The 55,229-nt window shown below is 71.3% G+C and carries 55 protein-coding genes, 2 tRNA genes, 1 other RNA gene and 2 pseudogenes (1 of these 60 running past the window's edge); 40 read left to right on the top strand and 20 right to left on the bottom strand.

Annotated elements, in window-relative coordinates; genetic code table 11:
* Positions 1–151 precede the first annotated feature (151 nt).
* Both ACZ38L_RS03440 and ACZ38L_RS03445 read left to right on the top strand, forming a co-directional pair.
* Entirely contained in the window at positions 152–469 is a 318-nt protein-coding gene (locus ACZ38L_RS03440; protein WP_465688787.1) for a hypothetical protein, read from the top strand.
* 399 nt (positions 470–868) lie between these two features.
* Complete coding sequence (locus ACZ38L_RS03445) at positions 869–2,074, top strand: PP2C family protein-serine/threonine phosphatase (protein ID WP_465688789.1); 1,206 nt, start codon at positions 869–871, stop codon at positions 2,072–2,074.
* Positions 2,075–2,323: 249 nt separating this feature from the next.
* Here ACZ38L_RS03445 and ACZ38L_RS03450 read toward each other — a convergent pair whose 3' ends face one another.
* Positions 2,324–2,488 (bottom strand): hypothetical protein, encoded by a 165-nt coding sequence (locus tag ACZ38L_RS03450; RefSeq protein WP_465688791.1) that lies wholly within the window; start codon positions 2,486–2,488, stop codon positions 2,324–2,326.
* Positions 2,489–3,543: 1,055 nt separating this feature from the next.
* Between ACZ38L_RS03450 and ACZ38L_RS03455 the strand changes: the two genes are divergently transcribed.
* The 3 genes from ACZ38L_RS03455 to ACZ38L_RS03465 all read left to right on the top strand — a co-directional run bounded on the left by ACZ38L_RS03455 (position 3,544) and on the right by ACZ38L_RS03465 (position 7,963).
* Positions 3,544–3,828, top strand: a complete 285-nt coding sequence (locus ACZ38L_RS03455; RefSeq protein ID WP_465688793.1) for a hypothetical protein — start codon at positions 3,544–3,546, stop codon at positions 3,826–3,828.
* A complete protein-coding gene (locus ACZ38L_RS03460) occupies positions 3,810–4,223 on the top strand; it encodes a PIN domain-containing protein (protein ID WP_465688795.1) in 414 nt (137 codons plus the stop codon). Before ACZ38L_RS03455 ends, ACZ38L_RS03460 begins: the two co-directional genes overlap by 19 nt.
* Before the next feature lie 983 nt (positions 4,224–5,206).
* On the top strand, positions 5,207–7,963 hold the full coding sequence (locus ACZ38L_RS03465; protein WP_465688797.1) for a SpoIIE family protein phosphatase: 2,757 nt from the start codon (positions 5,207–5,209) through the stop codon (positions 7,961–7,963).
* A gap of 459 nt (positions 7,964–8,422) precedes the next feature.
* Here the strand turns inward: ACZ38L_RS03465 and ACZ38L_RS03470 are convergent, their stop codons facing one another.
* From ACZ38L_RS03470 to ACZ38L_RS03480, 3 genes are all read right to left on the bottom strand, one after another.
* On the bottom strand, positions 8,423–10,180 hold the full coding sequence (locus ACZ38L_RS03470) for a DUF6895 family protein (RefSeq protein WP_465688799.1): 1,758 nt from the start codon (positions 10,178–10,180) through the stop codon (positions 8,423–8,425).
* A 90-nt stretch (positions 10,181–10,270) separates the two neighbouring features.
* Positions 10,271–10,399 carry a hypothetical protein gene (locus ACZ38L_RS03475; RefSeq protein WP_465688801.1) on the bottom strand — a complete coding sequence of 43 codons (129 nt, stop codon included), beginning with the start codon at positions 10,397–10,399 and terminating at the stop codon, positions 10,271–10,273.
* Between the two features lie 293 nt (positions 10,400–10,692).
* Positions 10,693–11,382 (bottom strand): pentapeptide repeat-containing protein, encoded by a 690-nt coding sequence (locus ACZ38L_RS03480; protein WP_465688802.1) that lies wholly within the window; start codon positions 11,380–11,382, stop codon positions 10,693–10,695.
* A 48-nt stretch (positions 11,383–11,430) separates the two neighbouring features.
* Here ACZ38L_RS03480 and tnpC point away from each other — a divergent pair, with 48 nt between their 5' ends.
* Positions 11,431–12,327 (top strand): IS66 family transposase, encoded by an 897-nt coding sequence (gene tnpC / locus ACZ38L_RS03485; RefSeq protein WP_465688804.1) that lies wholly within the window; start codon positions 11,431–11,433, stop codon positions 12,325–12,327.
* 524 nt (positions 12,328–12,851) lie between these two features.
* Here tnpC and phoU read toward each other — a convergent pair.
* On the bottom strand, positions 12,852–13,532 hold the full coding sequence (phoU, locus tag ACZ38L_RS03490) for a phosphate signaling complex protein PhoU (protein WP_465688806.1): 681 nt from the start codon (positions 13,530–13,532) through the stop codon (positions 12,852–12,854).
* A gap of 678 nt (positions 13,533–14,210) precedes the next feature.
* On the opposite strand from phoU, the gene ACZ38L_RS03495 reads away from it, so the two are divergent.
* Positions 14,211–14,765 carry a hypothetical protein gene (locus tag ACZ38L_RS03495; RefSeq protein WP_465688808.1) on the top strand — a complete coding sequence of 185 codons (555 nt, stop codon included), beginning with the start codon at positions 14,211–14,213 and terminating at the stop codon, positions 14,763–14,765.
* Positions 14,766–14,836: 71 nt separating this feature from the next.
* On the opposite strand, the gene ACZ38L_RS03500 is transcribed toward ACZ38L_RS03495, so the two are convergent.
* Both ACZ38L_RS03500 and ACZ38L_RS03505 read right to left on the bottom strand, forming a co-directional pair.
* Positions 14,837–15,592, bottom strand: a complete 756-nt coding sequence (locus tag ACZ38L_RS03500; RefSeq protein WP_465688810.1) for a glycosyltransferase family 2 protein — start codon at positions 15,590–15,592, stop codon at positions 14,837–14,839.
* A gap of 2 nt (positions 15,593–15,594) precedes the next feature.
* Positions 15,595–16,383 carry a GntR family transcriptional regulator gene (locus ACZ38L_RS03505; protein ID WP_465689099.1) on the bottom strand — a complete coding sequence of 263 codons (789 nt, stop codon included), beginning with the start codon at positions 16,381–16,383 and terminating at the stop codon, positions 15,595–15,597.
* Positions 16,384–16,938: 555 nt separating this feature from the next.
* On the opposite strand from ACZ38L_RS03505, the gene ACZ38L_RS03510 reads away from it, so the two are divergent.
* From ACZ38L_RS03510 to ACZ38L_RS03590, 17 genes are all read left to right on the top strand, one after another.
* Complete coding sequence (locus ACZ38L_RS03510; protein ID WP_465688812.1) at positions 16,939–17,226, top strand: hypothetical protein; 288 nt, start codon at positions 16,939–16,941, stop codon at positions 17,224–17,226.
* Entirely contained in the window at positions 17,223–17,357 is a 135-nt protein-coding gene (locus tag ACZ38L_RS03515; protein WP_465688814.1) for a hypothetical protein, read from the top strand. Before ACZ38L_RS03510 ends, ACZ38L_RS03515 begins: the two co-directional genes overlap by 4 nt.
* The gene (locus ACZ38L_RS03520; protein ID WP_465688816.1) at positions 17,357–17,635 is read left to right on the top strand and encodes a hypothetical protein; all 279 of its coding nucleotides are present in this window, start codon (positions 17,357–17,359) and stop codon (positions 17,633–17,635) included. Before ACZ38L_RS03515 ends, ACZ38L_RS03520 begins: the two co-directional genes overlap by 1 nt.
* Positions 17,632–18,573, top strand: coding sequence for a DUF2637 domain-containing protein (locus tag ACZ38L_RS03525; protein WP_465688818.1), 942 nt, complete (start codon positions 17,632–17,634; stop codon positions 18,571–18,573). Before ACZ38L_RS03520 ends, ACZ38L_RS03525 begins: the two co-directional genes overlap by 4 nt.
* A complete protein-coding gene (locus tag ACZ38L_RS03530; RefSeq protein ID WP_465688820.1) occupies positions 18,570–18,911 on the top strand; it encodes a hypothetical protein in 342 nt (113 codons plus the stop codon). Before ACZ38L_RS03525 ends, ACZ38L_RS03530 begins: the two co-directional genes overlap by 4 nt.
* Positions 18,912–18,955: 44 nt before the next feature.
* Positions 18,956–19,270, top strand: coding sequence for an RRQRL motif-containing zinc-binding protein (locus ACZ38L_RS03535; protein WP_465689101.1), 315 nt, complete (start codon positions 18,956–18,958; stop codon positions 19,268–19,270).
* Between the two features lie 229 nt (positions 19,271–19,499).
* The gene (locus tag ACZ38L_RS03540) at positions 19,500–21,548 is read left to right on the top strand and encodes a cell division protein FtsK (RefSeq protein ID WP_465689103.1); all 2,049 of its coding nucleotides are present in this window, start codon (positions 19,500–19,502) and stop codon (positions 21,546–21,548) included.
* A 149-nt stretch (positions 21,549–21,697) separates the two neighbouring features.
* The gene (locus ACZ38L_RS03545) at positions 21,698–21,940 is read left to right on the top strand and encodes a hypothetical protein (RefSeq protein ID WP_465688821.1); all 243 of its coding nucleotides are present in this window, start codon (positions 21,698–21,700) and stop codon (positions 21,938–21,940) included.
* A gap of 34 nt (positions 21,941–21,974) precedes the next feature.
* Positions 21,975–22,163: a hypothetical protein gene (locus ACZ38L_RS03550; RefSeq protein WP_465688822.1), complete on the top strand. Its 189-nt coding sequence runs from the start codon at positions 21,975–21,977 to the stop codon at positions 22,161–22,163.
* An 18-nt stretch (positions 22,164–22,181) separates the two neighbouring features.
* Entirely contained in the window at positions 22,182–22,409 is a 228-nt protein-coding gene (locus ACZ38L_RS03555) for a hypothetical protein (RefSeq protein ID WP_465688824.1), read from the top strand.
* A complete protein-coding gene (locus ACZ38L_RS03560; RefSeq protein ID WP_465688826.1) occupies positions 22,406–22,681 on the top strand; it encodes a hypothetical protein in 276 nt (91 codons plus the stop codon). Before ACZ38L_RS03555 ends, ACZ38L_RS03560 begins: the two co-directional genes overlap by 4 nt.
* 32 nt (positions 22,682–22,713) lie before the next feature.
* Entirely contained in the window at positions 22,714–23,094 is a 381-nt protein-coding gene (locus ACZ38L_RS03565) for a hypothetical protein (RefSeq protein WP_465688828.1), read from the top strand.
* 185 nt (positions 23,095–23,279) lie between these two features.
* Positions 23,280–23,546 carry a hypothetical protein gene (locus ACZ38L_RS03570; RefSeq protein ID WP_465688830.1) on the top strand — a complete coding sequence of 89 codons (267 nt, stop codon included), beginning with the start codon at positions 23,280–23,282 and terminating at the stop codon, positions 23,544–23,546.
* Between the two features lie 87 nt (positions 23,547–23,633).
* Positions 23,634–24,488, top strand: a complete 855-nt coding sequence (locus ACZ38L_RS03575; protein WP_465688832.1) for a bifunctional DNA primase/polymerase — start codon at positions 23,634–23,636, stop codon at positions 24,486–24,488.
* Positions 24,489–24,490: 2 nt separating this feature from the next.
* Positions 24,491–25,966, top strand: coding sequence for an ATP-binding protein (locus ACZ38L_RS03580; RefSeq protein WP_465688834.1), 1,476 nt, complete (start codon positions 24,491–24,493; stop codon positions 25,964–25,966).
* A gap of 457 nt (positions 25,967–26,423) precedes the next feature.
* Positions 26,424–26,633 (top strand): helix-turn-helix domain-containing protein, encoded by a 210-nt coding sequence (locus ACZ38L_RS03585; protein ID WP_465689105.1) that lies wholly within the window; start codon positions 26,424–26,426, stop codon positions 26,631–26,633.
* A gap of 6 nt (positions 26,634–26,639) precedes the next feature.
* Positions 26,640–27,917, top strand: a complete 1,278-nt coding sequence (locus ACZ38L_RS03590; protein ID WP_465688836.1) for a tyrosine-type recombinase/integrase — start codon at positions 26,640–26,642, stop codon at positions 27,915–27,917.
* Between the two features lie 64 nt (positions 27,918–27,981).
* On the opposite strand, the gene ACZ38L_RS03595 is transcribed toward ACZ38L_RS03590, so the two are convergent.
* Positions 27,982–28,069, bottom strand: a tRNA-Ser gene (locus tag ACZ38L_RS03595).
* A gap of 131 nt (positions 28,070–28,200) precedes the next feature.
* On the opposite strand from ACZ38L_RS03595, the gene ffs reads away from it, so the two are divergent.
* The 10 genes from ffs (at position 28,201) to ACZ38L_RS03645 (ending at position 37,798) form a co-directional block, all read left to right on the top strand.
* An RNA gene (ffs, locus tag ACZ38L_RS03600) (signal recognition particle sRNA small type) lies at positions 28,201–28,291 on the top strand.
* Between the two features lie 62 nt (positions 28,292–28,353).
* Positions 28,354–30,495, top strand: coding sequence for a DNA polymerase III subunit gamma and tau (locus ACZ38L_RS03605; protein ID WP_465688838.1), 2,142 nt, complete (start codon positions 28,354–28,356; stop codon positions 30,493–30,495).
* A 136-nt stretch (positions 30,496–30,631) separates the two neighbouring features.
* Positions 30,632–30,952 (top strand): YbaB/EbfC family nucleoid-associated protein, encoded by a 321-nt coding sequence (locus ACZ38L_RS03610; protein ID WP_396557352.1) that lies wholly within the window; start codon positions 30,632–30,634, stop codon positions 30,950–30,952.
* Between the two features lie 216 nt (positions 30,953–31,168).
* A complete protein-coding gene (gene recR / locus ACZ38L_RS03615; protein ID WP_396556162.1) occupies positions 31,169–31,768 on the top strand; it encodes a recombination mediator RecR in 600 nt (199 codons plus the stop codon).
* Positions 31,761–32,405 (top strand): DUF5063 domain-containing protein, encoded by a 645-nt coding sequence (locus ACZ38L_RS03620; RefSeq protein WP_465688840.1) that lies wholly within the window; start codon positions 31,761–31,763, stop codon positions 32,403–32,405. Before recR ends, ACZ38L_RS03620 begins: the two co-directional genes overlap by 8 nt.
* Before the next feature lie 304 nt (positions 32,406–32,709).
* Positions 32,710–33,990, top strand: coding sequence for an aspartate kinase (locus tag ACZ38L_RS03625; RefSeq protein WP_396556158.1), 1,281 nt, complete (start codon positions 32,710–32,712; stop codon positions 33,988–33,990).
* Positions 33,987–35,078 carry an aspartate-semialdehyde dehydrogenase gene (locus ACZ38L_RS03630; protein WP_465688843.1) on the top strand — a complete coding sequence of 364 codons (1,092 nt, stop codon included), beginning with the start codon at positions 33,987–33,989 and terminating at the stop codon, positions 35,076–35,078. Before ACZ38L_RS03625 ends, ACZ38L_RS03630 begins: the two co-directional genes overlap by 4 nt.
* Positions 35,079–35,283: 205 nt before the next feature.
* Complete coding sequence (locus ACZ38L_RS03635; RefSeq protein ID WP_465688845.1) at positions 35,284–35,805, top strand: SigE family RNA polymerase sigma factor; 522 nt, start codon at positions 35,284–35,286, stop codon at positions 35,803–35,805.
* Positions 35,798–36,919, top strand: coding sequence for a hypothetical protein (locus ACZ38L_RS03640; RefSeq protein WP_465688847.1), 1,122 nt, complete (start codon positions 35,798–35,800; stop codon positions 36,917–36,919). The genes ACZ38L_RS03635 and ACZ38L_RS03640 overlap by 8 nt, the downstream gene beginning before the upstream one ends.
* Before the next feature lie 90 nt (positions 36,920–37,009).
* A complete protein-coding gene (locus tag ACZ38L_RS03645) occupies positions 37,010–37,798 on the top strand; it encodes an SURF1 family protein (protein WP_465688849.1) in 789 nt (262 codons plus the stop codon).
* A gap of 42 nt (positions 37,799–37,840) precedes the next feature.
* On the opposite strand, the gene ACZ38L_RS03650 is transcribed toward ACZ38L_RS03645, so the two are convergent.
* The 4 genes from ACZ38L_RS03650 to ACZ38L_RS03665 form a co-directional block, all read right to left on the bottom strand.
* Positions 37,841–39,676, bottom strand: a complete 1,836-nt coding sequence (locus ACZ38L_RS03650; protein WP_465688851.1) for a S9 family peptidase — start codon at positions 39,674–39,676, stop codon at positions 37,841–37,843.
* Positions 39,677–39,735: 59 nt separating this feature from the next.
* A complete protein-coding gene (locus ACZ38L_RS03655; protein ID WP_465688853.1) occupies positions 39,736–40,236 on the bottom strand; it encodes a SigE family RNA polymerase sigma factor in 501 nt (166 codons plus the stop codon).
* 85 nt (positions 40,237–40,321) lie between these two features.
* On the bottom strand, positions 40,322–41,212 hold the full coding sequence (locus ACZ38L_RS03660; protein WP_465688855.1) for a hypothetical protein: 891 nt from the start codon (positions 41,210–41,212) through the stop codon (positions 40,322–40,324).
* A gap of 125 nt (positions 41,213–41,337) precedes the next feature.
* Positions 41,338–42,270 carry an NADP-dependent oxidoreductase gene (locus tag ACZ38L_RS03665; protein ID WP_465689107.1) on the bottom strand — a complete coding sequence of 311 codons (933 nt, stop codon included), beginning with the start codon at positions 42,268–42,270 and terminating at the stop codon, positions 41,338–41,340.
* An 80-nt stretch (positions 42,271–42,350) separates the two neighbouring features.
* On the opposite strand from ACZ38L_RS03665, the gene ACZ38L_RS03670 reads away from it, so the two are divergent.
* Positions 42,351–43,307, top strand: a complete 957-nt coding sequence (locus ACZ38L_RS03670) for a GlxA family transcriptional regulator (protein ID WP_465688857.1) — start codon at positions 42,351–42,353, stop codon at positions 43,305–43,307.
* 8 nt (positions 43,308–43,315) lie between these two features.
* On the opposite strand, the gene ACZ38L_RS03675 is transcribed toward ACZ38L_RS03670, so the two are convergent.
* On the bottom strand, positions 43,316–43,993 hold the full coding sequence (locus tag ACZ38L_RS03675) for a DUF4097 family beta strand repeat-containing protein (protein WP_465688859.1): 678 nt from the start codon (positions 43,991–43,993) through the stop codon (positions 43,316–43,318).
* A gap of 651 nt (positions 43,994–44,644) precedes the next feature.
* Positions 44,645–45,538: a YwqG family protein gene (locus ACZ38L_RS03680; RefSeq protein WP_465688861.1), complete on the bottom strand. Its 894-nt coding sequence runs from the start codon at positions 45,536–45,538 to the stop codon at positions 44,645–44,647.
* 437 nt (positions 45,539–45,975) lie between these two features.
* Here ACZ38L_RS03680 and ACZ38L_RS03685 point away from each other — a divergent pair, with 437 nt between their 5' ends.
* Positions 45,976–46,830, top strand: a complete 855-nt coding sequence (locus ACZ38L_RS03685; RefSeq protein ID WP_465688863.1) for a hypothetical protein — start codon at positions 45,976–45,978, stop codon at positions 46,828–46,830.
* Between the two features lie 18 nt (positions 46,831–46,848).
* Positions 46,849–46,944 (top strand): annotated as a pseudogene (locus ACZ38L_RS03690) (hypothetical protein); the annotation flags it as partial.
* Between the two features lie 35 nt (positions 46,945–46,979).
* Here ACZ38L_RS03690 and ACZ38L_RS03695 read toward each other — a convergent pair.
* Complete coding sequence (locus ACZ38L_RS03695) at positions 46,980–47,324, bottom strand: transposase family protein (RefSeq protein WP_465688865.1); 345 nt, start codon at positions 47,322–47,324, stop codon at positions 46,980–46,982.
* A gap of 94 nt (positions 47,325–47,418) precedes the next feature.
* On the opposite strand from ACZ38L_RS03695, the pseudogene ACZ38L_RS03700 reads away from it, so the two are divergent.
* Positions 47,419–47,894, top strand: a pseudogene (locus ACZ38L_RS03700) (tyrosine-type recombinase/integrase); the annotation flags it as partial.
* Between the two features lie 77 nt (positions 47,895–47,971).
* Here ACZ38L_RS03700 and ACZ38L_RS03705 read toward each other — a convergent pair.
* A tRNA-Pro gene (locus tag ACZ38L_RS03705) sits at positions 47,972–48,045 on the bottom strand.
* Positions 48,046–48,188: 143 nt separating this feature from the next.
* A complete protein-coding gene (locus tag ACZ38L_RS03710) occupies positions 48,189–49,130 on the bottom strand; it encodes a metallophosphoesterase (RefSeq protein WP_465688867.1) in 942 nt (313 codons plus the stop codon).
* A gap of 132 nt (positions 49,131–49,262) precedes the next feature.
* On the opposite strand from ACZ38L_RS03710, the gene ACZ38L_RS03715 reads away from it, so the two are divergent.
* On the top strand, positions 49,263–49,721 hold the full coding sequence (locus tag ACZ38L_RS03715) for a GatB/YqeY domain-containing protein (RefSeq protein ID WP_465688869.1): 459 nt from the start codon (positions 49,263–49,265) through the stop codon (positions 49,719–49,721).
* A gap of 73 nt (positions 49,722–49,794) precedes the next feature.
* Here ACZ38L_RS03715 and ACZ38L_RS03720 read toward each other — a convergent pair whose 3' ends face one another.
* Positions 49,795–52,212, bottom strand: a complete 2,418-nt coding sequence (locus tag ACZ38L_RS03720) for a transglycosylase domain-containing protein (RefSeq protein ID WP_465688871.1) — start codon at positions 52,210–52,212, stop codon at positions 49,795–49,797.
* 422 nt (positions 52,213–52,634) lie between these two features.
* Between ACZ38L_RS03720 and ACZ38L_RS03725 the strand changes: the two genes are divergently transcribed.
* A complete protein-coding gene (locus tag ACZ38L_RS03725) occupies positions 52,635–52,958 on the top strand; it encodes a WhiB family transcriptional regulator (protein WP_145905440.1) in 324 nt (107 codons plus the stop codon).
* A 16-nt stretch (positions 52,959–52,974) separates the two neighbouring features.
* Here the strand turns inward: ACZ38L_RS03725 and bagB are convergent, their stop codons facing one another.
* The gene (gene bagB, locus ACZ38L_RS03730; protein ID WP_465688873.1) at positions 52,975–54,192 is read right to left on the bottom strand and encodes an ATPase BagB; all 1,218 of its coding nucleotides are present in this window, start codon (positions 54,190–54,192) and stop codon (positions 52,975–52,977) included.
* Positions 54,189–55,229, bottom strand: partial view of an ATPase BagA gene (gene bagA, locus ACZ38L_RS03735; RefSeq protein ID WP_396556127.1) — the 3' portion only. The gene runs 30 nt beyond the window's last position; only the last 1,041 of its 1,071 coding nucleotides appear in the window; the start codon falls outside the window, past its right edge; the stop codon is at positions 54,189–54,191. Before bagA ends, bagB begins: the two co-directional genes overlap by 4 nt.

Here is a 55,229-nt window from a genome sequence, read left to right on the forward strand (position 1 = left end):
ACAGCAGAGCTTCAACGGGCTCTGGTTGCGATAGTGCTCACCTGCTGGCGGCTACGGACCGTAGTCTCTCCTACCGCCCGATGGGTCCCATTAGGATGCTGGCGCTGTCGTCCACACAACAGGACCCTGATGAGACTCGGGAGCCCAAGGCGTGACCGACACCCGACTCAGGCTTGAGCAACTCCTGGCCCGTTTGTGCGGCGGCTCGATCACTGCGAAGGACTACGTGGGCTACTTCCTGAACGAGTACGGCGAGGAGCTCGTCTTCGCCCGGCGCCGAGGCGAGAAGACGGCACGGCTCCGGCACAGTGACACGGACTGGCAGATGTTCCGCGTCGGCGACACCTCGATACGAGTCGGCCAGGTCATGGACGGGGTGATCACCGTCGACGGCCTGATCATCAACCAACCAGAGGCGACCTGGCTGTCCTCCTGTCTGGCCGCCTCCCGCCACCTACGCCAACGGTGACCACGAAACGCCGAGGGCCGGGCCGCACGAAGCGGTCCGGCCCTCGGGTGAAGGCGGGGATACGAGATTCGAGCGCGTGAGGGGTTGCCCCAACACGCTTTCCAACTGTTCGTCCGACTGTCCGACGATGTTCACGGGCGTCCTGACCTGCGGCGGAGCGTCCTGTCACCTGGACTCTGAACGACGATGGACGGAGGTGAATGCAACCGAAACTGCAACCACGACAGGGCTGTGCTCAACCCGGCCCGAGGTTCGTGCCGGCGGGCGGCCCGTGAGGAGGAACGTGACCGGGGCGCGATGCACCGCCGTCGGGCGTAATGGAAGGAGCTGCCCTGGCGAACCGCACCAGGGTGCCGGTGCCGAGCGCCTGCGACGGGAGTGTGACGGCGGTGAGCAAGGATGAGTGGTGAGCGGCCGTCCGCCGCAGGGGAACCCGAGCGGTCGGAGGGGTGCGGCGAACGCCTGCTGGGGTCTCTACTGGACCAGGCCCATGAGCTGCCGCCCCAGCTGATCGCTCCGCTGGTCGCCGACGCGGTGCGCAGGTTCGGCGGCCGTGACCCGGTGCTCCTGCTGCAGGACTACGGCCAACTGGTGCTGGTGCCGCTGCCGGGGCGGGGGCTGGCCGCCGGGGAGCCCGTGCCGATCGGCGGCTCCCCAGCGGGTGCGGCCTTTCAGCGTGGTGTCCCCGTCGAGGAATCGCAGGCCGACGGGGTGCGGGTGTACCTGCCGTTGCTGGACGGCGGCGACGAGGCCGGGGTGCTGGCCCTCACACTGGATGCCGTCGACGACGACCGCCGGCTGCTGCTGCGGCGCTTCGCCGACCTGGTCGCCGATCTGCTGATCACCAAGAGCGGCTACACCGACAGGATCTTCCAGGCCCGGCGCCTCGAACCGATGGGCGTGGCCGCCGAGATCCAGTGGTCGCTGCTGCCACCGCTCTCGATGACCGTCCCCCGGGTCGCCGTGGCCGGCATCCTCGAACCCGCCTACCAGGTGGCCGGCGACAGCTTCGACTACGCGCTCAACGACGACCTCCTGCACGTGGCCACGATCGACGCCATGGGCCACGGGCTGGACGCCGCCACCATGGCGACCGTCGCGATCGGCGCGTACCGGCACGCTCGACGTGCCGACATCGGACTGGCCGAGATCTACGCGTTCATGGACCGGGCCATCGCCGAGCAGTTCGGGCCCGATCACTTCGTCACCGCGCAGATGATGCGGCTGGACACGGTGACCGGCCACCTGCAGTGGGTCAATGCCGGCCACCCCGCACCACTGCTGATCCGCGACCACGTCGTCGTCGAGCGGCTGGAGAGCGCCACCACCCTGCCGGTCGGGTTCGGCGGCGAGCAGCCGGTGATCAGCGAGCGGGCGCTGCGGCACGGCGACCGGGTCCTGTGCTTCACCGACGGCCTGGTCGAGGAGCGCGAGGCGGGAGGGGAGCAGTTCGGGGAGGAACAGCTCATCGACTGGGTCAACCGCGTCGAGCGTTCGAAGGCCGGGGTGCGGGCCGTGGTGCGCACGCTGTCCCACGTCCTGAAGGAGAAGCGGGGCGGGCGCACGAGCGACGACGCCACCCTGTTCCTGATCGAGTGGCGCTGAGGGCCGTTGGAGCTGCAGTACGAGGACGGCGCGGACGGCGTCACCTTCGAGTACGACCTGCATCCGAGCGGCGCGCTGCGCGTCCTGCGGGTGTTCGAGGACACGCCGCACCGGGTGGAGACGTGCTTCGGCCGCGGAGCGTGGCTCCAGGTTGCGGGTACCCAACCTGCGAAGCGGCTCCGAGTACTGACGGCGAACCGGACGCCCCCGGTGGCGGTTGTCCGCTTGCTCAGTGGTTCGCGGACCGGCTCAGCGTTTCCCGGACCGTCCGCGCCGGAAGCGGAGGGCGGAGAAGGCCAGCGCGACGATCAGTACGGCGATGCCGATGAACAGCAGGTAGAGCAGGCCTTTGACGACGACGCCGACCAGCCCGAGCGCGATCGCCACGATGATCAGGAAGAGTACGAGTGCCACTTCGGTCTCCTTCAAGGTCTGTCCCGGGCCGGCGGGCCCGGGGGTGGGGGCCGAGGCCGTACCGAGCGCATAGGCGGATATGCCGGGAGGCAAACCTGACGGCCGGTGCTGTTGGCGAGCCGCAAACCGAGCCCGTGAGCCGCAGGCCGGGCCTGAGTGCGCCGAAACCGAGTGGTCACGCAAGTGACACCCGCCCCGGCCTGCCTGCCCGCACGCCGTCGGGCGCCGTGGAGAGCCGCACGGTGGATTTGGGGGGTGGTCGGCGTCGTCACGCGATCGAGGACCGCAGTCATGAGCAGTGCCCTGTCCCCGAACCCGACCGGGGCCGGGACCGGGACCGGGACAGCCGTTCCCGGAGACGACGCCAGTGTCCGCTCAGCCACGCCCGTAACGGACCGCCTGGTCGGCGAACTCCTGAGCCATCTCCGCGGAAACGGTCGGACGGGTGCGGTGGATGGCGTCCAGATAGTCCTGAGTGCTGGGTTGGGTCCGCTTCCTCGGCGGGAGTGAAGCCCTCGCTGGCCTCGGCTTCGGGAGGGGAAGAGGTCGACGGACGGCCAGCCGAGCCGCCCGGCCACGGCCTTGGCGAACGCAGCACCAGGCGGTCTGGCCCGTCATCGACGACGACGGCTACATCCTCGGCGTGCTCACCGCGGACCGCGCCACCGACCTTCTCGCCGCCACCCCGACTCCGTGAAACCGCCGCTGCTCTCCGCTGCTCGGTGACGGGCTGACCGAGACCGGAACTGCGACCACGACACGACGAAGGCCCCGACCGGAACTTGAGTTCTAGCTAGGGATCGTTGCAACACCCCAGCTGGGCAGAGGCGGAGGATGCGAGACTCGAACTCGTGAGGGGTTACCCCCAACACGCTTTCCCACTGTTCGTCCGGCTGGCCGGTGAAGTCCGCAGAGGTCCTGACCTGCGGTGAAGTGGGCCGCTGTCTCGGCTCCGGACGTGGCCGGACGGGGGTGAACGCAACCAGAACTGCAACCTCGCCAACCGGACGTTCAGGCCGGCCGCGCTATTCCTACTTCTTTGATAATCTGGCTCCATGACTGAGATGCCCTACAGCATCGGCGAGGGGCCGGCCATCAGGGTCAGCCTCTCGCTGCCCGAAGGTACGGCTGAGGCGATCCGGCGACGAGTGGGCAAGCGCGAGTTCTCGGCCTTCGTTGCCGCGGCCGTCGAGCGGGAACTGCGTGGCCAGATCCTGGACGAGTACCTTGCCGACTACGAGCGTCGGCAGGGGCCGATCTCGGCGGCGGAGCAGGACCGGGCCCGTCAGGTCTTCGACGAGGTGTTCGCCGAGGAGGGCGGATGGCCCGTCGCAAGCTGAGTCATGAGGGCACCTTGGTGCTGGACTCCGAGGGCCTCTCCAAGCTGCTCAGTGATCACGAGCCTGCCGTCGCGACGGTCGCCGAGGCCCGGAAGCGGGGCATGGAGGTGGTGATCAGTGCTCTGACCATCATCGAAGCCGTGCGCAGCCGCACCGATCAGGCGCGTCTGCGGTGGATCCTGTCGGGGCTGCGGATTGTGCCGGTTGGTGACGAGGAGGCGCGGACCGCTTCGGCGATGCTGATCGGTGCGGGCCTGCACGGCCAGAAGTACGCGATCGACGTGGCAGTGGCCGAGATGGCGCTGCGGCAGCAGCGACCGGTCGTCCTGCTGACGTCGGACATCGACGACATGACCAAGCTCTGCGGTGATCGCGTGCGGCTTGTGGCTGTCTGACGGATGAGCATGGGGGTTGGCGGCGGCGCTCCATCGAACAGCAGTTCACAGATTGCCGCTTTCCAGATGCAGACTCCGGCGAGGTGCAGCCGGAGGATGTTCATGTGGACGCGGTGCGGACCGGGCGCTGACGAGGTCGGCCATGTGGGGACTCGGGGTAAACGGGAGGGGGTAGCTCTTGCGGCCACCACGTTCCCGGGCCTCCTGCTGGGCCGAGTGCGTGCGGTTTTGGAGAGGGCCGCCGAGGTGGTGTGCGCCTGGCGCCAGCTTCGCCAGGCCCTCCGACCGCCGGTCGTGCGCGTCGCCGGCGGGGCATCCGCGTCAGGGCCGGGCCCGGACGTTGCCACCTCCGGCGAGCCTGACGAAGGGTCGATGAACGACGACGGCCCGGACCGCTGAGCGGTCCGGGTCATCTGCCGGCGGAGGATACGAGATTCGAACTCGTGAGGGGTTGCCCCCAACACGCTTCCCAATTCTCCCGAACGCTGTCCGGGGGCGTTCACGTACGTTCTGACCTGCGGTTTTCTAGTCGCTGGGTTGGTGATTGAACCTGCCTGAACGGCGGTGAATGAGACCAAGACTGAGACCACGCGCGGAGCCGGCGGTCGGGGTTCGAGTACGGCAGCGGCACCGGAACGTGCAGCGGAAGGGCTCAGCTGGGCTGGATTGTTTCGGAGACCCACGCCGCGGTAGTGACTTGCCGTAGCTACGAAGAGGGCACGGCCGACACTTACGTGAAAGATGATCGATCAGGCTGCGCCGGTCGCGTCGAGGGTGCATGTATCAGCAGCCTCCTTCGAGATCGGTCCGCTCGCCCGCATCCCGCCACCACCGGGGCGTCCCCGGCGATGTTCCCACCGCAGCCTCCGGGGCGCCAAGCTGCCCGGCGGTCTGCCGGGCCCGCCGATGGGTTCTCGCGTGCGCGTCTTCGGGCGGGGTGGCAGCGTGGGAGGGGAAGACCCAGATGCACGGGGACGGCCCGGATGCACACATGGAGCCATGCCCCTGAGGGCAAGGCGCAGGGCGGACCGGAGGAACACCGGTCCGCGTGGGGTCGGCTGCGCTCACGGCTGCGGGTGCGTAGTGTCGCCGGGCAGGTGTTCCTGTGGCTGCTGGTCGTGGTGGTGCTGCTGGTCGCCGCGGCGCTGACGGCGCTCATCCTGCAGGCCCGCAGCTACGCCACGCGTGATGCCGAGCACCGCACGCGCGCCGCGGCCGTCACCTTGGCGCACTATCCCGGGATGGCGGCTGCACTGGACAGCGCCAATCCGACCGCGGTGCTGCAGCCGCTGGCCCTGGACGTACAGAGGAGCGGCGGCTTCGACTACATCGTGATTTTCCGCCCCGACGGGATCCGCTACGCCCAGACCGCCCATCCCGAGCTGATCGGAAAGCACGTCTACGGCGACTACCAGGACGCCCTGAAGGGCCCGTACACCGTGACCGAGAACATACCGCTGGGCCCCGACGTGGACACCACCGCGTCGATCACCAGGCCGGACGGTTCGGTCGCTGGGTTCCTCTCGGTGGGCTACTACGTCAAGGACACGGGCGTAGCGGTGAGCCGGCAGCTGCCGGTCCTGTTCAGTGGCGCGGCGGCCGCGCTCGCCGTGGGTACGGGTGGGGCGGCGCTGGTGCGGCGGCGGTTGAGCCGCCAGACGCGCGGCCTGGGTCCGGCCGAGATGACCCGGATGTACGAGCACCACGACGCGGTGTTGCACGCGGTCCGCGAGGGCGTGCTGATCGTCGGTGGGGACGGGCGGGTCGTGCTGGCGAACGACGAGGCCCGGCGGTTGCTGGACCTGCCGCCCGAGGTGGAGGGGCGACCGGTCACCGACCTGGGGCTCGATCCCGGGCTGGCCGAGCTGCTGGCGTCCGAGGGGAACGTCACCGACGAGGTGCACCTGGCCGAAGACCGGCTGCTCGCCGTCAGTAGCCGCCCGACCGCGCCGTTCGGCGGCGGGACCGGCAGCGTCGCGACTATCCGGGACACCACCGAGCTGCGGGCACTGGCCGGGCAGGCCGAGGCCGCCCGGACCCGGCTGCAGCTGCTCTACGACGCGGGGCTGCGGGTCGGCACCGCCCTGGACGTGGTGCGGACCGCCCAGGAGCTGGCCGACGTGGCGGTTCCCCGGTTCGCGGACTTCGCCACGGTCGAGCTGGCCGAGCCGGTGCTGCGCGGTGACGAGCCGCTCCCGGATGCGGGCACCGCGCAGGGGCCGCGGATCCGCCGCGTGGCCGCCGGCGGTATCAGCGAGGACCGGCCGTTCTACCCCGTGGGCTCGCTGATCAGCCCGCTGCCCGGCACACCGGAGGAGAGCGCCCTGGAGACCGGGCGCGCCGCGCTCACCGCCGATCTGCACCAGGCGTACGCCTGGCGGGCGCGCGACCCGCAGGTCGCCGACCGCATCCTCGCGTACGGGATCCACTCGCTGATCTCCACTCCCCTGAAGGCGCGCGGCCTGACCCTGGGCGTGGTCAACTTCTGGCGCGCGGAGCAGTCCGAACCGTTCGGGGAGGAGGACGTCTCCTTCGCCGAGGAACTGGTCGCCCGCGCCGCGATCACCGTCGACAACGCCCGCCGCTACACCCGCGAACACCGGATGGCCGAGACACTGCAGCGCAGCCTGCTGCCCCGCGGCCTGCCCGAGCAGAGCGCCCTGGAGGCGGCCTACCGCTACCTGCCGGCGCAGCACGGAGTCGGCGGGGACTGGTTCGACGTCATCCCGCTGCCCGGCTTCCGCGTGGCACTGGTCGTCGGCGACGTGGTCGGCCACGGCCTGCACGCCGCCGCCACCATGGGCCGACTGCGCACCGCCGTGCTCAACTTCTCCGCCCTCGACCTGCCACCCGACGAACTGCTCGCCCGGCTCGACGAACTGATCGCCCGGCTCGACCAAGGCGGGGCCCCCCAGGACGACGAGACGGCCAGTGTCACGGGCGCCACCTGCCTGTACGCGATCTACGACCCGGTCTCCGGACACTGCACCATGGCACGGGCGGGTCACCCACCGCCCGCACTGGTACACATCGACGGCAGCGTGGAGTACGTCGATCTACCCGCCGGCCCGCCGCTCGGAGTGGGCGGCCTGCCCTTCGAAAGCGCCGAACTCAGGCTGGCACCCGGCACCGCGCTGGTGCTCTACACCGACGGGCTGGTCGAGTCCCGCGACCGCGACCTGGAGAACGGGCTCGCCGCCCTGCGCGCCGCGCTGGCCGGCACCCAGAGCGACGGATCCGCGGAGGAGACCTGCCGGGCGGTGTTCGACGCGCTGGTCCCACCACACCCGAGCGACGACATCGCACTCCTCATCGCCCGCACCCGCCTGTTCGAGCCCGACCAGGTGGCCACCTGGGACGTACCGTACGAGACTGCCGCCGTGTCCCGCATCCGGAACGAATGCGTCGCCCAGCTGGGGGCCTGGGGGCTGGAGGAGCTGACCTTCACCGCCGAGCTGGTCCTCAGCGAACTGATCACCAACGCCATCCGCCACGGCGCCGAGCCGATCCGGGTGCGCATGCTGCGCGACCGCAGCCTGGTCTGCGAGGTCTCCGACGGCAACAGCACCGCCCCGCACCTGCGCTATGCCGCCACCACGGACGAGGGCGGCCGGGGCCTGTTCCTGGTGGCTCAGCTGACCGACCGTTGGGGGACCAGGTACACGGCCCGCGGCAAGGTCATCTGGGCGGAGCAACCCCTGACCGCACCCGCGCACCAGTTTGAGGCGATGTTGCTGTAGGGCCGCTTACTTGCTGCTCCTGTTCCAGCTGTCCCAGGTCGGACGGGGCCGCTGCGGACCACACTCCTCGGCCGTGCCAAGTGGCGGAGTGGACGGTCCTGCCACGGCTGGGCTGTTCCAGGGCTGAGGCGCGGTCGTCGAGCTTTTCGGCTATCCGGATGGCGGTGGCGCGGAAGCCGAGGTCGATCGCCTGGACCGCGAGACCACGCAGGGCGGTGGCGGCCAGTTCCGCGTCGCCAGAGGCCAGGCGGAAGGGCGTAGTTCTGCTGGGCGGCGTGCTGGTTGCCCTCGTCCTGGCCATCCAGCCGGCGAGGTGGATGAGCTGGGCGGTGGCGGCGAAATAGCTCGCGGCAGACCGCTTCTGTCCAGGTGCCCTCCAGCCAGGGGGCGACGTCGTCGTGGAGGTAACGGACGGCGAGGCCGCGCGGGCCGGGCTCCAGCACCACGCCAGGCCGGCTGTCACCGGCCTTCGTTATCTCCGGTCTCGCAGGTGTGGAGGCGTGACAAGGCGGTGACGCAGCTTTGGGTCCAGATACGCTGTGCTGTCGCGCGCTCATGGTGACCGTCGCGCGCCGGGTAGCCGAAGGCACCGGTGGGGTGTTGCTGGTGGAGCAGGAAGTCGACCGCGTCGCGGGTGATCCTGTGATCGGCCCAGCCGAGGAATGCCAGGCCCTGGAGGAGCGCGGCGACTTCTTCGAGCCGGTAGCCCTGGGAGGCGGCCGGCAGCGCGGCCGCGAACTGCTCTGCGACGGGATACCAGACGGATGCGTCGCGGCCGAGACGACTCGGATCGTTGTCGGCATACTGCGCCAGGGCTGTGGCGGTGACCGCGGGTACGTGGTGCTCGGCCAGCAGGCCCACGGGATCCGTGGAAGCGAGGAGGGGGATCGCCTGTTGCGCGGTGAGCCAGCCCAGGTCCCTCAGCCGGACGACTCCGCCGGCGGCGGCCGTGGGAATCTCGGTGAGGCCGGTGAGTGCTGCCGCCGTGTCCGCCAAGAACCGGTCGAGCGAGTCGCATGTCAGACCACAGGCCGACAGGCCCCGCGCACACTCGACAACCGCATCGACGCCCTGTCGGCTCCACGGGGCATTGTCGGCACGTTGCACCAGTCTCTTGAGAGCCAGAGAGGCGAGTCGCGGCTCCCCGAGCGAGCGTGCGCCTCGGGCGGCCGCGCCCGTTGCCGGAACCGCGTCGTCGAAGGGCGCCTTGCCCGCGGCGTCGGTCAGCCAGACAGTGGCGCGTCGGAGCGCGTCTTCGAGTCGCCCGTCGCCGGTGGACCGGGCGCGTGGCGGGCGCGGCTGCTGGACGATGGCCGCGTCGCGGGCGAGGTGCCCGGCCAGCGCCGCGACGATCGTGGTGTGGTAGCCGGTGGCCCACTCACGGTGTTCCGCGTCGCCGCTTTCGAGTTCCGCCGGAAGAATTCCTTCCGGTCCGGCGACACGCCCGCTGGGCTCTTGTACGGCGGCGAGAAACGCCCAGGCGCGTTCCATCTCGGACGAGTCACGGATCCCCAGGCACAGCAGTGAGCACAGCAGTTCGGCGACGAGGTCGGCGTTCTCCTTACGGCGGCAAAGGAGGCTTAGTGCCTCGAGTAGTTCGACGGCCCGAGAGAGTGCGAAGCCGGGCGGCCACCGCGGAATACGCCGGCCGAAATCGGTGGCGTAGAACACCGTATGTGTGATCGCGTAGATGTCGCTGTCGCGCAGCTTCAGTGTCGAAGGATCCGCGCAGAGCAAGGAGAACTGCAGTACGGCGCTGTCCGTCGGCATGCCGTGATCGATTCCGGCCAACTCCAACGTGTGCAGTAGATCCAGCTGCCGAAAGGGGACGCGCTCGAAGCAGGCCGCATAGCGCCCGGCGACGGCCTGCCTGATGATGCGCTCGAATTCGCTGTCGCGCTGTCCGCACAGCCGCTGTGACGCGTAGGTGCCCGCGTACAGCAGTAGGGCGCGCTCGTCGCGTGCGACAAGCTCACGGTATGAGGCGCGGGCTGCTACTGCGGTGACCTGGTCGAACAGCGCCTGATAGTCGCCGTCGGCGGCAAAGGGCTCGGACTCCGCGCGGGCGCGGAGTCCGACCAGCAGCGCGACCTCGACCAGCGCCTTGCGGGTGAACAGCACGCGCCCCTTCTCGGCGGCATCAGGGTCGAAACGGGCGCGATGCGCGGCCAGCCAGGAAATCGCCCCGCGTTCCACCGTTCGCCAGATGTCAGCCACAACGCACCCCCACGGAGTGAATGCTGCCCAGCCCTGACCGCGTGTTTTCTCGCGTGTAGCGCGGGCGCCCCCGCGCTGCACGCTCCGGGACTAGGCCGGCGAGGCGTCCTCGGTCACGGACGGCACCACGAGCACGTACTTGTCCCAGGCCAGCACATAGCCGGAGATTTCTCCGAGCGTGGTGGTCGCACTGACCAGCTGCTGGAGGGTCGTGTCCATATTTATCAGCCCGCTGCTCTGGAGGAAACTGAGAGCGGCCCGTGCGTCGACAGACGGGCAATTGGTCATGGCGAACCTCCACCGAGAGGATGTTCTCCTGCGATTCCTATCGCAGGCGTGCAATTCCTGATTGTGGAGACGGTCCCAGCAAGTGTCATCAGTCGATACGCGAAATCACCCGAACGGAGCAGTCCTCATACGATACTTTCGCTGGCATGCCGACCCCGACCGGACCCGTCGAGTGCCACGGCCACAGCCCGTCCCCGGCAATATCGGCAGCAGTGGGAAGAACTCTATCGGCCGTCGTCGAGTGTGTCCCCGTACGTAACATCCAGCTCGGCCATCAGGGCCTCGGCGAGCTCGGCCTGCTGCGGGCGGTCGATGACGACCTTGGCCAGCTGCGCGACGCCGCGCAGGGCGGTGAGGTCGTCGCCGCGCAGGTCCAGGCCCTGGTACTTGCCGCGTCCGAACTCGGTGAGCCGGAGGGTGCAGGCGTCGATGACGGCCTTGCCCAGGTCGCAGTTGGTGAAGGCGGCCTCGGTCAGGGTGCACTTGGAGAAGGCGACCGGGCCGGTGGCGCGTACGCCGTCGAAGGTCGTGTAGTCGAGCCTGCAGTTCTCGAACAAGACGTTGTCGAGGGCCGGGCCCGTGAGGGCCGCGCCCATGAGCTTGCAGCTGCGGAAGGCGACGCGGGAGAGCTTGCTCTCGCTCCAGTCGGCCGCGCCGAGGTCGCTGCCGTCGAAGTCGACGGAGTCCAGGCGCATCCCGCTGAACTGGACGCGCGCGGCGCGCAGGCCGGTGATGCGGCCGGTGATGAGCCGGGTGTCGGCCAGGTGGAGGTCGCGCAGGTCGGCGTCGGCGTACTGGAAGTCCTGGACGATGCCCCGGCCGCTCTCCAGGGAGGTGACGTTGGACAGGGAGATGCCCACCTCGTTGAGGTTGGGCATGGTCACGGTCACGCGGCCGAAGGTGCGGCTGTCCATGGTCAGGGCTCCGTTCGCTGTTCGGACCGGGCGGCCCGCGCGCTGCGTGTGAGTCGCCCGGCGGGTGGTGCTCCAGTTGCTCGCCGATGTTCTCGGCGCCGGCGTGACCACCGCGACCTCCTGGGCTGGTCCGGGCAGGCCGCCGAGGCGGTCGCGCCACACACCGAGGCCGTGCGCCGACAGCTGATCGAGTGCGAGGTGGTCGGCTTCGACGAAACCGGTACCCGGATCGCCGGGCGTACCTGCTGGGTGCACACCGCCTGCACCCGCTCGCTGACGCTCTACCAGATCCACACGAAGCGCGGTGTGCAGGCGTTCGACGCGCTGGGTGTCCTGCCGCACTTCACCGGCGTCGCGGTCCACGACGACTGGAAGCCCTATAAGACCTACGCCGACGCGATCCACGTTCTGTGCAACGCCCACCACCTGCGCGAACTGACCGCCATCGTGGAGAACGCGCCCGCGGATCGCCCCGAGACCCGGGCCGGCGACCTCGCCGGGCTGCTGGTGAACACCTGGGACGAGATCAAGACCGTCCAGGACGCGCATCCGCACGCCACCGCGTTCACCGTGTACGCCCTCGAACGCCTCGCCGCCCGCTATGAGGAGATCATCGCGGCCGGACGGACCCTGCACCCGCCCCGCGCCCCCGGCGACCCACGACGCAAACGCTCGAAGGCCGCTAATCTGCTCGACCGCCTCGACGCGGAACGCGACCAAGTGCTGCGGTTCGCCTTCGACTGGCGGGTGCCCTTCGACAACAACACCAGCGAGCAGGCCATCCGGATGGCCAAGATCCAGCAGAGGATCACCGGCGGCTGGCGCACGACACTCGGCGCCGAGCGCTTCTTCGCCGTGCGCGGCTACCTGTCCACCGCCGCCAAACAGGGCCGCAACCTACTCGACGCCATCACCCGAGGCCCCTGGATCCCCACCCCGACCTAACCACCAAACCAGTCACAGGGAGCCTTCTACCCGCTCGCGCAAAGGGTCGGCCAGTGGACTGAGAGCGACCCCGGAGCACTCCTGGACCACATTCGTCGGACCTGCTCACCCACGCGGGCGGACGCCTCGGCGACGATGCCGCTGCCATCGCCACCCACCGCAAGCCCGCCCTGGAGGCCAGCCATCGCCTGAGGAATCTCATCCACGCCAATGGCCTTCACGACTGAGCCTGGCGTGGACGGCCCCGAAGGTAGTCCTGTTCAACGGGCCACTGGCCGTGCCGCCATCCCCTCCCGGGCCGAGGTGGTGGGCGCCTGGCGGTGCTCGCCGACCATCATCGCAAGGGCGGCGCACTCCAACTCGGCGCCACCAGCCTTCTCCGAACGGCTCTTTGACCCCGTTCAGCATCGTCCTCCGATCCTATGAGCGGCGCATGCCGACGCGATGGTCACGGTATGAGACGGGCTAAACACTGTAAAGAACCAGAGAAACTGTTCACTGTCGGTCCTGTGGCGAACCGCCGGTCACGGGTGGTCCGGGCGGGCCAGGTCAGGGGGCAGGTCGCCGGCCCTCTCCCCGGTGGCGAGGTAGACCACACGTTCGGCGACGCGGACGGCGTGGTCGGCGAAGCGCTCATAGAAGCGGCCGGCCAGGGTGACATCGACCGCGCTCTCCACGCCGTGCTGCCACCGCCCGTCGATCAGGTGCTGGAAGAGCGCACGGTGCAGATCGTCCATCCGGTCATCGGCGCTCCCCAGCGCCAGCGCCTGCTGGACGTCACGAGTGACGATGATGTCGGCGGCCTCCGCCATCAGGTGCTGCGCGAGGCGTCCCATCTCCAGGATCGCGGCGCGCAGCTCGCCGGGGACCGCCGGTTCCGGGTAGCGCCGGCGGGCCAGTTCGGCAACGTGACGCGCCAGGTCGCCGGCGCGCTCCAGGTCGGCACTGCTCTGCAGCGCCGTCACCACGGCGCGCAGGTCGGTGGCGACCGGCTGTTGGCGGACCAGTACGCTGATTGCGCGCTCGTCCAGGTCGCGCCGCAGGGCCTCAAGCTTCGCGTCGGTGGCGATCACGCCTTCGGCGAGTTGCAGGTCCACGTCCAGCAGCGCGGTGGTGGCCCGGCCCATGGCGGAGGCTGCGAATCGGACCATCTCCAGCAGGCCGTCGTCGATCGCGGCGAGTTCCAGCCGGTAGTCGCGGCGCATCACGCTCTCCCTCGCAGGTGCACTGCCCTTTGATTCTGCTGTCCCAAGGCATACACACCAGGATGCCTACTCCGGGGCCCTATCGACCGCAGCAGGAGTCCCACTGGACCCAGGTGGCTGGCATTCTCCCGTCGGCCGTGGGTCGGCATGCGACAGCTGTGGAAGTCAGACTCCGCGGCGGCCGTGTCGGCTGGGAGAGCTGCTGCCAGCACCCAGAGTTACGAAGTCGGCATCTTGTCTCGTCGCCGCGCAGAGGTCCATGCCCTGCCCCGAGGCGGGTCCCTTCGAGGGTGGGGCGCGGCGGCCGGAGAGCCGCCGCTGAGGCCCAAAAAACAACTGAGACCAAAACTGAGACCACGGGACGACGAAGGCCCCGACCGCTGGGCGGTCGGGGCCTTCGTTATGGCTGATCAGCCATGGCGGAGGATACGAGATTCGAACTCGTGAGGGGTTGCCCCCAACACGCTTTCCAACTCTGCCTGTCGGAATCCGCCTGTGTCCGCCCCTGTTCACGCTGGGGTCGGGAGCACTCAGGTGCGGCGGTTCGGACGGCAACGGACACGGGCGGATGAGACTACAGATGAGACTGCGTTCTTCCCCGTAGACGCTGGTCACCCCTATGCTCACACCGCATTCTGGCCGACGGTGGCCGGAGACTCGGTGGGGAGGCGGGTGCGAGTGGACACCATCACTCAGGTGGTGACGATCGCTGCCGTGCTCTTGGGGTCGTTAACGACGTATGTCACGAACCACCTCATGGAGCGGAGCAACCGGCGGGAGACTCGGCGAGTCCGGTGGGATGAGAAGAAGCTTGACGCCTACGCCGAGTACATCGGCAGGGTTCGGGCGGTGATTCACGCGAACGTCCTCCTCTATGAGGTCCGCCACGGTCTGCGGACGATGCCGCGCACTGAGCATGACCTGACGATGGACCTTACCGAAGCGGGTGGCGCCCAAGGGATCGCGTTCGAGCGCGTGATGCTCCTGGCCGGGGATTCGGTGGTCGACGCCGCTCACGCCGTACAAGAGGCGACGGCCGCGATCGGCTGGCAGGCCCGCGGTATCGTCGATGGCACTTTGCCGGAGTGGCGCGGGTTGAACAGCGAGGCTTTCCGGGCCATCAACGCGTTTCACCAGTGCGCTCGGGCAGACCTTGGGGTAAGCGGCAGGTTCGAGGGGGAGCAGCACACGGCGCGCGGCCTGCTCCTTCCCGGGAGTCGGTCTGGCGAGTAGCAACGCTAAGCGGCCCCGGTGGCGAGGACAGGAGACCTGCCCTTGCCCCGGGGCCGCTGTGATTTCTGCCGTTAGGGGTTGATGCGCCAGTCGGCAAGCCCGGCGAGAGCCTTTGCCCTTGCCTCAATGACGGCCATTCGCGCCGTCCACTCGCCCTGCTGGACATGCGCGGCCTGGCTGGTGCTCTGGCCAGGCCACTTGCGGTAGAGAAGCCCTGTATCCGCCGTAAACCAGCCGCGACTTACCGCATCGAGTGCCATGAGCAGCCCGGTGTCCTCAGAGGCAGGCAAAGCCATCCAGCCCCCCAGTGCCAGCAAGAGGTCACGGCGAACGAACAGTGTTGCGGGGTGGACCTGCGCTCGGTAGTTGTGCGCCGTCCAATGGTCGAGCACAGCCCCTCGCTCGATCTGCCCCTCAGGCGGATCCTGGTCAAAACCGACCGTGGAGCCGTCCGGCAGCAGGTCAAGCACACGAGACGTTGCCCAACTGACGTCGGGGTGCTCAGTGAGAGCAGCAAGATCACGCGCCAGCGTGCCCGGTGTCAGCATGTCGTCCGCATCGAGGACTTTGATGAACTGGCCCTTGGCTCGGGAGAGCGCCAGGGTGCGAGCAACTCCGGCGCGGCCGTGACGGCCCTGCCCAAAGCTGACTCGCTCATCATCAGGAAGGTAGGGAGCGACGGAGTCGGACTCACCGTCCTCCTGAACGATCCACTCCCATTCCCACCCGTCAGGCAGTTCTTGCTCAAGCAACGACTTGTAGGCGTCAGGCAGCCACAGAGCTGAGGGGCCGTGTACTGCGGTGATGACGGAAATGACGTTGGCCATGCTCACCACTTCTCCAGGGGGGTTGTGAACAGCATCTCTGTCCGGTCACCCGGCAGCGTGATTTCCGCGACCTCTACCACTCGCCCGGTGGTGTCGAACAGGGTCTTGCACACGAGGAGCACCGACACACCGGCCCTGATGCCGAGTTCCTCAGCCTCATCGGCCGTAGGTGGCCGAGCTGTCACTCGCTCTTCGATCCGAGCGACCTCAATGCCGATGCTGTCGAACTGGTTCTGAGTCCCGCCAGGCCATGGCTCCATGGTCTCGTCCAGCAGAGCGGGGTTCGCCGCGACCATGCTGTGTACAAGGTAGGAGTGCGTGAGGTTGAACGGCGCATCCTCCTCCCGGTACCTGGTCCGATAGACCCGCTCCAGAAGCAACGTCCCCTCCGGGACATCGAGAAGCCTGGCCAGCCGGCCATCAGCTGGCCGCTCTAGGTACTGGGCGCTGAACACGAGGTCTGACACGGTCAGCCCGGTGTCGTGCTCCGTGGCACCGGTTTGCTCACGCTCAACCAAGGGAGCGCGCGCTCGATCCTTCTCCCACTGGTGGCGCAGGTTCGTCCGCTCGACTTTCCGGCGCGGCCGGCGGACGAAGTTCCCTCGTCCCTGTTCCTTCTCGATGAGCCCCTCGGCGACCAGAACGCCGATGGCTGAGCGGATCGTGGGGAGGCTCACCCTGTACTCCGTCGTGAGTGCCGGAGTCTCTGAGGGCAGTTGAGCCCCGGGGCCCCACTCACCACCTTGGATGCGCGCCCGCAGGTCGTCGGCAATCTTCTCGTACTTGGCCATTTCGGACTTCACTGCCCTTCCTCGGGAGTCCTCATCAGCTTAGGTCCTCATTAGGAGTTGACGCGACCCCTGACGGTCCCTCATAGTCATGGCAGGTCCTAATGAGGAGCTGAGGACCTGAGGACAGGTCATCCTAATGACCTTTATTCTCACGCCCTCAGCCGCCTGTGACCTGCGCAAATGCGCCGGAGGGTCGGGGTGATGCCCGCCCGAAGGAAGTGGCTGTTCCTTGAGAACTCAACAGTGAGTGACTGATGACGGGGACTGTCCCGTCCCCTTGACGGCTGGGTGAAGGCCGTCCTGTTGGCGCCAGGCAGTGAGGATGGCGCGCCGCGTGACGGACGCGGGCTCAGGCTGCGGTTGGCAACCCTGGCCGGGGGCGAAGTCCGTTGGTTCCTTTGGTCCTCGATCCGCGCTGGTCTGTGGCGGGTCGGGGCCCATGGCTACTCGTGACATGACGAGTGGTCCGGCCCGAGGTCGGGGCCGTCGCGCCATGCTTGGCGGCTGCGCGACGACCCCTTCGGGCCACACCCCTTCTAACCAGAGGTGAGACCCGTGAAGTCGATTGTTGCAGCCCAGCAGCCGGTGACGGCGCTGGAACTCATCGAGCTGGCGCTCGGTGTGGACGCGGACCCGCTCGGCGCGCTGTTCGGTGGCGTGGCCGGCGAGTCCGAGGAGGAGTGGGCGGCGCGTACGGACGCGGCGCGGGACATCCTGGCCGACTTGGCCGTGGAGGACCCGGAGCTGGCCGCGTTCGCGGCCAAGCTGCTGGTCACCGCCCCGGTTCGTCTGCACCGTCCCCGTTCGGGGCGGCGGCCGGTGTGGTCGGAGATGGCGGCGTGAGCGCGCAGACGCGCGAGGAGATCGCGCGGGCTGTCGCTGCCGCTGAGGAGGCCAGGAAGGAGGCAGCCGCTGCGGCGGAAGCCGCTCGTACCGCCCGTGAGAACGCCGCCGCACTGAAGGCGGTGGCGTGATGGGGCGGATCAGGGAAGCGGTCGACCGGGCCGTGATCTCGTATTGCACGGACGGGCACGGCGCCCCGGCGGCCGACCGCCGTACGGCAACCGGGGCGGGCATGCTTGCTTCGACCGCGCACGACAGCGGCCACCCGGTGGCGGCGGCCGTGCTCTCCGGTCTGGGAGCGGCCGTGATAGCGGCCGACGCCATGATCGGGCACCCCGAACCGCCGGAGGGCGGCTACGCCACCTTCACCACCGACGGCGACAAGCCGCGCCGGGGGTGGTTCCGGTGAGCCGATGGGCGAAGACCGGGATGGTGTCCGGTCTGCTGACGGTGGTCGTCCTGGCGTTCCGGGTGTCGTGGGGTGCGCTGCATGACGTGGGTCGCGCGATCGGGATGGACTCGACCGGCGCGACGGTCTACCCGCTCGTGGTGGATGGTCTGGTCGTGCTGGCGTTGGTGTCGGCGCTGGTGCTGGTCGGCCGGGACCGTCGGTTCGCGCTGCGGGTGCTGGGCGGGTACACGGTCGCGTCGCTGGTGCTCAACTACGTGCACGGCCTGGTCCCGGCGCTGCACCACCCGGGGCGGACGCAGTTGGCCGACTGGGCACCGGCGAACTGGGCACTGGTCCTGCTCGCCAGCAGCCTGCCGGTCGGGTCCATCTTCTTCGGGTCGGACCTGGTGGCGAAGGTCCTCCATCACAAGCCCGAAACCACGCAAAACAACCAGACCATGACGAATCGGTCGGGGTCTGACCTGTCCGTTTCCACCAACCCGGACGGCACGAGTCCGCTGTACGTGTCGGCCGACCAGGCGCCCCCTATCGAGCCGTCGGCCGAACCGCCCGTGGTCGCGGAACCGGTGCGACTGACCAAGCCGACCGCTCCGGCCGCGTCTCGGGCGCGTCGGGCGACCGGCAGCGTGCCGACGTCAGCTCGCAGCACCCGACCGACCCGCACCCCCGAGGAACTGCTGACCGAGGCCCGGACGGCTACCGCCGACTGGCCCGACGACCAGCTGACCGCCGACCGGATCCGGCTGGCGGTGCGCACGTCGGCCGCCAAGGGCCGCACCCTGCGCGACGCGCTCAAGGCCGAGCGCGCTGCCGAGCCCGAGCGGCCCGCACTGCACGCCGTGCCCGCCACCGGCGCGGCCGACACCGACCAGCCGGCCGCCGAAAGTGACGCGACCACGGAAACCACCAACTCCTCTGAGGAGAAGGCATCATGACCACCGAAATCCGCACCGCGCACACCCAGCTCGATGCTGCCCGGGCGGTGCTGGCACTGCTCACCGAGCGCCCTGACCTGCCCGCCAACCACATCGCCTTCCGCCAGTTCCGGCAGGTCGGCGGGGCAAGGCTGATTTGGGGGCTGCGGGTGTCCGTGCACCAGCCGCTGCACGACTTCGAGCAGTGGCGCGAGGCACTGGGCATCAACCCGGACGCCCTCACCGGCGACGACAACGCCGGCACCGGCTGGATGGAGGCCACCAGCGAGTACAGCGGCCTGCCCGTCGAGCTGATCGGCTACTACGACGTTCCCGACGACGACACCGCCCCCGAGTGAGCCGCCCCCGATTCTGGGACCCCGACGGGTCCCGGCACGGCGGCATGCCCACCTACCCGTGGCACATGGCACCCGCTCATCTGCTGACCAAGCGTCAGCTTCGGGCGAGGGGCCTGCGCCCCGGCGGACAGGACGTCGCCGCACAAATCGTCTGGCGCTCCCGCAAGACCAAGACCGGCCCCCGGGCCGCGTACCTGTACCGGCTCGACCTGGCCAAGCCGGTCCGGGCGATGACCCCGGCCAGATGTGCGGCCCTGGCCGCCGCGAACCGGGCCCGCCGCACCTGCCCGACCTGTGGCTTGGACCGCGGCTATGTCCTCCCTGCCCGCTACGGCACGTGCGTGCCGTGCGCAGCCTGATCCACAACGAGCCCCGGGACGGCCGCCCAGCTTGGCGGCATGACGGCCACCCCGGGTCCCTACCTGCTGTGAGGAAGGAACGTCAGTGAACCACGAGGAGTACAGCCCGGAGGAGTTGCCGGGCTCGATCGAGGACAGCACGGAGACTGGGAGTGGCGCGGAGGTGCTGCCGTTCCCGGTCCGCCTCACCAAGACCCCGCCGCCGGCCGACGCCATCCCGGCGGCGGAGATGGAAGAGGACGAGGAGGAGCCGGACGGCCCGCCGGTCGGGCCGGTGACGGCGGATCCGCCGAACCTGCCGCGCCCGGGTGTGACGACGGAGAAGCGTCGCCCGATCATCCCCGGCTGGATGCGTGACCGTTCGGACTTCCTGGCCACCGCCACCCACACCGCATCCCGTGCGGGCTATGCGTCGGCGTTCCACGCGGTGCGCCTGCCCTACTACGGCGCCCGCCTGGCCACCACCGCCCCGCGTGGCGCGGTGCGCTTCGCCCAGGCCACGAACCGGTGGATGTGGGACCTGGAAGCCGCGCCGCTTCGCTCGGCGGCGGTGCTGGCGGAGAACGCGGGCGAGTACATGACGCTGACCCGGATGCGGGACCGCAAGGTGCGCCTGCGGACCCTGGTGTCCGTCGTCGGCTCGGTGTTCGGGATCGGCCTGGCCGTGACCCTGTACGTGATGGCGCCGGGCTGGCTGCTCGCGTTCGCCAGTGCTGCGGTGCTGGCCTTGGGCTACCGGGGGCAAGAGCCGGACAAGCCCATCATCGGACCTGCCGTGGTCCGCACCGAACTGGAGAAGCTGACCACCTCGATCGTGCTGCGCGCGCTCGGAGCGATCGGCAACGACAAAATCAACCGGGCCCTGGCCAAAGGCGGAGAGGGCATCAAGTTCACCTCCGAGATCACCCGCGACGGCCCCGGCTACCGGGCAGATGTGGACCTGCCCTACGGGGCGACAGTCGAGGACATCATGGAGAAGCGCAAGGCCCTTGCTTCGGGCTTGCGCCGCAAGCTCGGCTGTGTGTGGCCGGCCCCCGACCCCGACGAGCACGAAGGTCGTCTGATCCTGTGGGTGGGGGACCGGCCGATGAACGAGACCGCCAAGCCCGCCTGGCCGCTGGCCAAGGAAGGGCAGGTGGACCTGTTCAAGCCGGTCGTCTTCGGCAATGACCAGCGGATGCGCTGGGTCGAAGTCACCCTGATGTTCGCCTCCGTCGTCGTCGGGTCGATCCCCCGCATGGGCAAGACGTTCCTGATGCGCCTGTTCCTGCTCATCGCCGCCCTCGACCCGCGGGCAGAGCTGTACGGGTTCGACTTCAAGGGCACCGGCGACTTCAGTGCCCTCGAACCGGTCTGCCACCGCTACCGGGCCGGGGACGAGGACGAAGACGTCGAGTACTGCCTGAACTCCCTGCGGGAGCTGAAGTTGGAGCTGCGCAGGCGGGCGAAGGTCATCAAGTCCCTGCCGCGCACCCTGTGCCCGGAGAACAAGGTCACCCCGGCCCTGGCCAGTGACAAGCGCTACGGGCTCCACCCGGTCGTGGTCGGCCTGGACGAGTGCCAGGTGGCCTTCGAGCACGAGAAGTACGGCCCGGAGATCGAAGAGATCTGCACCGACATCACCAAGCGCGGCCCGGCGCTGGGCATCGTGGGCATGTTCGGCACCCAGCGGCCGGACGCCAAGTCCCTGCCCACCGGGATCAGCGCCAACGCCGTGCTGCGGTTCTGCCTCAAGGTCATGGGACAGCCGGCCAATGACATGGTGCTCGGCACCTCCATGTACAAGGCAGGGATCCGGGCGACCATGTTCTCCCGCTCGGACAAGGGCGTTGCGTGGATGGCCGGTGAGGGGGATGACCCGCGCATCGTGTGCGGCGCGTTCGTGGACGCCCCCGCCGCCGAAGCCATCGTGGCCAGGGCCCGCGCCATGCGCGAGGAGTACGGCAACATGACCGGCCACGCCATCGGCCTGGGCCCCACCGCCGACACCGGGCCCGCCTACGACCTGCTCGCCGACATCCTCACCGTCGTCCCCGTGGACGAGGAGAAGGTGTGGAACGAGAAGATCGCCGCCCGCCTGGCCGACCTGCGCCCCGACGTCTACACGGGCTGGAAGGCCGAGACGGTCACGACCAACCTCAAGCCCTTCGGCATCACCGTCCAAGACGTCTGGGGCACCCCGGCCGGCGGCGGCAAGGGCACCACCCGGCGCGGCATCGCCCGCGCCGACATCACCGCCGCACACACGGAGCGTAAGCGAAACCAGGCCGGGAACTGACCCCGCCGGGTGCTAGACCTAGCAGCCGCCCCTGCTAGGTCTAGCACCCCTCCTAGCACCAAAAACCCGCAGTGGCCTGGGAACTAGCACCTAGCACCCCACCTGCAAAAACCCCCGAAAACCCCGATTCGAGCCCCTGGGAGCCCCCCGTGCTCGCTGCTATGGCCTGCCTACTCGCCATCACCCTGTGTTACGGGCTGGTGTGTGCGAGCAGCCCGTTCGGACGCTGCCGCAAGTGCAACGGCCTGGGCTTCGCCCTCGCCCACGACCGCAAGGGACGCCCCACCCGCGGCAAGGACTGCCGCCACTGCAAGACCACCGGCGCCCGCATCCGCTACGGCCGCCACCTCTACAACGCCGTCTACCGCACCTGGCGCGACGGCACCCGCTAACCCCCGCCCACCCACCGAACCGGAAGGCACCACGATGCTCGTCACCATCGCTGTCCCCGTCATCGCCGCGGGCGGCACCCTCCTCCTGCTCTGGACGCGGCGGGTGGGGATCGCCGCCGGTCTGATCGTGTTCCTGTGCGGCTTCGAGACCGCCAGCACCGGACTGGCTGGCCCCGTCAATCAGCTCCTGGCGGCCCTGGTCTCCGCCATCGGCCACCACTGAACCGGCCGGGCCCCCGTCATGACGCCCACCGACTCGCCCCTGCCGCCCACGATCCGGCCCCTGGCCGCGGTCCACCTGCGCGAAGCCCTCACTGCCGCCGCGGCCGGACAACCGGCTGCCGCCCTGGCCGCGCTCATGCACATCGACCCGCAGTCCTGGCAGGCCATCGAGCAGCGCTGCGCGGCACTCGGCACTGACCTGCTGGACGCCCTCTCGCTCGCCACCCGCACCGGAGGCACCCCGTGAGCACCACGTCCGACCTGATCACCGCCGCGGTCCTGTTCGGCCCCGAAACCGCCCTGTGCGCGGCCATCGGGTGGACCTGGCGCGGCTCGAAGGCGGAATCCGCCGCTGTCCGCCAGGTTCTGGCCGACTCCGCCGCCGAACGCGCCACCAACCAGACCACGGACGGCGGTGGCACCCCGCCCGGCGACCGGGAGCCTGCCCCGATCGCCGAGCCTGCCCCGGTCCGGCTGGCCACCGTCACCGACCTGACCACCCGCCGCCACGCCGCTTGACCTCCGCCGAACCGCCGTTCTGAGGAGCCGCTTTGAACCAGCCCAGCACGTCCTACCGCGGCCTGCTCATCGAGGAGTGGGCCACCGACGACGAGACGTACGCCCTGCTCGTCCCCGGCCACGTACCGACCCGGATCGCCATCGCCGCCGCCAACCGCTACGCCCGCACCTGCTGGGGCTACCGGTCGCTGATCCGTGACGAAGTCGGCTGCTCCGGGTACGCCCCCCGGGATCCCCGGCACGTCCACACCCGCCCCGCGGTGTGCCGCGAAACGGGCTGCGAGTGCATCGAAGACGGCTGGGAGCACTTCCCGGACGTCTTCGACACCCCGGTGCCCGCCAGCAGTCCAGCCACCGTGATCCCGCTCGCCGACCTGAACTGGGGCGGCTGGAACAGCGCCAACCACTCGTAGAAGCCCAGAGCGGCCAGCACCGATGGCGCTTCTGGACTGGCGCGACGCCCGCCACTTCGACCACACACGGGACCTGCCGTGCCGCTGGTGCGGCAGGCCCACCCCGCTGCGCGACGACCAGCGCCGCCCCTCCCACAAGGTCTGCGCCGAACAGGCGCTGACCGACTCGACAGGAGATCCCGCCCTTGCACCGCCACTGGAAGCTCACCACGAGCCACGGCCTCAGGCCCGCCCTGATTCTCAGCCAGCGCCCGAACCCGAACTGTCCGCACTGCTTTGGTGACGGCGGCTGGGACTACGGCGACCCGGAGACCGGCGAGTACGCGGGCACCGACCTGTGCCCCTGCTGGGCCCCCGAACGGCGCTTTAGCGTCCTGGTCCTGCCGCGCTGGGCCGCCCGGCGCTGGTTCGGCTGGCGCGAGCCCGTCTACAGCGAAGAACCGCCGTTCTAGCCGTGCGGAGCGGCCGGCCATCCCGGCCAAGGAAACCGCCGGCCGCTCCGCCTCCCTGCTCACACACCGAGAACAGGAGACCCCAGCATGACCCAACTGACCGAGATCCGGGGAGAGCACCTGCCCACCGCTCTCCCCTTGGCAGCCTGCGGCGTGCCCGTGCTGCCGTTGCGAGCCGGGAAGGTGCCGTTTGGCAACTGCCGGCGCTGCGCGAACAACGTGTGCGGCGGCCGGCCGAACATGAAGGCCGCAGGGCCCTGCGGCTGTCCGTCCCCCTGTCACGGCTGGGCCGCCGCGACCACCGACCCCTGGGTTCTCGACTCGCCGCCGTGGGCGCGGGCCTGGCGTGAGGCGGCGGGGGTGGCCTACCACCCCGGCGGCGCCGGTCTGACCGTGGTGGACCTCGACAACGCGGACGCCATCGAGTGGGCCCGCGCCAACCTGCCCGCCACCCGGACCGTGCGCACCACCAGGGGCGAGCACTGGCTCTACCAGGGGGCCATGCCCTCCCGGAACGAGGTGCGGCCCGGCGTGGACATCAAGTCCGCGATGGCCTACGCCCGGTGGGTCGGGCCCGGCACCGGCGCTCTCACCGCCCTCCCGGACACCGTCCGTCAACTGGTTGTGAAGGAGCCTGCCCCGGTGCGGCCGGCGCCCGTCACCGTGCCCGCACCAACCGGGAGTGGCAGGTGCCCTCACCGCAGCCCGGCCTACCTGGAGCGCGGCATCACCATGGCGGAGCAGCGCATCGCCGCGGCTTCCTGTGCGGTGCACGCCACGGTGTACGGGGCGTTCCTGGCGGTGCTGTCCACGCACGGCCGGTGCGGCTGCCTGACCGAGGCGCACACCGCGCGGCTGTTCACCGCCGCGCAGGCCCGGGGCGAATCGCCTAGGCACTGCGCGGACGCGTGGGCGAACGCCTGCAGCCGGTTGGGGTTGTAGCCGTGGCCGAGGACGAGAAGACCCCGGCGCGTGAGGTCATCGCCCAGTACGCGCAGGCGCACTTCCGGTACTTCCGCACCGCCGACGGGACCGTGTACGCGCAGAAGACCGGTCACCCGGTGGCCCGGCCCATCCGATCCCAGGGCACGACGGGCAGCCACCGGCAGGAACTCATGGTGGGCCTGTTCAAGGACGGGCGTGGCGTTTTCAACGGAACCGCTCTCAAGGAGGCGTTGGACTTGATCGAGGCTCTTGCTCTGTCCGAGGAGGTGCAGCCCGTCCACATCCGGGTGGCCCCGGGGTTCGACGGGGCGTCGTGGCTGGACCTGGGCCGCGCCGACGGCCTGTCCGTGCGCATCCACCCCGCAGGCTGGGACATCCTCACCCCCGACCCGCGGGAGGTGTGCTGGAAGCGCACCCAGCTCACCGGCGAACTCCCGGTGCCAGTCAAGGACACCGACGGCAAGGGCATCGACCTCCTGCTCAGGCTGACCAACTTCGCCAACGCGCAGGCCGAGTGCCTGGCCCTGGCCTGGCTCATCGGCTGCCTCGGTCCGTCCGTCCCGGTGCCAGCGCCGTTCCTCACCGGCCCGCAGGGCGCGGGCAAGTCCACCGGCGGGCGGATGTTGGTGCGGATCATCGAGGGCATGAGCGGCGACCTGCGCCGGGCCCCAAAGGACGAGGAGAACCTGATCGCGGCGGTGGCGGCCGGATGGGTCACCGCCCTGGACAACCTGAGCCACATGACCCCCGACCTCTCCGACGCCATGTGCTGCATCGTGACCGGGGCCGAGAGCGTCAAGCGTGCCCTGTTCACCGACGGGGACGTCTTCCGCGTCGGCTACCGCCGGCCGCTGCTGCTGACCGGCATCGACGTGGGCGTCATCCGGCCCGACCTGGCGGAGCGGTTGCTACCGCTGCGGCTGGAGCGGCCCCACGTCCGGCGCACCGAGGCCGAGCTGTGGGCGGAGTACTCGGAGGTGCTGCCCGTTGTGCTCGGGTCGTTGCTCGACCTGACGGTCAAGGTCCGGGCGGCCGAGGCGGAGACCCCGACCGATCTGCGGATGGCGGACTTCGCCCACCTGTGCGCGCAGCTCGACGCGGCCACCAGCCTCGGGGCGCTGGCCGCCTACCGGGCCAGTCTGGACGACCTCAACGATGACGTGATCGAGGGTGACCTGCTCGCGCAGACCGTCCTCAGGCACGCCGAGACCATCGAGCCTGGCGGGGCGCAGCGCATGACCTCCACCGAGTGGCTGCAGTGCCTGAGCCGCGTCTACAGCGGCGAGGAACCGCGTCCGCTGCCCAAGGGGTGGCCGACCACCGGCAAAGTCCTCTCCGACCGGCTCAAGCGCCTTCAACCGACGCTCGCCGCCCGCCAGGTGCTCATCGACACCGGCCGCACGCACGAGGGTCGCTACCTGGAAATGGCCCGCCCGGCCGTCACGCCCCCGCACGAGCAGCCCCCGCTGCACTGACCCGTGCCGGTCGCCTGAAAAGCAAGAAGAGCACCGGCCCGGCCGAGGGGGTGCTCTTCTTGCTGTTCGGCGAAGCCGCCCAAAGGTCGTGCCGCGCAGCGGCTCCTTCTTTCTCGCTGTGAGGCACGCCGAACTACAACAGACACCCCTTCTTTTTTCCTAAGTAGGGAGACGCTGCGTCACCTGCGTCACGCGAGCCTAAAAACGGCCACTGACCTGCGCGGACGGCCGTGACGCAGACGACGGCCGCTGCGTCATCCTGCGTCACCTGCGTCACGCGATGACGAAGCCCGTGACACAGCGGTGACGCAAAGGCCGGCCGCCGCGTCACACAAAGCCGCAGGTCAGCAGCCTGAGTGACGCTGATGACGCAGTGACGCAGAAATCCGCACCTCGGACAGCACCCTCGCCAGGCCAGAAAGGACGGCAAGTGACCACCCCACAGGACCCGCCCAGCATGGCGGACTTCGATCCGACGCTCGCCCTGCTCGAAGTGAAGGAAGCCGCCCGCAGGCTTGGCATCGGCCGGACGACCGCCTACGCCCTGATCGCCGCCGGAGAGCTGGAGACCGTGACCATCGGCCGACTCCGCCGCGTCCACCCCGCAGCCGTCCACGACTACGCGGACCGGCTGCGCGCCACCCAAAACAACCGCATCGCTGCCTGAGGAGCCATGTTGGAGAACGAGAAGGAGAAGCGGGCCAAGCGGCCCGACGGAGCATCGTCCATCTACTTCGGCAGTGACGGCTACTGGCACGGCCGCGTGACGGTCGGTGTCAAGGACGACGGCACCCCGGACCGACGCCACGTCATGAGCAAGAAGGGCGAAGCCGAGGTCATCCGCAAGGTCCGTGACCTGGAGAAGAAGCGCGACGCTGGCAACGTGCCCAAGGCGGGAAAGCCCTGGACCGTGAAAGCGTGGCTGATGCACTGGCTCGAAGAAATCGCCAAGCCGTCCGTCCGGGAGAACACCTACAGCGGGTACGAGGTGGCCGTGCGCGTCCACCTGATCCCCGGCGTCGGTGCTCACCGTCTGGACAAGCTGCAGCCCGAGCACCTGGAGCGCTTCTACACGAAGATGCAGGCCAAGGGCAGCAAGCCCGCCACGGCCCACCAGGTGCACCGCACCGTTCGCACCGCCCTGAACCACGCCCTTCGGCGCGGCCACGTCACCAGGAACGTCGCCATGCTCGCCGTGCCTCCCCGCATCGAGGACGAGGAGGTTGAGCCGTACGACCTCGAAGAGGTGCAGCGGCTGCTCACCGAGGCGGGGAAGCTGCCCAACAGCGCCCGGTGGTCCATCGCGCTCGCGCTCGGGCTACGGCAGGGCGAAGCGCTTGGCCTGCGCTGGACGGATGTGGACCTCGCTGCCGGGATCCTGCGCGTCCGCAAGAACCGGCTGCGGCCGAAGTACAAGCACGGCTGCCCGGGTGGCGACTGCGGCCGGAAGCCCGGCTACTGCAAGCAGCGGCTGCGGCGCAACGAGGACACGGCCAACACGAAGTCCCGCGCCGGACGACGGGTCATCGGCATGCCGGACGAACTGGCACGCCTGCTGGAGCTGCACAAGGCCGAGCAGGACCGGGACCGCCGTCGAGCGGGGACTGAGTGGCACGAGACCGGTTACGTCTTCACCTCGCCGTTCGGCGTCCCGCTGGTGCCGAGCACTGACTACGACACGTGGAAGCGCCTGCTGGCCGAGGCCAAGGTGCGGGACGGCCGGCTCCACGACGCTCGCCACACGGCTGCCACGGTGCTGCTCATCCTCGGCGTCCCGGAGCGGGTGGTGATGCAGATCATGGGTTGGTCTTCCACCGCGATGGCCGCCCGGTACCAGCACGTGACGCCCGGCATCCTGTCGGACGTGGCGAAGCGCGTCGGCGGGCTCATCTGGCAGGTGGCGAAGCAGGAAGCGAACGACCGGACGGAGTCCCCGGAAACCGGCCGTTGAGACTGCCGATGAGACTGTGAACGCCAAAGGGGCTGCGCCGTCGAGCGGCGCAGCCCCTTTGAGCTGGCGGAGGATACGAGATTCGAACTCGTGAGGGGTTGCCCCCAACACGCTTTCCAAGCGTGCGCCCTAGGCCTCTAGGCGAATCCTCCGTGGGAGAGCTTAGTACATGTTCGGGGGTGCTCGCGAACCGCTATCCCGCAGGTGGTCGTGGGCGGCTGCCTGCGGATCGTCGATGGGGTGGGGGTAGGGGACAGGGGCCGGGATCCGCTACTCTGGTGCCAGCCCCTCGTGTGGCGTTATCTCTCTGAACCCCCCCAGGGCCGGAAGGCAGCAAGGGTAGGAGGGCTCTGGCGGGTGCACGGGGGGTCCTTGCGTTCCCGGGGCGGGATGGAGGGGGACGCGTTTGTCGGCCTGTCCCGATATCGTCGATGGCGTGTCCCTAGCCCTGTACCGCCGCTATCGCCCCGAGACTTTCGCCGAGGTCATCGGGCAGGAGCACGTGACCGCTCCGCTCCAGCAGGCCCTGCGCAACAACCGGGTCAACCACGCCTACCTGTTCAGCGGCCCGCGCGGCTGCGGCAAGACGACCAGCGCGCGGATCCTGGCCCGCTGCCTCAACTGCGAGCAGGGGCCGACCCCGACGCCGTGCGGGGAGTGCCAGTCGTGCCGCGATCTGGCCACCGGTGGGCCGGGGTCGATCGACGTGATCGAGATCGACGCCGCGTCGCACGGTGGTGTGGACGACGCGCGCGAGCTGCGGGAGCGGGCGTTCTTCGCGCCGGTGCACAGCCGGTACAAGATCTTCATCCTGGACGAGGCGCACATGGTGACCTCGGCCGGCTTCAACGCGCTGCTGAAGGTGGTGGAGGAACCGCCGGAGCACCTCAAGTTCATCTTCGCCACCACCGAGCCGGAGAAGGTGATCGGGACGATCCGGTCCCGGACCCACCACTACCCGTTCCGGCTGGTGCCGCCGGGGACGCTGCGGGACTACCTCGCCGAGGTCTGCGGGCGCGAGGGCATCCAGGTCGAGGACTCGGTGTTCCCGCTGGTGGTGCGGGCCGGCGCGGGGTCGGTGCGGGACTCGATGTCGGTGATGGACCAGCTGCTGGCCGGGGCCGGCGAGGGTGGCGTCACGTACCAGATGGCCACCGCGTTGCTCGGGTACACGGACTCCGCGCTGCTGGACGAGGTGGTGGACGCCTTCGCCGTGCGGGACGGGGCGACGGTGTTCCAGGTGATCGACCGGGTGGTCGAGGGCGGTCACGATCCGCGGCGGTTCGTGACGGACCTGCTGGAGCGGCTGCGCGACCTGGTGATCCTGGCCACGGTGCCGGAGGCGGGGGAGAAGGGGCTGATCGACGCGCCGGCCGACCGGGTGGCGGTGATGCAGGCGCAGGCGGACCGGTTCGGGTCGGCCGAGCTGAGCCGGGCGGCCGACATCGTCAACACCGGATTGACCGAGATGCGGGGGAACGCGGCGCCGCGGCTGCAGCTGGAGCTGATCTGTGCCCGGGTGATGCTGCCGGGGGCGTACCGCGACGAGCTGTCGCTGATGGCGCGGCTGGACGGGTTGGAGCGCCGGGTCGTGATGGGGGTGCAGGGGGCGCAGGCGCTGGGGGAGCAGGTGGCGGCCGCTCCCGTACAGGCGCCGCCGGTCGTGCCGGCACCGGTCCAGGCCGCGCCCGTGCAGGTCCAGGCACCGGCCGCTGTCCCGGTCGCTCCGTCTGCTCCGGCCGGTCCCGCGCCCGGGGCCTGGCCGATCCCGCGCAGCTTCCCGGCGGCGGGAGAGGCCGCCCCGGCCCCGGCGCCGGTACAACCGCCGGCCCAGGCCCAGACCCAGCCGCAACAGCAGCAGCCGCAACAGCAACAGCAGCCCGCGGGCGGCCCGGCGCCCGCGGCGGGCCAGCAGGGTGCGGCGCAGGTGCGGCAGCTCTGGCCGCAGATCCTGGAGGCGGTGAAGAACCGGCGTCGCTTCACCTGGATCCTGCTCAGCCAGAACGGTCAGGTGGCCGGCTTCGACGGCAGCACACTCCAGGTCTCCTTCATCAACGCCGGCGCCCGGGACAGCTTCGTCAGCAGCAACAGTGACGACGTGCTGCGGCAGGCGCTGGCCGATGCGCTCAACGTCGACTGGCGGGTCGAGTGCATCGTCGACCCGTCCGGTGGCAGTGCCGCGCCGTCCGGCGGTGGCGGCGCTGGTGGCGGCGCCGGTGCCGGGGGTGGCGGCTGGGGGGCCCCGCGCGCCGCGACGCCCGCGGCCCCGTCGTACCAGGGCGCCCCGCCCGCGGCGCCGTCCGGCGGGTTCGCGCACACCTCCTCGGCGGTGTCGGCCGCGCCGCCGCCCGCGGCCCCGGCCGCCGTGCCGCCGTCCCCGGTCGCGCCGCCCGCCGCCCCCCCGGCCGGCTCGCCGCCGCCCCCGCCGGCGCCGTACGCCGACCAGTACGGCGACCCGGACGAGGACATCGCGGCGGACGACGCCCCGGCCGTCCCGGTGGAGTCCGTCTCGGCGCAGGAACTGATCATTCGTGAGCTGGGCGCGACCGTGCTGGAGGAGATTCAGCACGGCGGCTGAGGTGTGCCCCGGGTGGTGTCGACGAGCCGGCGGCAGGACATAGGCTCGAACCGGCGTGGTCCGTCGGATGACTCGGATGACGCAGCGTGACGAACTCAGTCAGGAGTGAACCGTGTTCCCTGGTGGCCAGCCCAACATGCAGAAGATGCTCATGCAGGCGCAGAAGATGCAGCAGGACCTCGCCAAGGCCCAGGAGGAGCTGGCCGCGGCCAAGGTCAGCGGCTCCGCCGGCGGTGGCCTGGTGGAGGCGACGGTCAGCGGCAGCGGCGTGCTGCTCGGCCTGACCATCGCCCCGGAGGCGGTCGATCCGGAGGACACCGAGACCCTCGCGGACCTGGTCCTGGCGGCGGTCCACGCCGCCAACGCGGAGGCGCAGAAGCTGCAGCAGGAGCGGATGGGCCCGCTGACCCAGGCCCTGGGCGGCCTCGGCGGCGGTATCCCGGGCCTGCCCTTCTGAGCACGACCCGGCCGGATCGTCGCCAGCCGGGTTACCGGAATGTGAGGATCCGGGGACTTCCGGGCGCTGGACGGTGTGTCCGGCGCCCGAATCGTTGGATGATGGCACCGGCGCAACCACCGTCGAGCACGGCCGGGTGCGGCACGGACGAGCGCGCGGGTGCGCCGGCGTCCGCGAGGACGAGTGCGTTGGCGAGTGCAGTGGGAAGGCAGAGCGGTGTACGAAGGCGTGGTTCAGGACCTGATCGACGAACTGGGCAGGCTGCCCGGCGTCGGGCCCAAGAGCGCCCAGCGGATCGCCTTCCACGTGCTGCAGTCCGACCCGGTGGACGTCCGCCGGCTGGCGCACGCGCTGCTGGAGGTCAAGGACAAGGTGCGGTTCTGCGCGGTCTGCGGCAACGTGGCCGAGGCCGAGCAGTGCCGGGTCTGCCTGGACCCGCGGCGTGACCTGGGCGTCATCTGCGTGGTCGAGGAGCCCAAGGACGTCGTCGCCATCGAGCGGACCCGCGAGTTCCGCGGGCGGTACCACGTGCTCGGCGGCGCGATCAGCCCGATCGAGGGGGTCGGACCGGATGACCTGCGGATCCGCGAACTGCTGGCGCGGCTGGCCGACGGCACCGTCGGCGAGCTGATCCTCGCCACAGACCCCAACCTGGAGGGGGAGGCGACCGCGACCTATCTGGCCCGGCTCTGCAAGCCGATGGGCCTGAAGGTGACCCGGCTGGCGAGCGGTCTGCCCGTCGGCGGGGACTTGGAGTACGCCGACGAGGTCACCCTCGGCCGGGCCTTCGAAGGGAGACGACTGCTCGATGTCTGACAAGAGCGTGCACCCGGTGCACATCCCGGAACCTGACGACTTCGCGGTGCAGATCTCGGACTCGATCAAGAGCTTCGTCCTCGCGGTGACCGAGATCGCCAAGGGCGACGAGCCGGGCAGCGCGGTCTCCCTGCTCCTGCTGGAGGTCTCCCAGCTGCTGCTGGCCGGCGGTCGGCTCGGCGCGATCGAGGACGTGCTCCCGGACGACCGGTTCGAGCCGGACGCCGGCCCGGAGCCGGACGGGGTCGAGGTGCGCGAGCGGCTCGCCGAGCTGCTGGCGCCGATCGACGTCTACCACGAGGTCTTCGACCCGTACGGGCCGCCGGAGAAGCCGAACGCGTTCCGGATCTCCGACGACCTCGCGGGCGTGGTCAGCGACCTGCGGCACGGCCTGACCCACTACGACGAGGGTCGGGTCAGCGAGGCGCTCTGGTGGTGGCAGTTCTCCTACCTCTCCACCTGGGGCTCGACCTGCACGGCGGTGCTCCGCGCGCTGCAGTCGCTGATCGCGCACGTCCGGCTGGACAGCCCGATCGGCGCGGTCCCGGACGGTGCGGACACCGACGACGACGGGCTCACCGACGAGCAGCTGGAGCAGCAGGCCGGTGACCTGATGGCGGCCGAACTCGGGATCTGAGCCGGCCCACCCGGAAATCCTCGAAAAATCTTCGACCGGCAAATCCGGCCCCGATGCGCCCGACCCCGTGGAATTCTTTCGACCGGCCGCCGCCCGGCCCGCAGAGTCGCCGGGCGGGCACCCGAATCGCTGTCCATTTGCTGAAATGCCAGTCTCATCATATGGAATGCGACTGACGCCCGGTCCCCGCTCGGTAGACTGGCCGGCGACCGCAGTACCCCCTCCCAGGGGGTCTGGGGGGACCGGACGGCGCCACCCCGCGCCGGGCACCACCCCCCGAAGACGACTTAGTCGAGGAGCGCACGTGGGCCTTGTCGTGCAGAAGTACGGCGGCTCATCCGTTGCGGATGCCGAGGGCATCAAGCGCGTAGCCCGTCGAATTGTCGACACCAAGAAGGCCGGCCATGAGGTCGTCGTCGTGGTGTCCGCGATGGGCGACACGACGGACGAGCTCATCGAACTCGCCGAGCAGGTATCCCCGATTCCTGCCGGTCGTGAGTTCGACATGCTGCTGACCGCTGGAGAGCGGATCTCGATGGCCCTGCTGGCGATGGCGATCAAATCGCTCGGGCACGAGGCCCAGTCGTTCACCGGCAGCCAGGCCGGTGTGATCACCGACCAGGTCCACAACAAGGCGCGCATCATCGACGTCACGCCGGGCCGGATCCGCAACGCCCTGGACGAGGGCAACATCGCGATCGTGGCCGGTTTCCAGGGCGTCTCCCAGGTGAGCAAGGACATCACGACCCTGGGCCGGGGCGGCTCGGACACCACCGCAGTCGCGCTGGCCGCTGCGCTGGAGGCCGAGGTCTGCGAGATCTACACCGACGTGGACGGCGTCTTCACCGCCGACCCGCGGGTGGTCAAGAAGGCCCGCAAGATCGACTGGATCGCCTACGAGGACATGCTGGAGCTGGCCTCGTCCGGCTCCAAGGTGCTGCTCGACCGGTGTGTCGAGTACGCACGGCGCTACAACATCCCGATCCACGTACGATCGTCGTTCTCCGGTCTGCCGGGGACCATCGTCAGCAACACCAACCCGACCAAGCCCGAAGGGGGCGAGATGGAGCAGGCCATCATCTCCGGAGTCGCCCATGACACGTCCGAGGCGAAGATCACGGTCGTCGGCGTCCCGGACAAGCCGGGCGAGGCGGCCCGGATCTTCCGCGCCATCGCGGACGCCGAGGTCAACATCGACATGGTGGTGCAGAACGTCTCCGCCGCGTCGACCGGTCTCACCGACATCTCCTTCACGCTGCCGAAGACCGAGGGCCAGAAGGCGATCGACGCGCTGAGCCGGGTCCGCGAGGGGATCGGCTTCGAGTCGCTCCGCTACGACGACGCGATCGGCAAGATCTCGCTGGTCGGCGCGGGCATGAAGTCCAACCCGGGGGTCACCGCGACCTTCTTCGAGGCGCTCTCCGAGGCAGGCGTCAACATCGAGCTGATCTCCACCTCGGAGATCCGGATCTCCGTGGTGACCCGGGCCGACGACGTCAACGAGGCGGTCCGCGCCGTGCACACCGCGTTCGGCCTGGACTCGGACAGCGACGAAGCCGTCGTCTACGGCGGGACCGGGCGATGACCGCCGCCGAGCCGTCGCCGGAGCAGTCGGCGGCGGCGCGGCGCAGGCCCAATCTGGCCGTGGTCGGCGCGACCGGCGCGGTCGGCACGGTGATGCTCGGCATCCTCTCCGCCCGGGAGGACGTCTGGGGCGAGATCCGGCTGATCGCCTCGGCGCGCTCGGCCGGCCGCCGGCTCACCGTGCGCGGCCGCGAGGCCGAGGTGGTCGCGCTCACCGAGGAGGCCTTCGAGGGCATCGACATCGCGATGTTCGACGTCCCGGACGAGGTCTCCGCCCAGTGGGCGCCGATCGCCGCCGCCAAGGGCGCGGTCGTGGTCGACAACTCCGGGGCGTTCCGGATGGACGAGGACGTGCCACTGGTGGTGCCCGAGGTGAACGCCGCCGCGGCCCGGCTCCGGCCCCGCGGGATCATCGCCAACCCGAACTGCACCACCCTGTCGATGATCGTCGCGCTGGGCGCGCTGCACTCCGAGCTCGGGCTCAGGGAGCTGGTGGTCGCCTCCTACCAGGCGGCCTCCGGCGCGGGGCAGGCCGGTATCGACGCGCTGCGCGAGCAGACCGCGAAGGTGGCCGGCACCGCGGTCGGCGAGCTGGCCGGCGACCTGCGCGCGGTGATCGGCGACAACGGGCCGTTCGCGGCCCCGCTGGCGTTGAACGCGGTGCCGTGGGCCGGCTCGCTCAAGGCGGACGGCTGGTCCTCCGAGGAGCTCAAGGTCCGCGACGAGAGCCGCAAGATCCTCGGGCTGCCGCACCTCAAGGTCGCCGCGACCTGCGTGCGGATCCCGGTGGTCACCACGCACTCGCTGGCCGTGCACGCGGTCTTCGAGCGCGAGGTCAGCCAGTTGCACGCGCAGGAGATCCTGGCCCGGGCGCCCGGCGTGGTGCTGTACGACGACCCGGCGGCCGGCGAGTTCCCGACCCCGAACGACGTGGTCGGCACCGACCCGACCTGGGTCGGCCGGGTGCGCCGCTCGCTCGACGACCCGAACGCGCTGGACCTCTTCCTCTGCGGGGACAACCTGCGCAAGGGCGCGGCGTTGAACACCGCCCAGATCGCCGAGCTGGTGGCGGCCGAATTCATCGGCTGAGGCCGGGTCCGGATCCCGAGGAGCCCCCTTCAGGTGGAGGGGGCTCCGTCGCGTGCGGAAGAATGTCCGCCGAACGGGGCAACCCTGAGGGGGGATCAAGTGTCCAACGGGCGTGACAGACCTGGTGGCGGTGGGTGTGGATCCGACGGTGCGGCTGCCCCTGGCGGGGGTCCTTCCGCTTGTCCGGCAACCGGTTGAGCCGGGGATGACCATGGCCGCCACCGACACGGCGGGAGCCAGTGTCGACCTGCTCACCGAGACCTACCGGGCCCACTACCGCTCACTGCTGCGGCTGGCCGCGCTGCTGTTGGACGACCTGTCCTCCTGCGAGGACGTCGTCCAGGAGGCGTTCATCCGGGTGCACGCGGCCCGCCGCCGGGTGCGCGACCCCGAGAAGACCCTGGCCTACCTGCGCCAGACCGTCGTCAACCTGTCCCGCAGCACGCTTCGCCGGCGGATCCTGGGTCTGCGCCTGCTGCCCAAGCCGATGCCTGACATGGCCAGCGCAGAGGAGGGCGCCTACGATGCTCTGGAACGCGACCAGTTGAGGGCCGCCCTGCGCGGCCTGCAGCGGCGGCAGCGCGAGGTCCTGGTCCTGCGCTACTACGCCGATCTGACCGAGGCTCAGGTCGCCGAGGTGCTGGGGGTCTCCGTGGGGGCGGTCAAGGCGTACGGCTCGCGCGGCCTGGCGGCGCTGCGGGTGCTGATGGAGAGCAGTCATGACTGAGGATCGGTTCGGCCGGGACGCGAAGTGGGCGGAGGCGGCGGCCGAGGGCCGCGGCGAGGAGGCGGCGCTGCGGGCGCTGCTGCACGGCGCGGTGGACGGACTGCAACCCGCGGCGGACGCGCTGCCGCGGATCCGCCGGGCGATCCCGGCCCGGCGGGCCCGGCACCGGCAGGTGTGGACCGGTGCGGCCGTGGTCGCCCTGGCCACCGCGGTGCTGCCGACCCTGAACAGCCTCGGCGCGTTGCAGCTCTCGGACGGTTCGGCGCCCGGCGGGGGCAACGGAGGCGCGGCCGCCGCGCCGGCGCCCCGGCCGTCCGCGCCGGCGCGGGGACAGGTTCCGCTCCCCGTCCCGGCGGCGAGCGCTGGTCTGCCGAGCCCGAGCGCCCCGGCCGAGCCGGTCTCGGCCGGGCCCAGCGTCACGGCCGGCGGGCCGAGCGCCAGCGCCGCCGGCTCGGCCGCGGCGGCCGCCGGCGCGCCCGACTGCGTCCGCACCGATCTGGGCGGCGGCGCCGCGCAGCTGGGGGCGCCCGACGCGGCCGGCCGGCGGTACGGGTACTTCTCGGTGGCCAACGTCTCCGGGCACCCGTGCGTGGTGGCCGATCCGGGCACGGTCTCGGTCAGCGGCGGGACGGGCGCGATCCGGGTGGTGGCCCACACCGTCGGCGACCCGGCCGGTGGCCTGCCCGACCCGGCGAGCCTGCCGGCCCGGCTGCTGCTGGCCGCCGCGGCCAGCTACCGGCTGCCGTTCGCCTGGGTGCCGGACAGCCTCTGCCCGGTCGCCGGCCCGAGCCCGGTCCAGTCGGCCGGCCAGGGGGCCGGAACGGCCGGGACGAGCGCCTCGCCCAGCCCCAGCCCGGCCGGCGCCGGCGCCCCGGTCTCGGCCGGCCCGGCGCTCTCCAACGGCACGGCCGGCCCGGCAGCCCCGGTGGCCGACGGCCCGGCCTCGCCCGCCGCCTCGCCGTCCCCGGCCGCAACCGCCGCCCCGGCCGTGCCGGCCTCGCTCACCGTCGGCCACCAGCCGCTGGGAACCGGCCCGGACGCGGCCAGCACCGTGATCGACGGGGTGTGCGGCGGCGGGACGCTCTACCGCTCGGTGCCGCAGGCGGCCTCCTGAGCCCGGCCCGTCCGGCGGTCGGCGCACCCGCGCGCCGCCGGACGGGGACCCTGCGTCCGGGCCGGTGGGATCGCTGGTTACCGTGGGGCTGTGTACCGGTTCCTCCTGACTCCGCGCTGGCTCGGCAGCACCGTCCTGTCGATCGCCGCCATCGTGGTCTGCGTCTGGCTGGGCACCTGGCAGCTGAGCCGGTTCGAGGCGGCGGCCGGTGTCTCGCACCCTCAGCACCACACGCGGGCCAGCACGCCGGCGCGGCCCGCCGCCGCGAGCCCGCTCGAGGCCCTGCTGCCCGGGCCGACCGCCCAGCTGACCACCGGCGCGCTGGGCCGCGAGGTGACCGCCACCGGGACGTACGACGCGGCGCACCAGCTGCTGGTGCCCAACCGGACGGTCAACGGGAAACAGGGTTACTACGTGCTGACCCCGCTGCGCACCGCGGCCGGCCCGGCCGTCTCGGTGGTCCGCGGCTGGGTCGAGGGCAACCCCGGCACGCCCCCTCCCGCCCCGACCGGCCAGGTCACGGTGACCGGGCGGTTGCAGGCCGACGAGACCGCCGACACCTCCGGCGCGGTGGCCGGCGGCCTGCCGGACGGGCAGCTCGGCATGATCAGCCCGGCCACCCTGGTCAACCTGCTGCCCTATCCGACCTACGACGGATGGGTGGCCGCCGACACCGTCCCGGCCGGCCTGACCGCCGTGCCGACCACCCAGCCGGACGACGGGAACGGGCTGACCGCCCGGGCCTTCCAGAACCTCGGCTACACCCTGCAGTGGTTCGCCTTCGCGGGTTTCGTCGGCTTCATGTGGTTCCGGCTGGCCCGCCGCGAGGCGGAGGCCGCCCAGGACCGGGCGCTCGGGCTCACCCCGGTCCTGGACTGATCCGGAGCCCGGTCCCGGACCGGGCCCAGGGCCTGTCCGGCGTCAGCCCAGGTGGCGCCGGACGAAGTCGATCTCCAGCCGCTGCTGCTTGATCCGCTCGTCCACCACCAACGAGCCGTGCCCCGCGTCGTAGCGGTACACCTCGTGCGGGACGCCCAGCTCCACCAGTCGCGCCACGTAGTTCTCGATCTGCCGGATCGGGCAGCGCGGGTCGTTCAGGCCGGCGCTGAGGTAGAGCGGCACCCGGACGTTGGCCACGTGGGTCAGCGGTGAGGAGGCCCGCCAGCGCTCCGGCACCTCCTCCGGCGTGCCGCCGAAGAGCGTCCGGTCGAGCGACTTGAGCGCCTCCATCTCGTCCCCGTACGCGGTCAGGTAGTCCGCGACCGGGACCGCGGCCAGGCCCAGCGACCAGGCGTCCGGCTGGGTGCCGAGGCCGAGCAGGGTCAGGTAGCCGCCCCACGAGCCGCCGGAGAGCACCAGCCGGGCCGGGTCGGCGAGCCCGGACGCCACCGCCCAGGCGCGCACCGCGCCGATGTCCTCCAACTCGATCAGGCCCACCCGCTCGCGCAGCGCGTCCGTCCAGGCCTGGCCGTAGCCGGTCGAGCCACGGTAGTTGACCCGGACCACCGCGAAGCCGTGGTCCAGCCAGGCGGCCGGGCCGGCCGCGAAGGAGTCGCTGTCGTGGTGGGTCGGGCCGCCGTGCACCTCGAAGACGGTCGGGAACGGACCCGCGCCGGCCGGGCGCTGCACCAGCGCGTGCACCCGCCCGCCGGGCCCGTCCACCCAGACGTCCTCGACCGGCACCGAGCCGGGCGGCACCGCGCCGGGGGCCCGCAGCACCACGGTGCCCGCGGTGGAGCGGACCACCGAGGGCTCGGCGGCGGAGGACCAGAGGAACTCGACGGTCCCGTCCGGCCGGGCGGTGGCGCCGGCCACCGTGCCGCGCGGGGTCTCCAGCCGGGTCAGCGTGCCGTCGGCCAGGTCGTAGGAGAACAGCTCACTGCGCGCCTCGAACTCGTGCTCGATCAGCAGTGCCCCGGCTCCCGGCCGCCACTGCGCCGAGACGTCGCCGGGCAGCGGCCGCCCGTCCGCGGTGCGCAGCGGCAGCTCGGTCTCGACGCCGGTCAGCGGGTCCCAGAGCATCGGCTCCCAGCGGTCGTGCCGCTGGTGGGCGACCAGCAGCCGGCTGTCCCCGGGCACCGGGGCGAAGCCCAGGCAGGCCAGGCCGAGCGGCTGCTCACGGCCGGTCACCTCGTCCAGCTCGGCGACCGTCGAGCCTCCCCCGGCCTCCGATCCGGGGTACTCCCGCCCGGTCCGCACCACCCGGATCGCGCTGTGCATGGCGTCGCCGTGTTCGGTGTGCTCGATGGCGAGCAGTGTGCCGTCGTGCGAGAGGTCGCCCACGCTGCCGTACTCGGCGTGCCGGTAGATCTCGACCGGCTCCGCGGCGCCCGGCCGGAGCAGGTGCAGGGTGGTGCCCGCCTCGTCGGTGGAGCGGCCGACGACCACGGTGCCGTCCCGGCCGAGCGCCAGGCCGGCCTCGTAGGACGGGGCGAGTCCGGGCACCGCCTCCTGGTCCGGGCCACCCTCGAACGGCTGCCGGCGCCAGACGCCGAACTCGTCGCCGTCGGTGTCGTCGAACCACCAGACCCAGGCGCCGTCGGGGGAGAGCGCCGCGTCGGTGGTGCCGTGCGGGCGGTCGGTGACCTGCCGGTGGGTGCCGGTGGCCCGGTCCCAGGCGTACACCTGGTAGCTGCCGGTGGCGTTGGAGACGTACAGCGACCGGTCGGGCGCGTCGTCCGCCCAGTCGGGGAGGGAGACCCGCGCCGCCCGGAACCGCTGCTCCCAGGCGGGCGTGTCGTGCTTCTCGCTACTCATCCGCCCATCCAACCCGATGGGGGCGCGGTGGCGGCAGCCCCCCGGTCGTGCGACGGGGCTCAGCCGAAGAGCAGCTCGCGGTCCGGGCCCAGGTGCTCGCGGAGCACCGCCAGCGAGCGCATGCTCTGCGACTTCACCACCGAGGGGCTCACCCCCAGGATCTCGGCGGTGGTCTCGACACTGTGGTCCTCCCAGTAGCGCAGCAGCACGATCGCCCGGTCCCGTTTGGGCAGCAGCGCGAGCGCGTCCAGCAGGGTGAGCCGGACGGCGGTCGGGTCGGCGGCGCCCGGCCGGTCCGGGAGCTGGTCGGTGGCCAGCTCGCCGCTGCTGCGCAGCCTGCGGTGGTCGAGCAGCGAGTTCAGCAGCACCTTGCGGGCGTACAGGAAGGGGTCCAGCTCAGGACGGCGGCTGATCCGGTTCCAGGCGACGTACATCTTGGTGAGCGTGGTCTGGGTGAGGTCCTGCGCGAGGTGCCAGTCCCGGCACATCAGGTAGGCGATCTGACGCAGGCGGACCGCGCCGGCCTGCGCGAAGGCGGTGAAGTCTGCTTCGTTGCGCACTACTGGGACCCCGATCTGGGCAGGCGGTGGGACGGACGACGAAAGCCGCCGCGACTCCCGGGGACGGGAGCCGCGGCGGACCGGATCAGCTGAACGTGGGCACGCCGCCGTAGCGGGCGTTCGCCTCGGCGACGTACTCGGCGGGCATCGTCGCCGCGAGCGTCGGGTCGCCGGCGATCGCCGCCGCCTGGTCGGCCGTCAGCGCCAGGACCCCGGGCCGGTTGGCGCTGCCGTCCCAGGCGAGGCAGCTTGCCACGCTGATCATGACCACACTGTGGTCGGGGTGCTCGACGGTGACGACCAGGCTCTGCACGCAGTTCCCCGGGAGGGTCAGCACCGAGACCTGCTGTCCCCGGCTGTCCCGGTAGCACGTCGCGCCGCGGGCGCAGAGATCGCTGCCGTCGCCCTTGCCCACGTCCACCCGGATCATCCCGGTGCCGGCCGGGGTGGTCAGGTAGACCTGGGCGCCGGTTTCGGTGATCTCGTTGCCGTTGACGCTCGCGTCGTTGGCGGCGAGGTGGGAGGTGGTGACGCCCTTCGGCAGCAGGTTCAGCAGGGCCTGCAGCACGGCGGCGCCGGTCGCGTCGGCCCCGCCGGCCGCTGCGGCCGGGGCGCCCTGGCTTGCCGAGGGGCTCGCGGTGGGCGTGTCGCCCGCCGTCGGCGTGGGCGTGGGCGTGGGCGTCGGGGCCGGGGACGGCTGGCCGGCGACGACGGACGGTCCGGCCGCCGCACCCAGCTCGCGCGGCCGGGCGGCCGGGTTGAGCGGACCGGTCAGCAGCGCGGTGAGGGTGGCCAGCGCGACCACCGACGCGGCCGCCGTGCTGATCACCCGCAGCCGCCGGATCCGGCGTCCGCGCTGGGCCGCCGCGCCGACCACGTCGCCCAGCGGCGGCGGGGTCAGTGCGAGTAGCTCGTCATCGAGTGCGGTGCGGAATCCGTCGATTCCGTCGATTTCGGTGAAGTCCTCTGACGTCACGTGATGTCCTCTGGTGTCGACCGCACGCCGGCTATGCGGACCCGCTCGTTCGCGGGGCTCTGCCCGATGGGACGGTTCGGGAGGCCGGTTCGGTCGCACTCGCCGAGGTCTTTCTTTCCACGGCCCTACGGGACGGTGAGCACGACCTTGCCGGTCACCCGCCCGGTGTCGCCCAACGCGTGGCCCTTGGCGGCCTGGTCGAGCGGGAAGGTGGCCTCGATCACCGCCCTGAGCCTGTCGGCGGCGAGCAGCTCGCTGATCGCGCGCATGCCCGCCTGGTCGGCCTCGACCAGCAGCGGGTAGGCCCGGATCCCGCGGGCCCCGGCCTGCTCGCACAGGTCCGCGGGGACCTCGCGGAGTGCGATGGAGATCAACTGGCCGCCGGGCTTCAGGATGTCGAGCGAGCGGACGGCCGTCTCGCCGCCCACCGTGTCGAGCACCAGGTCGACCGGGGCGATCCCGGTGAAGTCCTGGGTGCGGTAGTCGATCGGCTCGTCGACGCCGAGTTCGCGCAGCAGCGCGTGCTTGGGGGCGCTGGCGGTGCCGATCACGTGCGCGCCGCGTTCCTTGGCGATCTGCACGGCGAGGTGGCCGACCCCGCCCGCGGCGGCGTGGATCAGGACGCGCTGGCCGGGCCGCACGTCCGCGGCGTCCACCAGGACCTGCCAGGCCGTCAGGGCGGCCAGCGGGATCGCGCCCGCTTGGACGTGGTCGACGTTCGCCGGCTTGCGGACCAGCGCGCGGGCCGGCGCGACCGCGTACTCGGCGAACGAGCCGACGCCGTACGGGTAGGGGAGCATGCCGAAGACCTCGTCGCCGGCCCGGTGGATCGTGACACCGGTGCCGACCGCCTCGACCACCCCGGAGACGTCCCAACCGAGCACCAGCGGCAGGCGGTCGAGGAAGCCGGCGAACCGGCGGTGCTTCCAGTCGGTCGGGTTCATGCCCGCCGCGCGGACGCGCACGAGCACCTCGGAGGGGCCGGGCGACGGCCGGTCGATCTCGACCTCACGCAGGACTTCCGGGCCGCCGTAGCTGTCTTGGCTGATCGCCTTCATCGTGGTCATGCGCCCAGGATGCGTCGGCCGCGAACTGCGGTGACAGTGGCCCGAGGGCCATGATGTGCAAGCATTGGGCCATGCATCGAGTGGTGGTCCTGGCGTTGGACGGGGTCATTCCGTTCGAACTGAGTCTGGCCTCGCGGCTCTTCGGGGTGGCCACCGACTCCGAGCACCGGCCGCTCTACGAGGTCGTCACGTGTTCGGTGGACGGGCGGTCGGTCCGGACCGCCGTCGACTTCTCGATCACCGTCGAGCGCGACGCGTCGGTGCTGGCCGAGGCGGACACCGTGGTGATCCCCGCCTCCGAGGCCTTCACCGAGATCACCGACCGCGCCGCGCTGCCCCGCCGGACGGCCGAGGCGCTGGCGCTGATCAAGCCCGGCACCAGGATCGTGGGGATCTGCGTCGCCACCTTCCTGCTGGCGGCGACCGGCGCGCTGGACGGCCGGGCGGCGACCACCCACTGGTGCCACGCGGGCCTGTTCCAGCGGTGCTACCCGCAGGTCGAACTCGCCGCCGACGTGCTGTTCGTGGACGCCGGCCGGGTGCTGACCTCGGCCGGCGCGGCGGCCGGCATCGACCTGCTGCTGCACGTGATCCGGCAGGACCACGGCAGCGCGATCGCCAACCAGGTGGCCCGGCGCTGCGTCGTCCCCCCGCAGCGGGAGGGCGGCCAGGCGCAGTACGTGGAGCGGCCGGTGCCGCGCCGCTCGGACGTCGGTACCTCGGCCACCCGCGCCTGGGCGACCGACCGGCTGCACGAGCCGCTCCAGCTGGCCGATCTGGCCGGGCACGCGGGCATGAGCCGGCGCACCTTCACCCGTCGCTTCCGGGCCGAGGTCGGGATGAGCCCCGGGCAGTGGCTCACCCAGCAGCGCGTCGACCTGGCCCGGCACCTGCTGGAGAGCAGCGACCTGCCGGTGGGGCGGATCGCCGAGCGGGTCGGCTTCGGCACCGACGCCACCCTGCGGCAGCGCCTGCACGAGGCCATCGGCGTCTCCCCGGGCGCCTACCGCCGCACCTTCCGCGCCTGACGCGCGGCTCAGTCGTCCTCGACGGACACGCCGCCGCCCCCGGTGCGCGCCTCGAGCCGGTGCGTGGAGGCCGGGTCGGTCGTCACCCCGACGGACTGGCTGGTGACGGAGCCGTCCAGGTCCACCGCGTAGGAGCCCTTCGGCACCCGGATCCGCACGCTGCCGCCGCCGCTCTCGGCGTCGACCCGGTCGGGCGTCCGGTCGAGCTGCACGTCGACGCTGCCGCCGGCGGTCTGGGCGGTGACGTCCGTGGCCGCGGGGTCGTGGACGTCGACGGCGCCGCCGCTGGTGTGCGCGTACGTCGTGCCGGACAGCCCCTCGACGCTGATGCTCCCGCCGTCGCTGGTCAGATGGGTCGCGGTGGCCCGGGGGACCTCCAGCCGGTACGACACGTCGCACTTGCTTCCGACGTGTCCGAACCCGCTGGAGCTGCAACCGTTCGCCTGGGGCGTGAGTTCGCCGTCCTGCACGGAGTGCGTGGTGCGCGGCTTGCCGTCCGAGTAGGTGAAGGTCTCCACCACCGTGACCGTGCTCTGCTCGGTGGCGACCACCTCGATGCTGCCGCCCTGGTCATCGACACTGACCGACTTCACCGCGTCCGTCACCTGGTAGCTCTGGGAGTCCGTCTTGCTGGCGAGGACGGAACACCCACTGACCGGACCGGTCGCGGCGACCGCGACGGCCACCGCCCACCTGCCGCCACGGTGCGTCAGTCGAACCCCGAACATTCTGATCCGCCCTGACGGAACGTCACATCAGAAACAACCCTGGAAGGACCCTGACGACCCCCACCCCGCCACCTCTGGGGCGTGCTTCGATCCAGCCCCGGGGATCTGATGGACGCGTGGACATCGACCTGCGAGCCCGGATCTCTCCGACCTCGTCGCCCTCCGCCTCGACACGAACGAACTCCTGGCGTGGACGGTGGGGGGCGGCCAGCTGGCGGCAGGTGATCCTTCGTCCTGCGACTCACCGGACCCGGGGGATCGTTTAAGTCGCGGTGGAGGGCGACGTTCCGCTCGTCCTGAAGGTCTGACCACTCCCGCCTGCGAGGACGTCAGCTGAGCCGCCGTCACCGAGCCGCTCCGCGGCCGGCCGGCGCTGCCCGGGTCGGTGGGGCGGGTGGACGGACCGGAGCAGGGAGCCGCGGCCCTGGGTGCTGGAGTCGACGGTCGCGCCGGAGGCCCGCGGGAGGCCGAGCGGCTGGCGCGGTTCGTCCAGCAGTCGACGCGTCCGTGCCTGATCGAATGCCGCTCTCGCACGTGCCTACGCGCGCGAAGTCGACATCCGACCGCGGCCCGATCCCCGGCGCGAGCCCACCGGCCCGGAGACCCCCGCTAGGAGCAGTCGGAGCGGTGGCTGTAGGGCCGGTCCGGGCAGTGTCGGCAGTCGAAGAGGTAGATGCCGCCCATGTCGCCGAGCATCAGCCCCGGCGGGCGCTGGATCCGGGTGCGCTCCTGGTACGGGAGGTCCCAGACGGTGCCCGTGGCGGGGGTGTCCTCGACGGGGAGCCAGGCCCGCCAGGACTCGCCGTCGAACTCCGCGCTGTTGATCGTGAGCAGGTGCTCCATGCGCTGGCCGCAGGTCGGGCAGTCGGGCCAGGACGGCTCCTGGGTCCACGTCGGGTACCCGCCGACCTTGATGCCGTCGGCCACGGACAGGTGCGACCAGTACGACCACCCGGTCTCCTCCTCCAGCCGGTCGAACCGTCCCTCCAGTGCCTCGGCGACCTCCTCGGGCAGGTCCCAGTTCGGGTAGTCGGCGGTCCTCTCGGGGTGCAGCACGCACGGGTCGGGCAGGTAGTCGTCGTCGGCGCCGATCGGCCGGGGCGGGGTGCCGGGTTCGCCGTCGCAGGTGGAACCGTGCCGCCAGTACAGCTCCGGGCGGGGAACGTAACCGGCCTCGTGGTCGAACGGGCACCACAGCACCTGCAGGACGTCCGTGTCGGCCGGGAAGGGCAGCTCGGGGACGTCGGCGGCGAACAGTTGGAGGACGGGCACCAAGGGGATCGCGCCGGGCTGCGGCGGGGCGAAGGCGGTGTGCGGATGGTCGTCGTCGCAGTGCGGCCAGGGCTGCGACCGCGGCCACAGCAGGGGCCCGCCCACGGAGCTGTCCCGCACGCCCGGATCGCCGGCCCGCGGGTGCAGGCGGACGGTGTCCCTGCGGTACGGCGAGACCTCTGGGAACAGCGTCTCCACGTCGACGGGACGCGGTGGAGTGGTCCGGGCCATGGCGGCTGCTCCTGCGGGTTCGGGGGCGGTTCGCGACGGCGGAACCGCGGCGCCCCGCAGCGTAGCCGCGCCGGACGACACCGCCGTCCCGGGCAGCCGGCGGCATCGCCGGTGGCGCGGGTCACCCCGGAGGGACGGTGACGGCTGGTCGACGGACTGACGGAGTGTCGGGCGGTGATGCCGGAGGGCGGCGGGCGATGCCTCCCGGGCTCGCCCGTGGTGCCGCCAAGGACTCAACCGACCAGGCCACGGCTGCGGCCGGCCGGGCTGCGGACGCCGCCGCGGTGCGGCACAGGCTGCCCAGACCGCGATAGACGCGGCCAACGCGGCCAACGCGGCCAACGCCGCCGCGCGGGCCCCCGCTTCGGCATCAGCCTCAGCGGCTGCCGCTGCCGCCGCTGCTGGCCGCGCCGACGCCCGCGCCTACCAAGCCGCCGGTGCTGCCGCGAAGGACCAGGGCCGGGCGGCCGTTCGCCCGGCAGGCGGCCCAGGACGCACGCGACGCCGCGGCGGGGGCCAGGACCGCCGCCGACGCGGTCGCCAGCACGATGACCGCCCTGAGCGAGGCACTCACGGCGGCTCAGGCAGCCGCCAGCGCGAGCGCGCACGCTGCCGACGCCGCGCAGGCCGGGTCCTTCACCAAGACCGCCGGAGCCCGAGCTCGGCGCGCCGACGCTGCGGCTGCCAAGGCCCGGGCTCTGGCCGTCAGCGCCAACAAGGCCGTCGGCGTGGCCCAGACGCTGGCCATCCAGGCGGCCGTTGCCGCCCAGGACACCCGTGACGCCGCCACGCAGGCGGCCGGCCATGCCGAGGCGGCCGCCGCGGCCGCAGACAGCGCGGCAGCGAGCGGCGGCCAGGCGGCGGACTTCGCCAAGCAGGTGACCGACTTCGCCACCGCGGCCCTCAAGGCCGCTGACACGGCGTCCGCCGCAGCCACCCAGGCCGGCACGGTGGAGGCGACCGTGCGCCAGGCTGAGGCGACGCAACTGCAGGCCGACCAGGTGCAGGCCGTCCAGGCCGCGAAGGACCTGAAGGCCCAGAACGACGACGCCCAGGCGCAGGCTGCAGCCGACCGGGCCCAGACCGTCCAGACGAGCGAGGAGACCGCCAAGCTCCTCGCCGAAGCGGTCGCGCCCGGAGCCGACCAAGGCACCGCAGTTGCCAAGGGTCGCACTGCGGCCCTCCAACTCCTCACCACCAGCGGTCCCTGGACCAGCGTGCGGCCGGGGACGCACTCGCTGGCACACGTACTCCAGCGGCTACGCACCGGCCGGCAGGCCGCAGTGGAGTAGGACAACCGCGCCCAGGTCGCCTACTTGGCTGACAACGGTGCCGACCCAGTGAAGAAGGCCGCCGCCACGGCGCTCACCGGTAGCCCGCAGGAGCAGGCCGCCTTCCTGAGCACCGGCCAGTACACCGTGCAGGATGACGACCTGCGGATTCAGGTGCTCCGCCTGATGAACGACGGCGGTCGGTCGGTGAACGCCGCCGGCAGCAGCATCCGCTCGGCGAAGGTGACCCTCTCGCGGGCGGGGTTCTCGCAGTACAAGCGGTGCACCGACAAGTCGATCACGACTGGGCGTTCGCCCACCGCCTCGTCCGCGACATGCCGCACATGACTCGAATGCACCCAGTCCGACGCCTGCCCGCACCCTGGACACGCTGCCGGGGCGTCATTCCTGGTCCAGGCCGTGATCCGCAGCACGTTCCCGCCGGCCTCCACGCGCTCGACCTGCACCGCGGCCAGCTGCGGCAGCAGGTCCCCCACCGGGACAACACACACCACCAGCCTGCCACCGTCAACCAGTTGACACTACGGGCAAGTTGAAGCGACAGCCGCTACGAAAATCTTGCAAGAGCCGATAGCTATACAAACCCACCCGCCGGTGCTGCCGCACATGGCTGCGTGGCGCTCGGTGCGGGCCGGTGGTGACGCCAAGACCCGGAAGTCCCGGCGCACCATCGCGCTCCCGGCCCGGTGCGTCGAAGCGCTCTGGGATCACTGGGCGGACCAGGGCTGGGACCGGCTCGCGGCCGGCGACATGCGGGAGGAGAACAACCTGGTCCTCCACTCGGCCGTGGGCAAGGAGCTGGATCCGTCCCACGTCCGCCGGGCCTTCCGGACGGCCATCGCGATGGCGGAGGGCCTGACGGCTCAGGAGTGGACGCCCTGTGAGCTGCGTCACGCCTTCGTCTCGCTGCTCTCCGACCGCGGGGTGCCGCTGAGATCTCATGGCTCGTCGGGCACTCCAGCACGGCCGTGACCGAGGAGGTCTACCGGAAGCAGATCCGACCGCCGATCCAGACGGGTGCAGTCGTCATGGATGACCTGGGCCAGCGGGACCCTGAGCGGTAGTCACGCAGTTGGTCACGCAGAACGAGGAAGAGCCCCACCGGATCTCTCCGGCAGGGCCCTTGCCTGCTACTACTGGGTCGGGGTGGCGGGATTTGAACCCACGGCCTCTTCGTCCCGAACGAAGCGCGCTACCAAACTGCGCCACACCCCGGTCTTGCGTTTGTCGCTTCCGTCTCCGTCGCAACGAGTAGAACTCTACCCGACGCAGCTCAGGACACGAAATCCGGTCCTCCGGGGCCCGCGCGGACGGCTCCGGACCGGGGTCGGCCGGGCGTCCGCGCGGTGCGCCCGGGGTCAGGCGCGGGGGGTGAGGGTCATCAGGGTGGCCTCGGGGGGGCAGGCGAAGCGGACCGGGGTGTAGCGGTTGGTGCCGCAGCCGGCCGAGACGTGCAGGTAGGCCTGCTTGCCGCCGGCCCGGTGGCCGGAGAGGCCCTTGACCCGTTTGGCGTCCAGGTCGCAGTTGGTCACCAGAGCGCCGTAGAAGGGGATGCAGAGCTGGCCGCCGTGGGTGTGGCCGGCCAGGATCAGCGGGTAGCCGTCCGCGGTGAAGGCGTCCAGGGTGCGCAGGTAGGGCGCGTGGACCACGCCGATCGAGAGGTCGGCGTCGGCGGCCGGGCCGCCGGCCACGTCCGCGTACCGGTCGCGGCGGATGTGCGGGTCGTCCAACCCGGTGAACTCCAGGTCGAGCCCGCGCAGGGCGAGCCGGCCGCGAGTGTTGGTGAGGTCCAGCCAGCCGGCCGCGTCGAAGCCGTCGCGCAGCTTCTTCCACGGGTTGTGGACGGCGCCGGTGATGCCGCGCCGCCCGGTGCCGTCGGCGTTGTTCAGCCCGTGGTTGCCGGTGCTCAGCGCCTTCAGGTAGCGGGTGGGGCTCTTCCGGGCCGGGCCGTAGTAGTCGTTCGACCCGAAGACGTACACCCCGGGGAACTCCATCAGCGGCCCGAGCGCGTCCAGCGCGGACGGCACGCCGAGCGGGTCGGAGAGGTTGTCGCCGGTGTTCACCACCAGGTCCGGGCGGAGTCCGGCCAGGCTCTGCAGCCAGCGCTGCTTCTTCCGCTGCCCGGTCACCATGTGGATGTCCGATACCTGGAGCACCCGGAGGGGCTTGGCCCCCTTCGGCAGGACCGGGATCTCCACCCGGCGGAGCCGGAAGGAGCGGACCTCGTACCCGGCGGAGTAGGCGAGGCAGGCGGCGCCGGTGGCGGCGATTCCGAGCGGAACGGAGTACAGCTTTCGCATCGGTCCATGGTCGCAGACGGCCGCGGAGCGGGTGAACCCGCGCCCCGCCCCGCTCGCCCGGCCGGCGCCGCCTGACGGTCGGTCGGTCGAAATTGGACGGCGTTCGGGCAGCCCAGCTGAGAGACTCGCGGCATGACAACGCTCAAGGAGCGGCTGCGGGACGATCTCACGGCCGCGATCAAGGCTCGGGACGAGCTGCGCTCGTCCACCCTCCGGTTGACCCTGGCCGCCGTCACCGGTGCCGAGGTGGCGGGGACCACCAAGCGCGAGCTCTCCGACGCGGAGGTGCTCCAGGTGGTCGAGGGCGAGGCGAAGAAGCGCCGGGACGCGGCCGCCGCCTTCGAGACCGCGGGCCGGGCCGAGTCCGCCGCGCGCGAGCGGGCTGAGGGGGAGGTGCTCGCCGAGTACCTGCCCCGGCAGCTCAGTGACGAGGAGCTGGCGGCGATCGTGGCCGCGGCCGTCGCGGAGAGCGGGGCGAGCGGGCCGCAGGGGATGGGCGCCGTGATGAAGATCGTCCGGCCCAAGGTGGCCGGGGTGGCCGAGGGCGGCCGGGTGGCCGCCGCGGTGCGCGCCGCGCTGGGCGCCCAGTAGCTCGGCCAGCGGGCCGGCCGACGGCACCGTGCCCCCGACCCGCCCGGGTCGGGGGCACGGTCGTCCGTGGCCCTCAGTGCCGCCGGGGCTGGCCGGCGCCGCCGATGCCGTAACCGGGGACGCCGGCCGGCCAGCTGTAACCGCCACCGCCGTTCCCGCGGCCGGTGGCGGCCGGTGCCGGCGGCGCCGGGTTGACGGCCGGCGGACCGGGCGCCGCCGGCGGGTTCGGCGCGGCCGGAGTCGCGGGCGCCGGCGGGTGGGGTGCCGCCGGGGCGGCGGAGGCCGCCGGAGCCTGGCCGGGGGCGCCCTGGTTGCCCTGGCCCTGACCTTGGTTCTGGCCCTGGCCCTGGTTCTGGCCGGGACCGGCCGCCGGCGCGCTCGGCAGGTTGACCAGCTGGAAGTTCTGCTGCGGGGTCCCGGCGACCGACTCGCTCATCGCCTGCTGCCAGATCGGCCCCGGCCCGGTGGCGCCGTACACGCCGGCCGGGAAGTTCTGCCCGCCGATCTTGATGCTCTGGTCCATCTTGACCCCGCCCTCGGGCCCGCCCAGCCAGACCACCCCGACCAGGTCGGGGGTGTAGCCGTCGAACCAGGCGGCCCGCCGTTCGTCGGTGGTCCCGGTCTTGCCGGCGATCATGCGGCCGTCGCTCAGGGAGAGCGCGCCGCCGGTGCCGCCCTTCTCGGTCACCCCCTTGAGCAGGGTGTTGATCCCGTCCGCGGTGCTCTGCTGCATGGCCTGGCCGCAGTTGGCCTTCGGGACCGGCAGTTGCCTGCCGTCCAGCCCGGTGACCGAGCTGATCGCGACCGGCGCGCAGTAGACACCGCGGGAGGCGAAGGTGGCGTAGACGCCCGCCATGTCCAGCGGGCTCATCTCCTCGGTGCCGAGCACGATGGCCGGCACCTCCTCCAGTGGCGCGCCGCTGGCCTTGGCCTTGATGCCGACCTTGTTGGCCATCTGCCGGATCGGGCAGAGGCCGATGTCCGCCTCCAACTGCACGAAGTAGGTGTTGACCGACCGGGCCATCGCCTCCGGCATGGCCATCGGCCCCACTTCCTGCGGTGTGTCGTTGGCCACGTTGCTGTGCAGCAGGTTCTTCCAGGTGCCCTCGCAGGTGCTCACGTTCGGGTAGGGCATCTGGGCCGGCGCCGGGTACTGCTGGTTGATCGGCGTGCCGCCCTCCAGCGCCGCCGCGGCCAGGATGGGCTTGAAGGTCGAGCCCGGCTGGAACCCGTTGCCGCCGCCCATCGCCGCGTCCACGTTGAGGTTCACCACGGTCTGGTGCTTGGTGGCGTCCAGGCCGTACGGCCGGGTCTGCGCCATCGCGAGGATCTCGCCGGTGCCGGGCTTGAGCATGGTCATCGCCGCCGAGACCGAGTCACTGGCGTTGACCTTGGTGGTCACCGCCTTGTTGACGGCGGCCTGCTTGGCCGGGTCGATGGTGGTGTAGATCTTCAGCCCGCCGTCGGTCCACAGCTTGTTCCGCTCGGCCGCCGTCCTGCCGAAGGCGGGGTCGCCCTTGACCACGTGCCGGACGTAGTCGCAGAAGAAGCCCATGCCGTTGCCGGCCGTGATGCAGCCGTTCAGCGGCTCGTGGTAGCTCAGGTCGAGCGGGGTGGCCAGCGCGTCCTTGGCCTGTTGGGGGGTGATGTGGTGGTACTCCAGCATCTTGTCGATCACGGTGTCCCGGCGGGCCTGGGCGGCCTTCGGGTGCAGCAGCGGGTCGTAGGCCGAGGGGTTCTGCACCAGCCCGGCCAGCAGCGCGGCCTCGGGGATGGTCACGTCCTTGTTGCTCTTGCCGAAGTAGCGTTGGGAGGCGGCCTCGACGCCGTACGCCTGGTGGCCGTAGAAGGTGATGTTGAGGTAGTTGGTGAGGATCTGGTCCTTCGACAGGTCCTCCTCCAGCTTCATGGCGTACTTCAGTTCTTTGATCTTGCGGCCCAGGCTCTTCTTGGTGGCCTCCAGGAACGCCGCCTGGTCGTCGCCCGCCTCCTCGACGAAGACGTTCTTGACGTACTGCTGGGTCAGCGTCGAGGCGCCCTGGGAGGCCGAGTCCGAGGAGGCGTTCTTGCCGATCGCGCGCAGCACGCCCTTGGGGTCGATCGCACCGTGCTGGAAGAACCGGTTGTCCTCGATGTCGACCTGGGCCTGACGCATGATCGGCGACATCTGGTCCTTGGTCAGGATGGTCCGGTCGCGGTCGAAGACCTTGGCGATCTGGTTGCCCTTGGCGTCGTAGATGAAGGAGGCCTGGGAGAGGGTCGGGGTCTTGAAGTCGTCGGGGATGCTGTCGAAGCCCTCGGCGCCGGTCTTCGCGGCGACCCCGAGCGCGCCGATGGCGGGCAGGGCGAGGCCGGCCAGCAGGATGCCGGACAGGATGCTGATCCCCAGGAACTTGACGCCCTCGCCGACCAGCTCGGCGGTGGAGTCGTCCTCCCGCCGGAGCCAGGACCGACCGGGGCGCTGTGGTGCTGTGGAGCGCTTCGGTGCCATGGGACGGACTGTACGTCTCGGAAACCCGCCCATCGGGGCAGGCGTTCGCCTACGCTTGTCACAGGATTCGGTCAGCCTTGCTCTGCGTATTGCTGAGACTCTTGTGAGTGTTGAGAGTTGTCCGAATTGACGGGGTATGAGATGCCCGGCACGGCTCATCAGGGCGTGTCGCCCGGCTGGCGCCGATGGCATCGGTTGCACTGCGTGACGAGAGGTGTCACCCGAGTTCTCGCAAGGGCTGCGACCTGCGATCACTCCAACGAGTGATCTGGTCGGCACCCATAGTCCGATCGGGTCATTCGAGATTGGGCCCAGGGGGGCTGTTGCGCCTCGCCAATCTTCCGTAACGTCCTCAACTGGCAGCGGTGAATATGCCGTTGCCGCCGTGGGGGAGCCTCGATTCGGGAGAGGACGGCGCCGGCATGGGCTGGGTAGACGACTGGAGTGCGCAGGCTGCCTGCCGCACGAGCGATCCGGACGAGCTTTTCGTCCAAGGGGCGGCGCAGAACCGCGCCAAGGCCGTGTGCAGCGGGTGCCCGGTGCGCACCGAGTGCCTGGCGGACGCCCTCGACAACCGGGTCGAGTTCGGAGTCTGGGGAGGGATGACGGAGCGCGAGCGCCGGGCGCTGTTGCGCCGCCGCCCGACGGTGATCTCCTGGCGGCGCCTGCTGGAGACCGCCCGCACGGAGTACGAGGAGTCCCTCGCCACCGGTGTGATCCTCTCGGACTACGCGCAGGCGGGCTGAACCGCCGTCCGGCGGACTACGGTTCGGGGGAATCCGTGGTCGGCGCGGGTTCGCCGCTCAGCCGGCGGCCGATCAGCCGCAGCCCGTCCAGATCGTGCACGTCACCCGCCAGCGCGGGCACCTCGACGATCGGCACGTCCGGGTAGACCGACACGAAGCGGTCCCGGGTGCGCCGCTCCCGGGCCATCACCTCGACCCGCTCGGCGTGCAGCCGGAGCAGTCCGGCCGCCAGCGCGTCCGCCCTGGCCGTCCCGTCCTCGGTCCCGTTCTCCTCCAGCGCCTGTGCCGCCGCCAGCGCGCGCTCGGCGGTCAGCTGCGGAGCCCCGGTGCCGTGCACCCGGTTGAGCACCAGGCCCGCCAGCGGCATCTCGTCCTCGGCCAGCCGGTCCACGAAGTACGCGGCCTCCCGCAGCGCGTCCCGCTCCGGCGCGGCGACCACCAGGAACGCCGTGCCCTCCGCCTTGAGCAGCTGGTACGTCCGGTCCGCGCGTTCCCGGAAGCCGCCGAACATCGAGTCCATGGCGGCCACGAAGGTCTGCAGGTCGGTCAGCAGCTGGGCGCCGAAGATCTTGCCGAGGGTACCGGTCAGCAGGCCCATCCCGACGTTGAGGAACTTCATCGCGCTCCGGCCGCCGACCTTGGCCGGCGCCATCAGCACCCGGATGATCTTCCCGTCCAGGAAGGAGCCGAGCCGGTTGGGCGCGTCCAGGAAGTCCAGCGCCGACCGGGACGGCGGGGTGTCGACCACGATCAGGTCCCACTCGCCGGTGGAGCGCAGCTGGCCGAGTTTCTCCATCGCCATGTACTCCTGCGTCCCCGCGAAGCCCGCCGAGAGCGACTGGTAGAACGGGTTCTCCAGGATCGCCCGGGCCCGCTCCGGGTCGGCGTGGGCCAGCACGACCTCGTCGAAGGTCCGCTTCATGTCCAGCATCATGGCGTGCAGTTCGCCCGGGCCGTCCGGACCGGCCGCGCCCTTGACCGGCCGCGGGGTGTTGTCCAGTTCGGTCAGGCCCATCGACTGGGCCAGCCGGCGGGCCGGGTCGATGGTCAGCACGACGGTGCGCCGCCCGCGCTCGGCGGCCCGCAGCCCGATCGCGGCGGCCGTGGTGGTCTTGCCCACCCCGCCGGAGCCGCAGCAGACGATGATCCGGGTCGTCGGGTCGTCGATCAGCCGGTCGACCGCCAGCTCGGCTCCGCGTCCGTCCGGCTGCGCCGTCGTGCCCCGCCCGCTCATGCCGCCCCCTGCCGCTTCAGCTCGCCCGCCAATCGGTACAGCCCGCCGAGGTCCACGCCCCCGCTGAGCAGCGGCAGCTCGTAGCCCGGCAGCTTCAGCGCGGCCAGGTCGGCCCGCTGCTCGTGCTCCAGCGACACCCGCTCGGCGTGCTCGCGGGCCTGCGCCAGCAGTGGGTCGAGCAGCGGGTCGACCGCCGTCCGCTTCGTCGCCGCGGTCCGCGAGCGCCCGCCGAGACCGGCCTCCACCAGGGCCAGTGCGACCTCCTCGCGGTGGTCCCCGTGCGCCGCCTCGACCGCCGCCGCGTCCAGCACCGGCGGTCGCACCATGTTCACCAGCACCCCGCCGGCCGGCAGCCCGGCCGCCCGCAGCTCCGCGAAGCCGTCGACGGTCTCCTGCACCGGCATCTCCTCCAGCAGGGTGACCAGGTGCACCGCCGTCTCCGGCGACTTCAACACGCCCATCACCGCCTGGGCCTGGCTGTGTATCGGCCCGAACCTGGCCAGCCCGGCCACCTCGGAGTTGACGTTCAGGAACCTGGTGAGCCGTCCGGTCGGTGGGGCGTCCATCACCACCGCGTCGTACGCCCGGCGGCCGTCCGGTCCCTTGCGGCGGGCGGCCTCGCAGGCCTTGCCGGTCAGCAGGACGTCCCGCACCCCCGGCGCGATGGTGGTCGCGAAGTCGACGAAACCGACCTTCTGCAGCGCCTTTCCGGCCCGGCCGAGCTTGTAGAACATGTCGAGGTACTCCAGCAGCGCCTGCTCGGGGTCGATCGCCAGCGCGAACACCTCGCCGGTCGCCCGGCCCGGGAGGCCCAGCCGGGCCGGCGAGACGGCGGCGACCTTGCGCTCCTCGTACGGCAGCGCGGCGATGCCGAACAGCTCGGCGATCCCCTGCCGGCCCTCGACCTCGATCAGCAGGGTCCGCCGTCCCTCCGCGGCCAGGGCCAGCGCGAGCGCCGCGGCGACCGTGGTCTTGCCGGTGCCCCCCTTGCCGCTGACCACGTGCAGCCGGACCCCCTCCCAGTCGGGTCCGCCGGG

It is taken from the genome of Kitasatospora sp. NPDC024654 (genome assembly GCF_055559155.1).

Bases quoted from the DNA above. Each gene is read 5' to 3' on its own strand.
- ACZ38L_RS03535 (WP_465689101.1), top strand. From the start codon at position 18,956: ATGCCCACCTACCCGTGGCACATGGCACCCGCTCATCTGCTGACCAAG.
- ACZ38L_RS03585 (WP_465689105.1), top strand. From the start codon at position 26,424: ATGGCGGACTTCGATCCGACGCTCGCCCTGCTCGAAGTGAAGGAAGCC.
- phoU (WP_465688806.1), bottom strand. From the start codon at position 13,532: ATGCGCCGCGACTACCGGCTGGAACTCGCCGCGATCGACGACGGCCTG.
- ACZ38L_RS03630 (WP_465688843.1), top strand. From the start codon at position 33,987: ATGACCGCCGCCGAGCCGTCGCCGGAGCAGTCGGCGGCGGCGCGGCGC.
- ACZ38L_RS03550 (WP_465688822.1), top strand. From the start codon at position 21,975: ATGCTCGTCACCATCGCTGTCCCCGTCATCGCCGCGGGCGGCACCCTC.
- ACZ38L_RS03505 (WP_465689099.1), bottom strand. From the start codon at position 16,383: ATGGCCAAGTACGAGAAGATTGCCGACGACCTGCGGGCGCGCATCCAA.
- ACZ38L_RS03455 (WP_465688793.1), top strand. From the start codon at position 3,544: ATGACTGAGATGCCCTACAGCATCGGCGAGGGGCCGGCCATCAGGGTC.
- ACZ38L_RS03480 (WP_465688802.1), bottom strand. From the start codon at position 11,382: ATGGACAGCCGCACCTTCGGCCGCGTGACCGTGACCATGCCCAACCTC.
- ACZ38L_RS03475 (WP_465688801.1), bottom strand. From the start codon at position 10,399: ATGGACACGACCCTCCAGCAGCTGGTCAGTGCGACCACCACGCTCGGA.
- ACZ38L_RS03590 (WP_465688836.1), top strand. From the start codon at position 26,640: ATGTTGGAGAACGAGAAGGAGAAGCGGGCCAAGCGGCCCGACGGAGCA.
- ACZ38L_RS03555 (WP_465688824.1), top strand. From the start codon at position 22,182: ATGACGCCCACCGACTCGCCCCTGCCGCCCACGATCCGGCCCCTGGCC.
- ACZ38L_RS03530 (WP_465688820.1), top strand. From the start codon at position 18,570: ATGACCACCGAAATCCGCACCGCGCACACCCAGCTCGATGCTGCCCGG.
- ACZ38L_RS03460 (WP_465688795.1), top strand. From the start codon at position 3,810: ATGGCCCGTCGCAAGCTGAGTCATGAGGGCACCTTGGTGCTGGACTCC.
- ACZ38L_RS03680 (WP_465688861.1), bottom strand. From the start codon at position 45,538: ATGGCCCGGACCACTCCACCGCGTCCCGTCGACGTGGAGACGCTGTTC.
- ACZ38L_RS03665 (WP_465689107.1), bottom strand. From the start codon at position 42,270: ATGAAGGCGATCAGCCAAGACAGCTACGGCGGCCCGGAAGTCCTGCGT.
- ACZ38L_RS03640 (WP_465688847.1), top strand. From the start codon at position 35,798: ATGACTGAGGATCGGTTCGGCCGGGACGCGAAGTGGGCGGAGGCGGCG.
- ACZ38L_RS03720 (WP_465688871.1), bottom strand. From the start codon at position 52,212: ATGGCACCGAAGCGCTCCACAGCACCACAGCGCCCCGGTCGGTCCTGG.
- ACZ38L_RS03445 (WP_465688789.1), top strand. From the start codon at position 869: ATGAGTGGTGAGCGGCCGTCCGCCGCAGGGGAACCCGAGCGGTCGGAG.
- ACZ38L_RS03620 (WP_465688840.1), top strand. From the start codon at position 31,761: ATGTCTGACAAGAGCGTGCACCCGGTGCACATCCCGGAACCTGACGAC.
- ACZ38L_RS03465 (WP_465688797.1), top strand. From the start codon at position 5,207: ATGCACACATGGAGCCATGCCCCTGAGGGCAAGGCGCAGGGCGGACCG.
- bagB (WP_465688873.1), bottom strand. From the start codon at position 54,192: ATGAGCGGGCGGGGCACGACGGCGCAGCCGGACGGACGCGGAGCCGAG.
- ACZ38L_RS03500 (WP_465688810.1), bottom strand. From the start codon at position 15,592: ATGGCCAACGTCATTTCCGTCATCACCGCAGTACACGGCCCCTCAGCT.
- ACZ38L_RS03715 (WP_465688869.1), top strand. From the start codon at position 49,263: ATGACAACGCTCAAGGAGCGGCTGCGGGACGATCTCACGGCCGCGATC.
- ACZ38L_RS03635 (WP_465688845.1), top strand. From the start codon at position 35,284: ATGACCATGGCCGCCACCGACACGGCGGGAGCCAGTGTCGACCTGCTC.
- ACZ38L_RS03575 (WP_465688832.1), top strand. From the start codon at position 23,634: ATGACCCAACTGACCGAGATCCGGGGAGAGCACCTGCCCACCGCTCTC.
- ACZ38L_RS03710 (WP_465688867.1), bottom strand. From the start codon at position 49,130: ATGCGAAAGCTGTACTCCGTTCCGCTCGGAATCGCCGCCACCGGCGCC.
- ACZ38L_RS03540 (WP_465689103.1), top strand. From the start codon at position 19,500: ATGGAAGAGGACGAGGAGGAGCCGGACGGCCCGCCGGTCGGGCCGGTG.
- ACZ38L_RS03520 (WP_465688816.1), top strand. From the start codon at position 17,357: ATGGGGCGGATCAGGGAAGCGGTCGACCGGGCCGTGATCTCGTATTGC.
- ACZ38L_RS03610 (WP_396557352.1), top strand. From the start codon at position 30,632: ATGCAGAAGATGCTCATGCAGGCGCAGAAGATGCAGCAGGACCTCGCC.
- ACZ38L_RS03650 (WP_465688851.1), bottom strand. From the start codon at position 39,676: ATGAGTAGCGAGAAGCACGACACGCCCGCCTGGGAGCAGCGGTTCCGG.
- ACZ38L_RS03725 (WP_145905440.1), top strand. From the start codon at position 52,635: ATGGGCTGGGTAGACGACTGGAGTGCGCAGGCTGCCTGCCGCACGAGC.
- ACZ38L_RS03670 (WP_465688857.1), top strand. From the start codon at position 42,351: ATGCATCGAGTGGTGGTCCTGGCGTTGGACGGGGTCATTCCGTTCGAA.